Source organism: Hymenobacter lapidiphilus, assembly GCF_013377885.1.
GTDB classification, from domain to species: domain Bacteria; phylum Bacteroidota; class Bacteroidia; order Cytophagales; family Hymenobacteraceae; genus Hymenobacter; species Hymenobacter lapidiphilus.
The window spans coordinates 1-57,671 of the sequence record NZ_JABKAU010000020.1 but is presented as its reverse complement, the minus strand read 5'-3'; the positions used below and the strand labels follow the sequence as shown (position 1 = coordinate 57,671).

Here is a 57,671-nt window from a genome sequence, read left to right as displayed (position 1 = left end):
GCACCTGTTCTGCCGCACCGTCGATGCGCTGTTTGCCGGCGCGGTGGCCCAGGAGGCCAAGCTGCGCGCCGGCAACATTGCCCACGTCTTCGAAACCCGCATGCGAACCGTGAACAATCCGCTTTCTATTCTCTAACCAACCCATTTCCTCATGGAAGTCACCTCCGGAAGCCTGCTGGCGGGCCCCCACCCCCACCCCCAGCCCGACACCACCACGCACGTACTACTGCGCCGCGAGGGCCATACCGTCATCCACAAGCAGTTTGGCCCCGGCCAGGGTATGGCGCCCCACCACGCCCCGCACGATGTTTTTGTGGTCGTGCTCAGCGGAGAACTCGACATCACCGTCCTCGACCAGACCCGCCATTGCGTCGCCGGCGACTATGTCATCTTCCCCGCCGGGGCCCTGCACAGCCTGCACTGCCCCGAGGCGGCTCAGGTGCTTATTTACCGGTAGCTATCAATAAGGCTGTCATTCAGAGCGAAGCGAAAAATGGCGGCCCTACCAACCACAGGCAGCCGAATTACCCTTGCCGCAGCCGGGCTTCGATGATTTCGGCCTGGGGCAGGCCGGACTGGCGCCACAGCTCCACGCCCTGGCGCACCAGCACGCAGGCCGGTAAGGTGGCCGGCTGCCCGCTGAAGCTGCGCACTACGGTTGGGTGGCTGGCTTCATCAACCCGCAGCACGCGCACCCCCGGGCCCAAGCGGGCCTGCAGGGCCCGTAGCGCCCCAATGCTCAGGGCCGGCGCCTGGCCCGCCACCGCCGGGGGCAGCAGCACCAGTAGCACGGTGGCCTCGGGCACCAGCGTAGAAGGAGAAGCAACAACTGCCATAAGGTGAAGCGGGTAGCGTAGGAGTTGTAAAAGTACCGGCCGGACCGGCTCCCACTCTATGAGGTTTGTTAGCCCGCCGCTTGACCTTCCTCAGAAAGAACGGCCCCGTGCTTTTTTGCCGAACTTTGTCTTTCACCTACCCACAAGGTAGCCGCCCCGCCGTGTCGCCTGGCTCCTCGCTCCGCTGCTCCAGAACATCCGAAACGGAGCTTCCCGCATCAATAAGCCTGCTCCATGTTCTCTAGTGCCCTGGCCGACCTGCTACTCACCCAAACCCCCGACTTTGCGGGGCTGGCCGACCCGGCTACCGGCCGGCTGTTGCGCGTGAACCCGGCCGGGGTGCAGTTGCTGGGCTACAGTTCCGAAGCCGAGCTGCTGGCTCTGCCGACCCCGCCCCTACCGCCCGAGTGGCCTGCCCTGCTGGCGGAGGCCCGCCGCAACGGCACCGCCGAGGCCACCGTGCAGCTCGGCCGCCCCGGTGCCCCCGGTTTTGCAGCCCGCCTAGTACTCCAGCACGTAGTCCCCCACGACCCGGCCGCGCCGCTGCTGCTGCAGTTGCAGCCCGTGCGGCCGGCCGGTTGCTCGCAGCCCGAGCGCCTGCATCGGGCCGAGCAGGCGCTGGCCCAGAGCCACGGCCGCTTCGAGGCCGTGGTGTCGCACGCCACTATCGGCATTATCGTCTGCAACCGGGCGGGCGCCATTATATCGGCCAACCGCATGGCGCACCAGCAGTTCGGCTACCCGCCCGAGGGGCTGCCGGGCATCGGGATTGATGCGCTGGTGCCGATGGCGCCCGGCCGCAACCACCAGCGGCTGCGCGAATCCTTCAACGCCGACCCGCAGGTGCGCTCGATGAGTGCCCACCGCGGCGACTTAGAAGGCCAGCGCGCCGACGGCTCGGTGTTTCCGGTAGAAGTAAGCCTGAGCTATTTTCACCTCGAAGACGAGCTGCACGTGGTGTCTTACATCCTCGATGTAACCGAAAAGCGGCAGGCCCGGCAGGCACTGGTGGCCGAGCGCCTGAGCGTCGAGCGCCTCAACGCCGACCTGGAGCAGAAGGTGGCCGACCGCACCCACGCCCTGCTGAGCACGCTGGAGCAGCTGGAGCAACGCAAAGACGAGCTGGCCAAGGCCCTGGCCGCCGAGCAGGAGCTGGGCGAGCTTAAGTCGCGCTTCGTGAGCATGGCTTCGCACGAGTTCCGGACCCCACTTACGGCCGTGCTCACCTCGGCCTCGCTCATCGAGCAGTACCCAGCCGCCGAGCAGCAGCCCAAACGCCTGCGTCACCTGGAGCGCATCCGGCAGTCGGTCAATCACCTCAACGATATTCTGGAGGAGTTCCTGTCGGTGGGCCGGATTGAGGAGGGCCGGGTGGTAGCCCGCGCTGCCCGCCTGCACCTGCCCACGCTCGTTGAGGGCACCATGCTCGATGTGCAGGGCCTGCACAAGCCCGGCCAGCGCATCGAGCCCGACCTGAGCGCCTGCCCCCACGACATCTGGCTCGACACGTCGCTGCTGCGCAAAATCCTGGTCAACCTGCTTTCCAACGCCCTCAAGTACTCGGGCGAAGAAACTGTGGTGCGCCTGCACGCGAGCTGCGCCGGCAACTGGCTCACGCTGCGCATCGAAGATGAGGGCGTGGGTATTTCCGAGGAAGACCAGCAGCATCTATTCGAGCGGTTTTTCCGGGCCCGCAGCGTCAGCAACCTGCCCGGCACCGGCCTGGGCCTCTACATTGTGGGCCGCTACGCCGAGCTGATGGGCGGCACCGTCGACCTGGAAAGCCAGCTCGGCCGGGGCACCACCGTTACGCTAATCATCCCCTATGAAAACCATTCTGCTGATTGAGGACCACGATTTTATCCGCGAGAATACGGCCGAGCTGCTGGAGCTGGCCGGCTACGGGGTGCTGACGGCGGCCAACGGCAAGTTGGGTGTGGAGCAGGCCCTGGCCACCCGCCCCGACCTGGTTATCTGCGACATTATGATGCCCGTGCTCGACGGCTACGGGGTGCTGCACATCTTCAACCAAAACCCCGAGCTGCGCGGCATTCCGTTCATCTTCCTCACGGCCAAAACCGAGCGCCAGGACCTGCGCAAAGGCATGGAGCTGGGCGCCGATGACTACCTGACCAAGCCCTTCGACAGCAACGAGCTCCTGAACGCCGTGGCCGGCCGGCTGGCCCGCTTCGAGCAGCTGCGGCCCGAGTACGAGGCCACGCCCGCCGGCCTCGATTCCTTTCTGCACGACGCCCAGGCCGTGGGCCGCCTCGATACGCTCGAAAGCCTGGCCGCCGACCGTCGCACCCACGAGCTGCCCCGCAAGCAGATTATCTACACCGAGGGCGACGAGGCCACTCGCCTGTATTTCGTGGAAGCGGGCCGGGTGAAAACCACCAAAACCACCGCCGCCGGCAAAGAGCTGATTACCGGCCTCTACGGACCCGGCGACTTTTTCGGCTACCAGCCCCTGCTCGAACACACCGCCCACCACGACTCGGCCCTGACGCTCGACGACACAGTGCTGCGCTACATTCCGGCCACCGATTTCACCCAGCTGCTTTTGCGCAACCCCGAGGTGGGCCGGCAGTTTGTGCGGCTGCTGGCGGGCCGCGTGCGCGAGCAGGAGCAGCTGCTGCTCGATATGGCCTACAACTCGCTGCGCAAGCGCGTGGCCGACACGCTGCTGCGCCTGCACGAGCAGCAAGCCACCGCCCACCCCGAGGCCGCGCCCCTCATCCAGCTCTCCCGCGAAGACATGGCCTCCCTCATCGGCACCGCGCCCGAGTCGCTGAGCCGCATTCTGAGCGAGCTGCGCCAGGACGGCAGCATCGGGCTCACCAACCGCGACATCCGGGTGCTGCAGCCCGAGCGGCTGCGCCGCGCCAATTGGTAGAGTAGTTAGGGACCAGGAAAAGAACGTCATTCAGAGCGCAGCGCAGAATCTCGCATGCTGACGTTACCATAGTGAGCCAACAGCAGCACGCGAGATTCTTCGCTGCGCTCTGAATGACGTTCTTTTAGCCAACTACTCAATATTCCCTGCCCACCACTGGCAACTTTACTTATATTTGAAGGCTAAACCCGGATCAATCCGGCCCACGCAGCCGGCCGACGTCTTTTTGCGACTTCGGCGGCACCCCCTCCCACCCTTCAACCTGCCCTTTACATGAGTACCAAGCTGCGTCTCATTATTCTGAGCTTCCTTCAGTTTTTTATCTGGGGCTCGTGGCTGATTACCATCGGGGCATACTGGTTCCAGACCAAGCAGTGGTCGGGGTCGGAGTTCGGGGCCATCTTCTCGACGATGGGCATTGCGTCCATCTTCATGCCCTCGCTCATGGGCATCGTGGCCGATAAGTACATCAACGCCGAAAAGCTCTACGGCGTGCTGCACCTGCTGGGCGCCGTAGTGCTGTGTTGCGTGCCGCTGGTAACCGACCCCAGCACGTTTTTCTGGGTGATTCTGCTGAACATGATTTTCTACATGCCCACGCTGGCGTTGTCCATTGCCGTGTCGTACTCGGTGCTCAAGCGCGAGGGGCTCGATGTGGTGAAAGACTACCCGCCCATCCGGGTCTGGGGCACCATTGGCTTCATTGTGGCCATGTGGACGGTGAGCCTGCTGGGCTTCGAGAAGTCGGCCAGCCAGTTCTATGTGGCGGCCGGCGCGGCTTTCCTGCTGGGCTTCTACTCGTTCACGCTGCCCAAGTGCCCGCCGCTGTCGAAGAACACCCCGGGCCGCTCGGTGGTCGATGCGCTGGGCCTCAAGTCGTTTGCCCTGCTGCGCGACTCCAAGATGCTCGTCTTCTTTATGTTCGCGCTGCTGCTGGGTGCGGCCCTGCAGCTCACCAACGCCTACGGTGATACCTTTTTGCACGATTTCGACCAGAACCCGGCGTATAAAAACACGCTGGCCGTGCAGTATCCGGCCATCATCATGTCGATTTCCCAGATTTCAGAAACGCTCTTCATTCTGGCCATTCCGTTCTTTCTGCGGCGTTTCGGCATCAAGCAGGTCATGTTTTTCAGCATGGTGGCCTGGGTGCTACGCTTCGGCCTGTTTGCTTACGGCGACCCGGGCTCGGGCCTCTGGATGATCATCCTCTCGTGCATCGTGTACGGTATGGCCTTCGACTTCTTCAATATATCCGGCTCGCTGTTCGTCGAAACTCAGACCACGGCTTCCATCCGGGCCAGCGCCCAGGGCTTGTTCATGATGATGACCAACGGGTTCGGCGCGGTGCTGGGCAGTTCCATCAGCGGCATCGTGATTGAGCGCTACTTCACCGACGCCAATGGCGTGAAGGACTGGCACAACATCTGGTTATCCTTCGCGGCCTACGCGCTGGTCATTGCCGTGCTATTCGTGTTCCTCTTCAAACACAAGCACAACCCCAACCTGGTAGAGGAGCACGTAGAGGACGTGGAGCCACTACTGACGATTGAGCAGGCCTAAGCTTTTGAGCTGTTGGCCTAGCGCTGAAAACCAATCACATAAAAAGCCCGCCTGGCAATGCGCCAGGCGGGCTTTTTATGTGATTAAGGGCTGAAAACAGGACCGAAATAAATCGGCGCAATCAGCGAGAAATCAGTGATTAAGCGAAGTAGAATTCGCCCTCGATCTGAGCGTTTTCGTCGGAGTCGGAGCCGTGTACGGCGTTGGCTTCGATGCTCTTGGCGTACTTCTTCCGGATGGTGCCATCTTCGGCATTGGCCGGGTTGGTAGCGCCAATCAGGGTGCGGAAATCGGCTACGGCGTTATCCTTTTCGAGGATGGCGGCTACGATTGGGCCCGACGACATGTATTTTACGAGGTCCTGATAGAAAGGACGCTCCTTGTGTACTTCGTAGAACTGGCCGGCCCGCTCGGGGGTCAGCTGCACTTTCTGAAGCTCCACGATGCGGAAGCCGGCCGCCTCAATCATGCCGAGGATACCACCGATGTGGTTGTCCTGCACGGCATCAGGCTTGATCATGGTGAAGGTGCGGTTGGTAGCCATATGGCGGGTTGGGTTAGTTGAAATGGAATGCAAATTTGCGGGCACAAAAGTAGCGGTTTTTGATTTAGGAGTGATGGAGCAGGAAAATGAGGATGGGAGAAGGGGGTACCGGAAGGTGAGAGGCGGAACGTCATTCGGAGGCGCAGTCGAAGAATCTTTACCGCTTCGGTCGGAGCTGACAGGGTTAGCATGGCAGTAGAGATTCTTCGACTGCGCCTCCGGACACTGGCTCCATGCGCCACATGCTCAGCATGACGTTCTCCCACCGCTCACTTGCCGGTACTCTCCTCTCACCTTTCCCTGCTCTGTACTGTTCAAGCACTACCTTAGCGCACCTTTTCGACAGGCCTTTTGTTGGAGAGCGGAATATTTCCGAATTTTGCCGCCTTTGCATTCGGGCTAACCGGCCCAATTTCAGTTACCTGCCCCGTAGGAGATGTCGCAAATTGCTGAGTTAAAGACCCTGCTGGCCCAGCCCCGGCAGGTATTCATCACCACCCACCACAAACCCGATGCCGATGCGCTGGGCTCGTCGCTGGGCCTGGCGGGTTACCTGCGTAAGAAAGGCCACCACGTTACGGTGGTAACCCCCTCCGACTATCCTGACTTCCTGGCCTGGATGCCCGGCAACGACGACGTAGTGGTGTACGACCCGCGCCGCAACGACGCCAAAGTCCGGGAGCTGGTGAAGCAGGCCGAAGTGCTGTTCTGCCTCGATTTTTCCTGCCTGAGCCGCATCAATGAGCTGGGCGAGTACATCCGCGACGCGCCCGGCACGAAGGTGCTCGTCGACCACCACCAACAGCCCGAGCACTTCGCCCAGATTGAATTCTCGAACCCTAAAGCCGCCGCGACGGCCGAGCTGATTTTCGAGATTATCCGCGACCTGGGCGACCAGGACCTGATCGACAGCGGCATCGGCGAGTGTCTGTACGCGGGCATCATGACCGATACGGGCTCGTTCCGCCACCCCAGCACCTCGCGCAACGTGCACCTGATTATTGCCGAGCTGCTCGGGGCCGGCATCAACCCTTCCGAGGTGCACCGCCGCATCTACGACTCGCACTCGGAGGAGCGGCTGCGCTTTCTGGGCTTCGTGCTGAAGGACAAGCTCACGGTACTGCGCGAATACAACACGGCCTACATTGCCATTACGGCCGACGAGCTGCGCCAGTACCACTCGAAAACCGGCGACACGGAAGGGCTGGTAAACTTTGCGCTTAGCATCGAGGGCATTGTGTTTGCCGCCATTTTCATCGACCGCACCCAGGCCGTTAAAATCTCGTTCCGCTCGGTGGGCGACTTTTCGGCCAGTGAGTTTTCGCGCCGCCACTTCAACGGCGGGGGGCACCACAACGCCGCCGGCGGCATCAGCCACGTGCCGCTGCCCGCTACCCTCGACCGTTTCCTGGAGCTACTGCCCGACTACCAGGTCGAGCTGTTGGGCGCGCCGCTTGCCAGCCCGGCCCCGGTGGCGTAATTCGCCGTAACTTCGCCACTGTTTTTGCATCTTCACTCCTCTCAAACCCCTTCATGTTTTTTCAACGCACCTTTCTGAGCCTGGCCCTGGCGGCCGGCATCCTGAGCCTCGCCTCCTGCAACAAAAGCGGGGATTTCAGCAAGACGCCTTCGGGAATTGAGTACAAGATTTTCAAGAGCACCGCGGCCGGCAAGTACGAAGACAAGGACGTGAGCAAGGACGGCGACGCGACGTACAAGGAGCGCATCGGCAAAATAATGGCCCTGCACGTGGAGTACCGCACGGCCAAAGACTCGGTTCTGTTCAACTCGCGCAAGCAGCAGATGGGCTTCCCGGTGCGGGTGCCCCTGGATACCGTACGTGCCGCCCAGCGCGGTGGCCTCGAAGAAGCCATCAGCCTGCTTCAGCCCGGCGACTCGGCCGTGTTCCGCTTCAACGTGGACACCATTTTTGCCAAGTCGTTCCGCCAGCCGGTACCGCCGTTCATGAGCAAGGCCGGCAAAACCATGACCATGTACGTGAAGGTGGACAAGGTGCAGGACCAGGCCGAAGCCCAGGCCGACGTGCAAAAAATGCAGGTGGAGCAGCAGGCTAAAATGGCCGCCCACGCCGAAGAGCAGCTCAAGAAAGATGACGTAGCGCTGCAGGCCTACGCCAAGAAAAATAACCTCACCGTTCAGAAAGACGCTTCGGGCGTGTACTACGCCATCACCACGGCTGGCCCCGGCCCCAAGCCCAAAGCTGGCCAAATTGTATCGGTGCTCTACAAAGGCTCGTTGCTCGAAAACGGCAAAGTGTTCGATTCGTCGGAGAAAGTAGGCAACAAGCCGTTTGACTTCGCCATCGGCCAGGGCCAGGTAATTCCGGGCTGGGACGCGGGCATTGCCCAGTTCCCAAAGGGCTCGAAGGGCATTCTGCTGGTGCCTTCGTCGCTGGCCTACGGGCAGCGCGGTGCCGGAGCCGACATTCCGGCTGACGCCATTCTGCGTTTCGACGTAGAGCTGGTCGACATCAAGAACGCGCCTGCCCAGCCGGCTGCCGGCGCGCAGATGGACGAAGCCGAAATTCGTCGTCAGATTGAAGCCATGCAGCGCCAGCAGCAGGGCAAATAATACCGGGCGCCTGCTCGTTTAGCTTAAGCCCCCGGCCCCGCGGTGCAACCCGGCCGGGGGCTTTTGTATCCTACCCCCAGGGGGTTTCATGTTTTTTTCTTCCTGCTGATGCTGTTTTCTTCCTTCTGTTCTGCTGTTAGCCGCCGCTTCTTGGCGCCGCTACTGATTATGCTGCCGCTGCTGCTGGCCGGCTGCCAATCCGACCCTACCGACAACACCGACTACGCCACGCGCGACGAGCAGCTGATTACCGACTACATCAAGGCCAACAACCTGACGGGCTTTGAGCGGCGGGCTTCGGGCCTGTACGTGGCCGTTACGCAGCCCGGCACCGGCAACCCGGCCGTGGCTGGCCAGCAGCTGACAACCCTGTATACCGGCCTCACGCTCGATGGCCGCATTTTCGACTCGACGGCCAGCCGCAACAACGATCCGCTTACCTTTACGGTAGGACGGGGCCAGGTTATTCAGGGCTGGGACGAGGGCTTCATCGGCCTGCGCCCCGGCAGCAAAGCCATCCTGCTCATCCCCTCCGACCTGGCCTACGGCGCCCGCGCCACGGGTCCGATTCCGGCCCGTTCCGTGCTGCGCTTCGATGTGGAGCTGCTGCGGGCCCAGTAATATTTTCTCACCACGCTTCTCGCCTGCCATGAACTTCCGGCTTTCGCTGCTCCCCTTTTTCCTGCTGACTTTGCTTTTTGCGTTCGGAGCCTGCAAAAAGGATGATAAAGATGAGACTGCCCCCGATTTCGCCGAGCGCGATGAGCAGCTGATTACCGACTACATCCAGGCAAACAACCTGACGGGCTTCGTGCGCGACACGACCATGTTTGTGTTCGTTACCAAAACCGGCACGGGCGCTCTACCAAAGAAGGGACAGACCATCATTGTCAAGTACAAAGGCTCGACGCTCGATGGCCAGGTATTCGACGAAACCAAAGAGTCCACTATTGGCTTTCCGTTTGTGTTGGGTGCGGGCCAGGTAATCAAGGGCTGGGACCGGGCTTTCAAGCAGTTCAATAAGGGCACGAAGGCCATCCTACTTATTCCATCGGGTCTGGCCTACGGCAGTACCGCAACGGGCTCTATTCCGGCCAATTCGGTGTTGCGCTTCGATGTGGAGGTAGTAAATATCAAGTAAGCCAGCCTCACAGGCAGTGGCTTTTCCTCTTTTGCTGTATAATAATGAAAAAACTAACCCTGTTTCTGTCGCTGCTGGCCCTGTTGGCAGGAGCCTCGCTTATGAGCGGCTGCGAGCAGCCGGCCAACCCCTTCCAGATTGACCCCAAGGTAATTGAGGCTCAGAAGAAGGCCGACGACGACACCATTCAGTCTTATCTGACCCGCAACGCCATCACCAACTACCGCCGGCTCGATTCGGGCATCTACCTGGTGCCCCTCACCGATGGGCCGGCAGCCAACCCGCTGATCAAGGTGGGCCAGAAAGTGACGGTCAACTACGTAGGCCGGTTTATCAACGAGCGTAACGAGTCGCAGGTATTCGACGCTTCCAGCACCAACCGCACCGATTGCGGCTGCTTTAGCTTCCGCAATGGGGCTGGTGGGGTGATAAAAGGCTGGGACCAAGCGACACTCGAAATGCGCCAGGGCGACCGGAAGCTGGTCCTCATTCCGTCCTATCTGGGATATGGTTTCGAAGCATCGGGGCCCATTCCGGCCAGAACGCCGCTGCTGTTCGATCTGGAAATCCTGAGCGTAGAATAACTGAGTGATGCGGCAAAGGCTGACGTGGGCTATTTTACTACTGCTGGGCGGCTGGCCCCTGGCCGGCCATGCCCAGCGCACCCTCACCACCGCCGCGCCCCTGCTCCCCACCGACAGCCTGGAAACCCGGGCTCTCACTACGTCGTCGGGCCTGCGCTATGCGCTGCGCCAGCCGGGGGCCGGCCCAACGCCAAAAATCGGTAGCCGGGTTAGCGTCCACTACACCGGCTTTCTGGCCGCCGACGGGCATATTTTCGATACCTCGGTGCAACAAGGCGGCCCGCTGAAGGTGCGGGCGGGTGAGAAAGAGGTTATCAAAGGGTTTGATGAGGCGCTGCTGCTGCTGCCTGCGGGTAGTCGGGCGCGCGTCTGGATACCCGCCCGACTGGCCTATGGTGCCAAAGGCCTCCCCGACCCCGACGATGACAGTAACCGCCGCTACCTCATCCCGCCCAACGCCGACCTTATTTTCGAGTTGGAAGTGCTAAAGGTGAAGTAAGCAGAACGTCATGCTGAGCGGAGTCGAAGCATCTCTACTGCTTTGTTGAAATGCAAGTAGTTGGCACTGCGGTGGAGATGCTTCGGCTGTGCTCAGCATGACACTCTGCTGATTATTTAAACAGCTTCGGGAAGCGAGAAACAGTACGACGGTCGTTCTGCGTTGGCAGAACGACCGTTTTTTTCTGATTTGCAGACGTGTCTTACCTTTGTTCACGTTTCTAAAAGCACTTGTTTGTATGCCTTATTCTGTCCGGATGCGCGTGTTGGGGTCGGTGAGTGCGTTGCTGCTGGCAGCGGCGGGGCTGGTATCGTTTCAGGGCAAGCCCGTACCGTACAACCGGCTGAAATCGGGCCTGGAGTACCGCATCTACCGGCTCGAAAAGGGCCGTTACGTACTGCGGCCCGCCCTGCCCGCCACCGGCGACCCTACCTACGCCAGCCGCGTAGGCCGCATCCTGAGCCTGCACCTGCAATTCCGCACCGCCAAAGATTCGGTGCTCATGCACTCGCGCCGCCAGAACGAGAGCCAGCCCGTGCGCGTGCCGCTTGATACCCTGCGGCCCAGCCAGGGCGGCAGCGTCGAGCAGGCGCTGGCACTACTTCAGCCCGGCGACTCGGGCGTGTTCCGCCTCAACCTCGACACGGTATTCAGCAAGTCGTTCCGGCAGCCCGTGCCCGGCTTCATCCGCCGGGCCGGGCCCACTATGCTGGTATTCGCCAAGGCCGTAAGCGTGCAAACGCCAGCCGAAGTAGAGGCGCAGATGCGGCAGGAGGAAGTCCGCCAGCAGGAAACGGCTACCCTCAAAGCCGCCGAGCAGGCCCGCCGCGACGAAGCCCTTATTCTGGCCTATGCCAAAGAGCATCAGCTGCAGCCCAAAAAAACGCCCCGCGGCGTGTACTACGTGGTTACCCGCCCCGGCAGCGGCCCGATAGCCCAGCCCGGCCAAACGGTTTCGGTGCTGTACCGGGGTCAGCTACTGAGCGGCCAGGAGTTTGATGCGTCGGCCAACCACGGCAACAAGCCCATCGAGTTTCCGCTGGGTGCTGGCCGTGTTATTCCGGGCTGGGATGAAGGCTTGGCCCAGCTTTCCAAAGGTGCCAAAGCGACCCTGCTCATCCCCTCGGCCCTGGCCTACGGCCCCCGCAGCCCCGGCGAGTCCATCCCCGCCAACAGCGTCCTGCTCTTTGAAGTGGAGTTGGTGGATGTAAAGTAAGGAGTAGGAAGTAAGGAGTAGGAAGTAAGGAAAAACGTCATTCTGAGCGAAGCCGGAGGCGTAGTCGAAGAATCTCTACCGCTTCGTTGTAGCAACTCAACGAAGCGGTAGAGATTCTTCGACTACACCTCCGGCTTCGCTCAGAATGACGTTCGGCTTCTCACCTCTCTGTACTCACCTCTACCCTCTTCTCCCCTCCTACAACTCCGCCAGCACTTCCGACAGCACGGCCAGGGAACGGATGTCGCCGAGGCGCTCGACGTGGAGCTGGTAGTAGCGGATGAGTACGCCCAGCAGCTCGCGCCGGACGCGGCCGTTGGGGATGGAGGCCGAAGCCGGGGTGCGAATCAGCTCGTCGAGATACTGGTCGAACTCGCGGCGCAGGGCCGTGGGGCCCCGGTTGGTGCCGGCCGCGGCATCGGTGGCAAAGGCGACCTGGGTGGTAATTTCCTCGCCCGTTTCGGCCCCGAAGCCCAGGTAGTGGCTGAGCTGCAGCAGAAACACCAGCGCGAAGTTTTCGAAGCCCGTTTCCTGCCGGTCGAAGGCCAGCACCGAGTCGTGCAGAAACGTGAACATGGGCTCATTCTCCTCCTCCTCCAGCAGCACCCGGCTCACCACTTCCGACAGCAACAGGGCAATGCTGCTCTTGCGCACATCGTAGGGCAGCGTGCGGAAAGGCTCGGCGCACCGAAACTCCGAGAGGCGCGTGAGGCCGCCGTTGCGCGAGGTGTAGGCCACCAGCTCCAGCAACGTAAGGGGCTGAAACAGGGCTATTCGGCCGGGCGGCTTGGCCTTGCGCACCCCGTTCACCAGGTAGCTCTGCAGGCCCAGCCGCTCGGTGTACACCCGGGCAATAATGCTGGTTTCGCGGTAGCGAATATGGCTGAGCACAATACCGCGGGTTTTGATAAGCATCTTTCAGTAGTGAGTAGTGAGCTATAAAAAGCAATTGTTCAGAACGTCATGTTGAGCGGAGTCGGAACCTCTCTACCCGAAGTTGCGGAGGGTGCTGTAGGGGCGGGGCTTGCCCCGCCCGCCGTTAAACGATTGTCGTTGGATTTACGCGTACGGCGCTGTAGGGGCGGGGTTTGCCCCCGCCCGCCGTTAAACGATTGTCGTTGGATTTACGCGTACGGAGGGCGGGGACAAGCCCCGCCCCTATACCGCCCTCCGCAACTTCGGGTAGAGAGGTTCCGACTACGCTCAACATGACGCGCTCAAACACTCGCTAAGCCCTCATTACTCCATATTACTTACTCACCACGGCAATCTTGCTTACGCAGCCATTTTTGCCGTCGGCATCGGAGGTGAGCACCAGGTACACGCCCGAGCGCACGCGCTGGCCATTGTAGTCGGCCAGGTTCCAGCTTACGGTGCCGCCGTTGGCGCGGGTCTGGTATACGAGCCGGCCCGCCACATCGGTTATTTTAACGTTGGCGTTGTTGGCCAAGCCCGAAATGCCCACTGGCCCAGCGTAATCGGGCCGAATGGGGTTCGGAAACACGCTGGCGCAGCTGGGCTTGCCTTCGGTGATAGTGGCGTCGCCGCGGTAGCTGACCACGCCCGCATCCGTCACGACGAATACCTCGCCGGTTTTATCGTTCACGGCCACATCCACGATGGTGTTGGACGGCAGGGGGCTGTTCTCGGTGGTGAAATGCAGCAACACTTCGTTGGCATCGGCCGTGAACAGCCACAGGCCGCTTTCGGTAGCAAACCACTTGCGGTTGGCTCCATCAATGGCAATAGCGTTTATCTTCCGGTTGTCGAGTGTAGCAAAGCCCACCTCATCTTCGCCGCCTTTATCCACATAAGGCAGCTGAAAACCACTAGTTTGCTGGAGGTCGAAGGCGCCGCCGGGGTTGGGAAAGAAGGCCGGGCCCTTGTTGGTACCCACCCAGATGTCGCCCGCACGATCCTTCACCACATCGTATATGTCGTTGATGTCGCGCGCAGCACCTTCCCGGCCCACGGCCTGGTTGTAGTAGCGGGTTTCGCGGGTTTCAGCGTTGTGAGCCACCATGCCCAAACCGCTGCCGGGGGCCCGGGCCCGCGACACCCACGCCGCGCCGGCATCGTCGAGGGCAATGCGGTCGAGGTTTTCGCTGCCCGCAAAGTAGTCGATAATGCGCCAGCTGCTGGCTACGGGGTCGAACACGAACAGACCCGACTGCCCCGCTATCTGGTGGCGATTTACCACCCACACGCGGTTTTCGGCATCAGCCGCAACGTCGGTTACGCGGGTAAAGGTGGGGTCGGCAATGGCACTGCGTAGGGGGTTGGGCAGGTTGGTGGTGGGGTTGAAAAGCCGGAACTCGCCCGGAGCCTTCCACTCCAACAAACCGTTGCCGTAGCTGCCCACATACAGCGTCCCGTCGGCGGTGCGGACTCCCCGGGTCAGGTCCTGGGGGTTGGGATACTGCGCCAAGCTGGGCAGGGTGGTGGATGTGATGTTGGTCCACTGCCCCTGCTGAAACTCGTAGAAGCCCCGAAAAAGACCGCGCTGCAAATACCGGTCGGTGTAGCCACCAGTAAAAATATTTACGGTGTTGGTGCGGGCATCGGCCAGCACGCTGAAGGCCTGGGCTCCGGCTGGCGCGTTGGTCAGAAACTGCTCGGCCTGCTGGCCGTCGGGAGCAACCCGCAGCAGCCCGTTCTCAAAATCGGCCACGTAGAAGCTCCCGTCGCGGCTGCGCAGGCTAGCCTGCGGGTTGCGCAACAGCGCCGGCCGCAGCGTGGGGCGGCGGGCGCCGGTAACCACATCCAGCACCGATACCTGGGCCGGCTCGGTTATCAGCAGGCCCGCCGCCGAAGCCGTTAGCTGCCGGAAATTTACGCCCACCGGCGAACCGGCCAGCGGCTGCCAGCGGCCGGGACCGGTGTACACGTAGAGCCGGTCGCCGTTGATGCCGGCCACCACCCGGCCCTGCTGCACGGCCAGCGTGCGGTAAAGGTTGCCGGGGAGGGCGGGCAGGTCGGTGGTCCAGGTGCGGAAGTCGAGCGGGTTGCCAGCCAGACTGGTGCGCATGAGGCCGTTGGAGGTGGCGGCAAACAGCGTACCGTTGGCCACGGCCGTAGCGTATACCTGCACCACCGTACCGCCGGGCCCGATATTGGTGTACGAATCCCGGATTTCACGCTTATCTAAATCGAGGACTACGATACCGAAACTGGCCGCCAGGTAGGCCCGCCGCCCGGTAATCTGGACCTGATACACGGTTTTGCCACCGTTAATGTCCTTGCGGAAAATGTCGTTGAGGTTGCTGATTTTCCCGTCCTGCAGGCGCAGCAGGTCGAGGTTGGCGTTCTGGTACACCACCAGCAGCTTTTGGCCCACCGAATCGTAGGCTAAGGTGCTCACACCCACGTCGCTCAGGCCGTCGCGCCGCGACAGCAGGCGGGTGGTGCCCAGCTTTTTGTCGAGGTAGAAGAAAGCATCCTGGGCGGCCACGTACACCCGGTCGTCGGCCTCGGCCAGGGCCAGAGCGCGGTTGGTGGGCAGGTGCAGCTGCCACTCACCATAGCCGGCCGCCGCCGACTGGGCCCGGGCCGTACCGGCCGGCAGGAAAGCCAGCAGCAGGAAAAGCGACAGTAGCGCAGCGTGCAGGCGTAAGGATAGACTCATGTAGCGGGCGGTAAAAAACGAGGCGAACAGACGCAAGTTAACGCCCCAGGCCGGGCTTTAGTGCCGTGCCTTATTTCGCCTTTTGCCGCAGCCCTTCCTGGAAGCAAACGCGGCAGCGCGCTTCGTAGGCGTCGGTTTCGCCGAGCAGAATTTTATCTTCGGCGGCCGTTACCCGGAATGAGTAGGAGGCCAGCTCGCCGCAACGCACGCAGATGGCGTGCACCTTGGTCACGAACTCGGCCACGGCCATCAGGGCGGGCATGGGGCCGAAGGGCTGTCCCTGGAAGTCCATATCGAGGCCGGCCACAATAACCCGGGTACCACCATTGGCCAGCTGCACGCATACGTCTACCAGCGACTCGTCGAAAAACTGGGCCTCATCAATGCCCACCACGTCGCAGCTGGTAGCCAGCAGCAGGATTTCCTGGGCCACCGGCACGGGCGTACTGCGGATGCTGTTCTGGTTGTGCGACACCACATCTTCGGCGTGGTAGCGGGTGTCGAGGGCGGGCTTGAAGATTTCCACCCGCTGACGGGCAATTTCGGCCCGTTTCAGCCGCCGGATAAGCTCCTCGGTTTTACCCGAAAACATGGAGCCGCACACAACTTCAATCCAGCCCCGGCGGGCGCTGCTGCCAGGGCGCGTACCAACGCGGGGTTCAATAAACACAGGCGGAGTCAATGGGTGAATGGGTGAGTAGGGGAATACAAAAGAACGTCATTCAGAGCGAAGCGAAGAATCTTGCGTGAACTCGTTGCGCGGTTATCATTCAATGAGCCTACACGAGATTCTTGGCTTACCTCTGATTGGCGGGCTGTTATTGCCATTCATCCCTTCATCGAGTACACCACGTGCGGCAGCTGCGTGGCGCGGGGTACACGGGCGCTTACCTGGCCGGCGGGCAGGCGGGCTTGGCAGCTCAGGCGCTCATCGGGGCGGAGGCGGCCGGCGGCCCGGTAGCGCAGCTCGGGGGCTGTGGGCTCGCTCAGCAGCTCGGCCCCGGCGCACACCCGCAGCCGGCACGTAACGCAGCGGCCCCGCGCCCCGCAGGCATGCTGCCAGTCGTGGCCGGCTGCCTGGATGGCGGCCAGCAGCGTGGCTCCGGCAGGCACCGGAATGGCCACGCCGGCCAGGTTTTCAACAATCAGAGTGGGCATCTTTCTGTAAATTGCTCGCTGAACCAGGCTCTCAATGAATACCAAATATAGCCACGCACAGCGTGAACAATACGGCCGGCTGCTGGCAGCCCGGCTCTGCGACCAACATTTCGGGGCCCGCCCCACGGCCACGCTCGATGGTCCGGCAGTACTCAGTTTCACGCCCGTCCGGCAGGTAAACCTGTTTGTGGTGCAGGAGCTACTGGGGAAGTGGACCGCCGAAATGGCCCAGCTGCGCAGCGCATATTTCGACTTCGAAGATGCCGATGTGCGCCAAGCTCTCACCCAGTTCATGAACGTGCTTTCGCGGCGCATCCGCCTCAGCCGGCCCACCTACGAGCCGCTGCTGGCCCAGGCCGTGGCCGACACGCTGGCCGGTGCCCTCAGCCCGGCCGATACGCTGGCCACCAAGCTGCTGCCCGCCGAATCCGGCCCACGTACGCCCGAGCAGCTGCGCGAGGGGCTGCGCTATCTGCACCTCAACAAGTCCCTGTTCGAGCGTTTCATCGACGCGCTGCCGGCTGGCCAGGTGCAGCCACGCGACTACCTCATCAGCCACTTCAGCCAGCATCTGGAAAGCAATTCCGGCCAACTGGAGCCCCTGACGGAGCTGGTAGCGCAGTTCAACGAGCTGCTGCCGCTTACCGAAGAGGAACTGCGCGAAGCATCGGCGCCGCCCGTCGCAGTGCCGGTGCAGCCGGCTCCTGCTGCTCCCGCCGCGCTTGTCCCGGCTCCTGACCCCGTGCCTGCAACCGTTTCCGCAGTGCCGGTAGCCCCGGCTCCAATGGTCCCGACCGCGCCGGAAGCTCCGATGGCCAAAGCGACGGTAGCTGATACGGAGGCCGTTGTGCCGCTGCATGCCAAGCTAAAGGCCGAGCGAGCGGGTTCGCCTTCACTGAGCGAAACCCTCCGCCCCGACCGCGCCGCCACGCTGGCCGATAAGGCCCCAAATGTCGAGTCGTTGCGCGAGGCTATTTCCATCAATCAGCGGTTCAGCTTTATCAATGAGCTGTTTGGGGGCGAGAACATGCGCTACCACGCCGCTATTCAGCATCTCGACACGCTGCCCGACGCCGACGCGGCCAAGCGCTACGTAACCGACAACCTGGCCGCCGAACAGCAATGGGTACGCAAGGACGAGCACGTAAACAAGCTGCTGCGCCTGATTGACCGCAAGTTCAGCGCCTGATTTTCCGGAGCCAGCCCCAGTTTCGGAGCTGGCTCTCATTTCATTCGTTACCGCCCCATGCCCCACCCCGCTGCTGCCCCTCTGCGCTGGCCCCATTGGCTGCTGGTGTACCTGCTGGGCCTGGGCCTGGTGGCGGGGCCGGCTTACCCCATGTACCGGCACTACGATTTCTCGCACTCGCTCGATACGCGCAGCTACCTGAGCGTGGCCCGCGGCGAGTTTGAAGGCGTGAGCCTGACGCGGCGCTACCGGCCGCTGGTGCCGGCCCTGGCCGCCGCCGTAGCCTGGCCCATCGAGCAGGTGTACGCCCGCATCTGGCCCGAGCGCCCCGGCTCCGACTGGCCTCTGCGGCTGGCGTTTTACGTGGTAAACTGCCTGTTGCTGGCTGGTATGGGGCTCGTACTTTTCCGGACCTGCCAACTCTGCGGAGCCACACCACTAGCGGCCGCACTGGCTCTGGCGGCCGTTTTCACGAGCCGCTGGGCGGTGTATACGGCCGGCCTGCCCCTCGTGGATAGCCTGTACCTGTTGGTGTTTGCACTGGCCTTTTACGCCGTGCGCGCTGGTTCGGCGGGGGCCGTGGTGGCGGTGCTGCTGCTGGCGCTGCCGGCCAAAGAATCGGGGCTGCTACTGGTGCCCTGGCTACTGTGGTACGGCCGCCACGCGCTGCGCTGGCCCTACCAACTGGCCTGGCTGGCCCTAGGCGGGGCCGCCTGGCTGGCTTTGCGCTTCTGGATTGACCAGCAGGCCGGCACGCCGCCGGAAGCCAGCGTCAGCAATGCCCTGGGCCACTTTGAAAACCTGGGTTACTCGCTAAGGCGGCTGTTTTCGGTGAAGGGCGCAGGCGAAATCTTCAGCATCTTCGGCTTCTTCAGCCTCGCCTTGCTGGCGGGTTTGCGCAGCCGTGCGGCTCGTCAAAACTGGGTTCCCTCCGTGGGCTGGTCTGGAATTGGGCTGCTGGTTATCGTGGCCGCCCACATGCTGCTTTCCGGCGATTTGGGCCGCATGGGCTATCTGGCCGCCCCGGTTTTCGCGGTGGCTTTCTCGTTGGTTGTTAGCCGTGATTCTTTGTTTGATTGTTGCGGCCAAATCAGCCAGCACACACCGATAAGTGAGTCGAGAGCTAATTCGACCTCTTAATACCGCTCCAGATCCTGCTTGCGGGCGGCATCAATGGCCAGCAGGATGAAGAGCAGCGTGGTGAACGACCACAGCGAGGAGCCGCCGTAGCTGAAGAACGGCAGCGGAATGCCCACCACCGGGGCCAGTCCGATGGTCATGCCGATGTTGATGCAGAAGTGGAAGAAGATGATGCTGGCCACGCAGTAGCCATAAGTGCGCCCAAACACCGATTTCTGCCGCTCGGCCACGTAGCCGATACGGCCCAGCAGGCCCATGAACAGCCCGATGGTGACCATCGACCCCAGCCACCCCCACTCCTCCCCCACGGTGCAGAAAATGAAGTCGGTGCTCTGCTCGGGCACGAAATCGAACTTGGTTTGGGTGCCCTGCAGGAAGCCTTTACCGGCCAGCCCACCCGAGCCGATGGCAATTTTCGACTGCGTGACGTTCCAGCCCACGCCCAGCGGGTCGGCCGAGGGGTTTATCAGGATTTCGATGCGCTTGCGCTGGTGGTCCTGGAGCACGTTGTTGAAGAAGAAATCGACCCCGAACACCATCCCGATAACGACTGCCCATACCCCCAGGCTCATCGGAATGTAGTGCCGTAGCGTCCGCCAGTTAGCCGCCAGCGCAATTATCAGCAGCACCGTAAAACCTACCAGCAGCCATAGCTTGGGCACGAGCAGCGCCAGAATCAGGATAACGGCTCCGGCGGCCAGAATCAGCAGGATGATGGGCGACATGCCCTCGCGGAAATAGGCCAGCAGAAACGCCGCAAACACCAACGCCTGCCCTGTTTCGTTGGCCGCGATGATGAGTACCGGCGGCAGCAGCGTGAGGCCAGCCAGCACCAGCTGGTCGCGGAAGCTTTGCTGGCGCAGGTTGATGCCGGCCAGGTAGCGCGATACGGCCAGGGCAGTAATGAACTTGGCAAATTCGGCGGGCTGCAGGCGCACCGGCCCCAGCTCCAGCCACGAGCGCGAGCCGGCAATTGGCCGGGCAATAAAGGGCGTAATAATCAGCAGCACAATCATCAGCCCATAGAGGCCGTAAGCCAGCGTGTCGTAGGCCTTGGGGTCGATGACGAGCAGCACCACAATCAGCACCAGAGCCGTACCAATCCAGACAATCTGCTTGAACCAGTTGAAATTCATGAGCTGGCCAAAGCTCAACGAGCTAAGCGCATTATCGGGCGCGTCGGGCGAGTAGCTGGCCGCGTACACGTTCAGCCAGCCCACCCCCACCATCAGCAGGTAGAGCAAGACCGTGACCCAGTCGATGCTGCGGTTGTAGCGGGCGGGAAGGGAATTCAAGAGTTAGTTCGCAAATAAAAGGTTTGTCATGCTGAGCTTGCCGAAGCATCTCTACCGCTTCGTTGGATTAGCATTGCATCTCAACGAAGCGGTAGAGATGCTTCGGCAAGCTCAGCATGACGTTCTGATTAACTTTCTAAACGGCTCTATCAGTATCTCCGGCGTTTGATAAACCGATCGGCGGGGCCGGGCAGCCATTCTTCCCAACGGTGGCGCCAGGGGGCTATTTTACCGCGCAGGTGTTTTTCGATAACTAAAGCGGCCAGCGGGGCGGCCGAGTTGCCGCCGAAACCGGCGTTTTCGATGAACACGACGATGGCAATCTGCGGGTCCTGGGCGGGGGCGAAGGCGGCAAAGGTGGCGTGGTCGTCGCCGTGGGGGTTTTGCACGGTGCCGGTTTTGCCAGCCACCGAGATGCCCACATCGGCCAGGCTGGCGTTGTTGCCGGTGCCGCCGTTGCCATCTACCACGCTCACCATGCCCGGCAAAATGGCGTCGAAGTGCTGGGCCTCCACCCCTACCGTATGCTTCACCTGGTACTCGGGCAGCGGGCCGCCGCTGCCAATGCCGCGCACGAAATGGGGCGTGTAGTACCAGCCGCGGTTGGCAATGGTGGCCATCACGTTGGCCATCTGCAGGCCCGTAATGCCCAGCTCGCCCTGCCCGATGCTCAGCGAGTACACCGTGCGGTAAGTCCAGCGGTGGTAGCCGTTGTGCTTGTCGTAGAACTCAGGCGACGGAATCAGGCCTTTCTTTTCCTGGCCCATATCCACGCCCAGCTTTTCGCCCAGCCCGAACTTCATCACCTGCCGCCGCCACTCGCCCAGGCCCAAACGGGCATCCTCGAAGCGGTTGCTGGAACGGCCACGTAGCACGGTGGCGCGCATTACCTGGTAGAAATAGGGGTTGCAGCTCTGCTTGATGGCAATGCCCACGTTGCTGGGGGGCTCGTGGCGGTGGGTGCAGCGCACCAGTTTGAAGTTGCACGCAAACGGCGTGTTGGGCGTCACCACCCCCGCCTGCAGCGCCACCAGCTCGTTTATGAGCTTAAAGGTGGAGCCGGGCGGGTAGGTGGCCATGAGGGGGCGGTTGAACAGCGGCTGCTCGGGGTTGTTGAGCAGCTCCATGTAGCGGTTGCCCATGCCCTTTCCCGACAGCATTTCGGGGTCGAACATGGGGGCCGACACAAAGGCCAGGATTTCGCCGGTTTTGGGGTCGAGGGCCACCACCGAACCCCGCTTGCCGGCCATCAGCTTTTCGGCGTAAGCCTGCAGCTCGGAATCCAAGCTCAGATGCAAGTCCTGGCCGGCCACCGACAGCGTGTCGTACTCGCCATCACGAAAGGCGCCTTTCTCTATGCCGCGCACATTTACCATGCGGTACTGCACGCCGCGCCGGCCCATGAGCTGGTCTTCGTAGTACGACTCCAGGCCTGTAATTCCCAGAAACTCGCCCGGCTGGTACTTGCTGTACTGGGGCCGCTCCAGCAGCTTGGGCGTTATCGAGCCCACGTAGCCCAGGGCGTGGGCCATGGTATGGGTGTTGTACGAGCGGGCCATACGCGCTTTCACACTGAAGCCCGGAAAGTCAATCAGATTGTCCTGGATGGCAGCCAACTCCTGGGTGCTCAGGTTCTGCACCAGCGGCGAGGCCTTCACGCGGCTGAACTTGCGGGCCTGCTGCAGCCCCTCGCGCACCTCTTCCAGCGGCAGCTGGAGCAGCTGGCTGAAACGCAGGGTATCGAGCTGCTTGACTTCGCGCGGCACCACCATCAGGTCGTACACCGGTGTGTTCTGGACCAGAATCTGGCCCTTACGGTCATAAATCAGGCCCCGGTACGGAGTCTGGACGATGCGCTGGAGCGTGTTGCGGTCGGCAGCCAGCTTGTAGCTGCCGTCCAGAACCTGGATATAGAACAGGCGCGTCGCAAAAACCAGCGCGACGGCCAGGAAAATTGCCTGGACGACGTATTTGCGGCCTTCGAGGTATTGCAAAGCAGAAGAATCTGAAAGGAAAGGGGTTCGGCCAAAACGGTCGGAAGACAAAGGTAACCCCGACCGTGCGGAAAAGGTGCGGGGAAGGTGAGATGGATAGTTGGCAGTCGAACCAGCCTATCTACAATTCAGATTATGCAGGGCGATGTAGGGGCGGGGCTTACCCCCGCCCGCCGACAGCACAATGGTTTGAACGTAACCAAGAGAAACGTTTAACGGCGGGCGGGGACAAGCCCCACCCCTACGTCGTGCCGATAGAATCACTTCATCAACCCCAACAACCCTACCGCTTGCGGCGCTTGGTGGGATAGAACACCAGCTGGATGATGAGTAACGCCAGGGCCGTGTAGAGCGTACTGAGCACGATTTTGGCCAGCGTGAGGCCCACAAACCGGAACGAGCCTAGCTCCAGCAGGAAGAAAGCCGCGTGGTGAATGGCCGTGAGCAGCACCAGGTACACCACCATCCACTGCCAGCCCATCTGGTGGATGTTCACCGAATCCTGGGCGTCGTAGCCGTCGCGGGGTGTGAGCAGGCGCAGCACCCAGGGCCGCAGGTACATCAGCAGCACGGCGGCGGCGGCGTGCACCCCGCCGGTGTCAAACACCATATCGAGCGAGAGGCCCACCGCAAAACCCAGCACCAGCTGCACCACCAGCGGCGTGGCCAGCGGCAGGAACAGCAGAAAACCCAGGTAGATAAAGCACCAGGCCAGGTTGAAGAGCACGAAATCGGTGCCGCTGATCAGCAGCACGTACAGGGCCAGGTAGAACACGCCCCGCACTGCCTGCCACAGAACGCTGAAAATTCCTCCGCTCATGGCCGCTTGGTTTCGGGTTTAATGCCGGCGCGTACCTCCAGCGTGTCGCGCTCGGCCTGGGGCCGGCTCGTAACGAGGTACACGTAGGTAAGGCGCGAAAAATCGGTGGCCAGTCGTACGCGCACCGTCCAGAAGTTCTTATCGGGCTCCTTCACAAACGAGTCGACGGTGCCCACCAGCACGCCCTCGGGGTACACGGCGTTGTAGCCCGAGGTTACGACCGTGTCGCCGCGCACGAGCTTGTTCTGGCGCGGAATGTTGTCGAGCAGCACGTGGGTGGGGTCGTCGCCGAGCCAGCGCACGGTGCCGATGGTACCGTCGCGCTGAATGCGGGCCGAGGTACGGCTCTGCGAGTGCAGCACCGATGTGATGGTGGCGTAGTGCTCCGAAAACACCTTCACCCGACCCACAATCCCCTCGGCCGATACAACGCCCATACCGTCGCGCACGCCATCGACGCGGCCTACGTTCAGGGTGAGGTAGTTATCCACAAGGCGCTGGGTGCTGCTCACTACCCGGGCCGGAATGAGAGGGTAGTCGGGGTCGCGGGTGGCGAGGGGGCGCAAGCCCAGCAGCAACGAGTCGGGGCGGCCCAGAATGGCCAGCCGGGCCTGGGTGGTGCTGTCCTGGCGGACGGGCAGCGAGTCGGCGGTGCGGCCGCCCAGGTCGGGTGGGTAGAACTGCTGACGCAGGCGGGCGTTTTCGCGCAGCAGCTCCCGGTTCACGTCTGCCAGCCGGAAATAATCCTGCACCTGGTTGCGCCAGCCCAGCACCTGCCCCACGTAGGTATTGGCCGAGTTGAAAAACGCGGCCCGCTGATACGTGCTATTGCGCACCAGCAGAAACAGGCTCAGCACTTCCAGCACCGCAAATACCAGGAAAGCCCGGTAGCGAAACAGAAAGGCGAACAGGTTATTCATTCGGAGAAGCTAGGGATTAGAAGCTGGTAGCCAGAAGCGGATAGGCTGTTGTAGCGGGAGATTTAACTACCTGAAGAAAGAGCGTCATTCAGCGCGAAGCGAAGAATCTTGCGGGCTGACGTTGGACAAAGGTAGTGCAACGGTGCCACGCAAGATTCTTCGCTTCGCTCTGAATGACGTTCAATTCTAGCTCCTGGCTTCTAGGTCAGCAACACGCCCCGGAAGGCCTGGATGTCCTTGATGGCTTTGCCAGTACCACGCACCACGGCGCGCAGCGGGTCTTCGGCAATATGAATGGCCAGCTTGGTTTTCGCGGCCAGGCGCTTGTCGAGGCCGCGCAGCAGGGCGCCGCCACCGGTCAGGTGAATACCGTTTTCGTAAATATCGGCCGACAGTTCGGGCGGGCTGATTTCGAGGGCCTTAAGCACAGCTTCCTCAATTTTAGCCACCGACTTATCGAGGGCAATGGCAATTTCCGACGACGTTACCTTGATAACCTTCGGGATACCCGTCATCAGGTCGCGGCCGCGCACCTCGTAGTCGGGCGGCGTTACGTCCAGTTCCGTCAAGGCCGCGCCTACCTCAATTTTGATGCGCTCGGCGCTCCGCTCGCCAATCAGCAGGTTGTGCTGGCGGCGCATGTAGTCGAGAATATCCTGGTTGAATACGTCGCCGGCCGTTTTGATGCTCTGGTCGCACACGATACCCGAGAGGGCAATAACCGCAATTTCGGTGCTGCCGCCCCCAATGTCGATAATCATCGAGCCAATGGGCTGCTCCACATCAATACCAATACCAATGGCCGCGGCCATGGGCTCCTGAATCATCCAGACTTCCTTGGCGCCGGCGTGCTCGGCCGAGTCGCGTACGGCCCGCTTCTCCACTTCGGTAATGCCCGACGGGATGCAGATAACCATGCGGTGCGAGGGCTGAAACAGGCGGTTGCGGGTATCAATCATCTTGATGAGCCCCTTGATCATCTCCTCGGCGGCGTGGAAGTCAGCAATTACGCCGTCTTTCAGGGGCCGGATGGTTTTGATGTTGTCGTGGGTCTTCTCGTGCATTTGCTGCGCCTGCCGGCCCACGGCAATTACCTTATTGGTCGTACGGTCTTTGGCAATGATGCTCGGCTCATCCACCACGATAACATCGTTGTGAATGATGAGCGTGTTGGCCGTGCCCAGGTCGATGGCAATGTCGCTGGTAAAGAAATTAAAGAAACCCATTGAGTTACGGCAAGTAAATGAGAACGGGGCGCTTGCGCCCGTCAAAAGTGGGGGCAAAAGTACGGAGTTATTTATGGGGATGAAGCATCACAGGCCAGGACCTGCCCGACAAACGTCATCCGGCATGCCCTAGCCTGTGTTACTTCTTCTTTTTTATTTCGTACTCCTTTACTAGTGCTTGAAGTGGCGTACGCCCGTCAGCACCATGGCCATGCCCAGCTGGTTGCAGGCGGCAATGCTGTCTTGGTCTTTGATAGAGCCACCGGGCTGCACCACGGCCCGGATGCCGGCCGAACCGGCAATTTCCACGCAGTCGGGGAAGGGAAAGAAGGCGTCGGAAGCCATGACCGCCCCGTTCAGGTCAAACCCAAACGAGCCGGCCTTCTCGATGGCCTGGCGCAGGGCATCCACCCGCGAGGTCTGGCCCACGCCCGAGGCCAGCAGCTGGCCGGCGCGCGCCAGTACAATGGTGTTGCTTTTGGTATGCTTGCAGATTTTGAGGGCGAATTCCAGGGCTTCCACTTCGTCGGAAGTCGGAACCGATTCGGTTACCGTCTTGAACTCGGCCGCGCCCTCCATGGCCTGGTCGAAGTCCTGCTCGATGGTGCCGTTGAGCAGCGTTTTGACCTGCTTGGCCGGAAACTGCACGGGCTTCTGGCGTAGCAGAATCCGGTTTTTCTTGCTCTGCAGCAGCGGCAGCGACTCAATTTCAAATCCGGGCGCAATCAGTACCTCAAAAAACAGCTTGTTCAGCTCCTCGGCCGTGGCCGCATCTACCGGCTTGTTCACGATGATGACGCCGCCGAAAGCCGACACCGGGTCGCAGCTCAGGGCGTTCAGGTAGGCCTGGTGCAGCGTATCGGCCTGGGCCACGCCGCAGGCGTTGGTGTGCTTGAGAATGGCGCAGGCGGCCGGGCCGGCCGCATCGAACTCGCGCATGAGCAGCACGGCCGCGTCCACATCCACGAGGTTGTTGTAGCTGAGCTGCTTGCCGTGGAGCTGGTCGAACAGCGCGCTCAAGTCGCCGTGGAAAGTACCGGTCTGGTGGGGATTTTCGCCGTAGCGCAGAGGCGTTTTTTGGGAGCTATTAGCTGTTAGCTGTTGGCTGTTAGTTTTTTCTTCAGAAGTGGTGCCTTGGCTTGCCACAAAGTAGCGGCCGATTTCGGTGTCGTAGTGGGCAGTGGTGGCGAAGGCGGCGGCGGCGTACTGCTTGCGGTCCTCCAGGTCGGTGGCGCAGTTCTTCTGGGTCAGTAGCTCGGTTACCTGCGCGTACTGGTCGCGGCTGCTGACGACGAGCACGTCGCGGTAGTTTTTGGCCGCCGCCCGTAGCAGCGAGATGCCGCCGATGTCAATCTTCTCAATTACGTCGGCCTCATCGGCACCCGAAGCCACGGTTTCTTCGAACGGGTACAGGTCTACTACCACCAGGTCGATGGGCGGGATGCCGTGCTGCTGGGCTTCGGCCAGGTCGGAGGCCTCGTGACGGCGGTGCAGAATGCCACCGAATACGGTGGGATGCAGGGTTTTCACGCGGCCGCCAAACACGGCCGGAAAGCCGGTCAGCGTTTCCACGGCCGTCACTTTTGCCCCCTGCTCCTCGATGAACTGCTGGGTGCCGCCGGTCGAGTAGATGGTTACACCGTGCTGGCTCAGCAGCTCCACGAGCGGGCCGAGGCGGTCTTTGTAATACACCGAAATGAGGGCGGAACGAATGGGCTGCGACATGGCGGAAGGGGGCTGAAAGGGTTCGTGAAATGCTCCACGAAGGTAGGCACCGGCGCGCGGCCGGCTGTTACCGAATTGTTAAGCCGGCCCGGCCGCAGCGCCCTGGCTACTACAAAGTCAACTTGGGCAGCCCGTAGCACGGTGGCAACCGGGCAACTTCCGTAGCTCAACTGTGGCAGCCGAAGCAGGCCGCTGTGCGTAGAGGATACAGTTGTTATCCGGCCCTGTTTTTTTATGCCTGAACTGATTAATCCTCCCGCTACTTCTGCTGCTACCCTACCCGCGGCCACTCCCGCCCTGGCCGCTGCCGGGGCGGCAGCCCTGGCCCCGCGCCTATTTGCCCAGGCGGCTCACTCCGATGTCGAGGGCGGCTTTCCAACCCAGGAATTCAACTGGCTCCGCGAGGCCGGGCTACTGGCTGCCCCGCTACCCGCCGCGCTGGGCGGCAGCGGCCTCAACGAGCCTGCCCACACCTACGAGCTGCTCAGCACGCTGCGCCACATCGGACGGGGCAACCTGGCGGTGGGGCGGGTGTACGAAGGCCACGTCAATGCGCTGCAACTCATTGGGCGCTTTGGCCGGCCGGCGCAGGTGCAGGCGTGGGCCGCCGATGCCCGGGCGGGCCACCTGTTCGGCGTCTGGAATACCGAGGCCCACGATGGCGTGAAGCTGGAGCCCGTACCCGAGGGCCGGTACCGGCTCAGCGGCAGCAAAACCTTCGGGTCGGGTGCCGGCCACCTCACCCGCCCGCTGCTCACGGCCGCCCTGCCCGACGGCGGCTGGCAGATGCTGGTGCTGCCCGCCGATACCCAGGTACCCGAATACGACGCCCGGTTCTGGCGGCCACTGGGCATGCGGGCCTCGGCCAGCTTCCGGGTCGATTTTACGGGGCTCGAAGTGGGCCCCGAGCAGCTGCTGGGCGCCCCCGGCGACTACTACCGCCAACCCTGGTTCAGTGGTGGGGCCATTCGGTTTGCGGCCGTGCAGTTGGGCGGGGCAGAAGCCATCTTCGACGAAACCCGCCGCTTTTTACGCGCCCTCGGCCGCATCGACGACCCTTACCAGCGCCAGCGGCTGGGCCAGCTGAGCATACTGGTAGCCAGCGGCCAGCACTGGCTGCACGCCGCCGCCGAGCTGGCCGCCCGCCCCGGCCCCGATGCCGAAACCGTGGTGGCCCATGCCAACCTAGTGCGCTCGGCCATCGAGGATATCTGCCTGCGGGTTCTGCCACTGGCCGAGCGGTGCGTGGGGGCCCGCGGCCTGCTGCGGCCCGAGCCCTTCGAGCGCCTGCACCGCGACCTGACGCACTACCTGCGCCAGCCCGCCCCCGATGCCGCCCTGGCCGACGCCGGCCGCTACGCCCTGGACCACTCCCGCCCCGCCCACCGCCTCTGGCATGACTGAGCTGCCCGTTTTCGACCCTATTGCCTTACCCCTGCAGCCCGCCACTTACGCCGCCACGTTGGGCCCAACGGTAGTCATTTCCCCTCATCCCGACGACGAAAGCCTGGGCTGCGGCGGGTTGCTGGCGCTGCTGGCCCGCGCCAACGCGCCCGTGTGGTGCGTACTGATGAGCGACGGCACCATGTCGCACCCAAACTCGGCTAAGTTTCCGGCCCCGGCCCGCCAGGCCCTGCGCGAAACCGAGTTGCGGCTGGCGTTGACTGAGCTGGGCCTGCGCTCCGACTGCCTGCTGCCCCTGAACCTGCCTGACGGCCAGGTGCCCGGCCCCAACGAACCGGCCGGCCAGGCAGCCATAGCCCGGTTGGTTGAGTTTTTCCGGGAAAAGCAGCCGACCACCGTGCTATGCCCCTGGCGGCGCGACCCGCACCCCGACCACCGCGCCACCAGCCAGCTGGTGCGGGCTGCGCTGGCGCATCTACCCAGGCCACCGCGCCTGCTCGAATACCTAGTCTGGGCTTGGGAGCGAGCAGCCCCCACCGACCTCCCCCGGCCTGGCGAGGCTAGTGGCTGGCAGCTCGATATCAGCGCGGTGCTGGCCGAGAAGCAGCGCGCCATTGCCGCGCACGCCTCACAGCTGCCCGGCTCCTGCATCGACGACGACCCAACGGGCTTCACGCTGGCCCCCAGTATGCTGGTCCACTTCGCCAGCACTACCGAACTGTATCTGGAGGCCACTACCACAATAGCCGCGTCGCCTGCTCATTCCTCCTCCGATTCCCGTTCTGTATGAAATCGAACCCCAACCAGCCCCACACGCTGCCGCCCGACTATTTCGATAAGGTGTACGAAGCCAACCAAGACCCCTGGGACTTCGCTACCAGCCCCTACGAGCAGGAGAAGTACGCCGCCACGCTGGCCGCCCTGCCGCGCAGCCACTACGCACGGGCCTTTGAAATCGGCTGCTCGCTGGGCATCCTCACGGCCCGGCTGGCCCCGCACTGCGGCTATCTGCTGGCAGTTGATGTGGCCGAGGCCGCCCTGCAACAGGCCCGCCAACGCTGCGCCAACCTGCCGCAGGTGGAGCTGCAGCTTCTGCGTGTACCCGATGAGTTTCCCGCCGGCCAGTTCGACCTGATTCTGGTGTCGGAAGTAGGCTATTACTGGAGCCCGGCCGATCTGGCCCGCGCCGCCGACCAACTAATAGCAACGTTGCCAGCCGGTGGCCATTTGGTACTGGTCCACTGGACGCCCCCCGTACACGACTACCCACTCACCGGCGACGCGGTACACGAGTTCTTCCTCGAAAAAGCCACTCCCAATGGCCCTCTACGCCACCTACACGGCCACCGCTACGAGAAATACCGTCTCGATGTGCTGGAACGGCGGTAGCTGGAAAGGACTTTAGTTTAGAACCAATCAGTTTGAACGTCATGCTGAGCTTGCCGAAGCATCTCTACCGCTTCGTTAAACGACTGCTACGAAGCGGTAGAGATGCTTCGGCAAAGCTCAGCATGACGTTCATGTGCTAGCCATAGGCCAATGTCGACGCACGCGCCAGCTCGGTGCGCAGAATACTGATAGCCAGCACCAGTGGCACCTGATCCTCTGGGCTAGACGACAGTAGCAGCTGCGGCCGCGCCCAGTCCCAGTAAGCGCCGAAGGTGGCATAGCTGGGTAGTGCAGCCAGCACCTCGGCCGGCACTTCTTCTGGTCCGGAAACTACTCGTTCAGGCGTTTCGCGACTCTGAGCAAGGCGCCACTGTTGGCGAAGCTGGCGGCGCAGGTTCAACTCCTGCACCAGGGTGGCAGGGTTGGGTACTAATTGCTGCTGGCCCAGCCGGGCCCACTCGCGCAGCTGCCACGAGAGGCCGACCGCCACCCGCCCCTGTTGCCGGCCCGAGGTGAACACGCGTACGGCCGGGCTATGGCGCACTCGTAAATCGTGGCGCAACAGGGCCTGGTACAGGGCTTCGTCTTCCAGAAACGGCACTACGGGCAGCCCACCCACCTGGCGGTAGGCAGCTACCGTAACGGCCAGGCTGGCTCCGAAGTGCTGGTGGTGGCGGGGCCAGGGGTCGTGGGGTTGGGGGTCGAGCTGGGTTTCGAGCTGGACCCGCAGCAGCTGGCAAGTGGCATCCTGCAACTGGCAGCGGCGCACGGGGCAGGCACGGCTGCTTTCTTCCATCAAAATCCGACCGGCTACGGCATCTACGCCCAACTCCAACTCACGGAACGTGGCTGCCAGCCAGTCGGGGGCTACGCGGGTGTCGGCATCGGTGCTGATGATGGCGGCGCGGGGCTGGCCGGCCAGCTCCAAGCGGTGGGCAGCCTCATCCATGAGCAGGCGGCGGGCCCGGCCCACGTGGGCCTCGGCGGGCGGCAACGTCAGTTCGGCTACGTGCAGGGCCAGCGTTGGGTGGTTGGCGGCGAAGGTCCGCACTACGGCGGCTGTATTGTCGGTGCAGTTGTTAGCCAGTACCAGCACTTCGAAGCTGCCGGGTGGCAACGGCTGGCCCTTCTCGTTGGTTTGGGCCGCCAGCGCCGCCAGTGTAGAAGGCAATGCGTCGGCCTCATCCTTGGCCGGAATAATAACGGTGGCCCTCAAGGCCGGGGAAGGCAGCGACAGATGGCTCCAGACCGAAGCAGGCAGCGCCGCGTTGTTGGGGTGGGCCGAGTGAAACCGATGCGGAGTGGCGTATTCCATGGGCTGCTTTCTACGCAGCACGCAGTGTACAGTTCGCCCCGAAACAGGCAAAAACCCTACTGACGAGCTTAAAAGACAGAAAAAGCAAAAGCTGCAGGTTACAAGCGGCCTGATGGCGCTTGTAACCTGCAGCTTATAGCTGGCAGCCGGAAAAAGCGTTAGAACGCCTCGCCCACTGCGAAGATGATACCCGAGTTACCGCCCGAACCCACCCCGTAGTCGAGGCGGATGTTGAGCCGGTCGCGACGGTTGAAGCGGAAACGTATTCCTGCTCCACCGGCGTAGCGCAGCCCGTCTACAGTATAGTCGTCGAGGTTCGGCGCCACCTGGCCCACGGCCCCAAACACGGCACCATCAATCCGCCAGAATAGTTTCTGCCGGATTTCGGCCTGGGCCGTGGTGAACTGCCGGTCGCGGTAGCGGCCTTCGTAAATGCCGCGCATCAGGTAGGCGTTGTTGTAGAGCGAGCCGCCGAGCGTAGCGCCCATGCCGCCCCACTCGCGGAACGGCACGTCGCCGGTGTGGTACTGGCCCAGAAACTGCAGCGCCAGAATAGTGTTGTTGGAGCCGAACATCGGGTTGAAATGGCGCGCATCCACCATGTAACGGGTGAATTTATAGTCGCTGCCCAAGCCTTTGCCGGCAAACAGCACGTGCGCATCCACGAAATTACCGGTGTACGTGGCCAGTAGGTTGTCGCGGCTGTCGTACAGCAGCGCCGGGCCCACGCCCGATGTAGTGTAGCCGCCGCGCTGCTCGGCCGGGATAGTGAAGTATGAGCCGGGAGTTGCTTCGTCGTCGCCATCTTCCTTGAGCTTAACGGTGCCCAGATCGGTGAGGCGGTAGCGCAGGCCCACAAACAGGTTGGGTTTCACTTTTGCAAGTACTTTCTGATCGAATACCCACAGCGGGTACTGGATGTTGGAGTACACGTCCTCATCGGTATCGTTGCCGCGGCCGTAGTACTTAAAGGCCAGGTCATAGTAGCTCAGCTCGCCCGAAAGGAAGAACTTTTCTTCCTTGGTGAAAATGGTATGCGTGAGCTGCACGGTGGTTTGCTTCTTCTGCGAAATCCAGGCAATCAGGCGGGCGTTCGACTTGCGCACCGTGGTATCGGAACCGAAACGCCACACGGGCAGAATGGCCACACCGCCGGCGAAACCGGTTTCCTGCTGATAAAAGGCAATGGGTACCGGCAGAAAGCTTGGCTTGTCGGGGTCGGAGGGCGTAAGCCGGACTTTGGTGGTGGTAGCCGGGGCGAGGGCGCGGTTGAGGCCCACCGGTGCGCCCACGGGCTCGGCAGCGGCCTCGGTCGAAGCTATAGGAGCAGCCGAAGCCAGCAGAAGAGCGGCCGACTCGGAAGGTGCTGACTGCGCCAGGGCAGCCGGGGTGGCCAGCGCACTTAGCGCCAGCAACGGGTAGAGGAAGCGCATACAGTGATGGCCGGGGTAAGAAGGAAAGTGAGAGGAAGCAACCCCTGCTGGCAGCGCAGCCACAACGGGCGGCCGCACGAATCGGGCTGTAGCCTTTGCTAACGCAACAGTAGCGGCCGCGGTTGCCCACACTTTCAGACCAATCCCAGCATCGAGAATACCCCGGCCAGCATAATGAGCTTGCACCAGGTACTGAGCCGGGCAAAGTGCTGCCGTTGGTCGGCGCGGCGCAGGGCGGCGGCCAGCGCCAGCAGCGGGGCCAGCACCAACAGCAGCAACCATAGGCCCAGCCCGTAACGGTAACTCATGAAAAGCGCATTGAACACGGCACCGGCCACCAACAGCAGCAGACAGGCCAGAAAAAAGCCGGCCACCCACTTGGTGCGCGGCACGCCCCACACCAGCGGCAGCGTGCGGCACTCGTGCTGGGCGTCGCCGCGCATGTCCTCCACGTCTTTCACAATTTCGCGCACCAGCGTGAGCAGAAACGCAGCCAGCGCATAGCCCCACACCGCCGAGCGGCCGGTGTGCAGTTGCAGCTCGGGCAGCAGCACCAGCGCCGCCGTGAGGGTAGCAATGCTCACGTTGCCCACCAGTGCCACCCGCTTGAACCGGGCCGAGTAGCCCCACAGCAGCAGCGCCGAGCCCAGGTTCACGAGCCCCAGCAGCGGCGAAAGCAGCACCCCCAGCCCCACTCCCAGCCCCGAAAGCACGAGGTGGGCCAGCATGGCGTGCCGCCGGTTGATGCCGCGCCCCACCACCAGCCGCCCGGGCCGGTTGATGGCATCAATCTTGACATCGTAGTAGTCGTTGATGATGTAGCCGGCCGCCCCGATGCACAGGGCCGCCAGCAGCAGCAGCGCAAACCCCGGGGCAAATACCTGGCGCCAGGGCGCATGGGGTAACAGCAGGCAGGCGCGCACCAGCAGCAGGCACAGGGCCATAATCAGCAGGTTGGGCAGACGTACCAGCCGGGCCAGCTGCCGCCGGCTACTGCTGCCGCTATTGCTAGCGTTGCTGCCGCCCGAGCCAGCAGTGCCAGGCGCAGTAGCATCGGCGGCAGACAGGGACGGGCGGAAAAGCATAAGCTGGAGCCGAAAGGGCAATAAGAGGTACAAAGATGGCCCCGCCAAAGCGAAAGGTCACAAAAATGCCTCTCCCAAAAATCAGGAGAGGCATTTGCTCAATGAAGCTGTTCAAAAACCCCGTGTTATCAGTAAGAACGTCATGCTGAGCTTGCCGAAGCATCTCTACCGCTTCGTTGCAATGGTGAGAATCCAATACAAGGATTACTCTTGCGGTAGAGATGCTTCGGCAAGCTCAGCATGACGTTATTTCGACTTTCCAAAAAGCTTCAATGGACGGGCCGAGGCTACAGGCGCTTTAGGCTTCGGGCATTTATAACTACTTCGGCTTCAACACAACCGGCAGCCGGAGCGGCTTACCAGGTGCCCTGGGCCTTCATCACGGCCTCCATCAGCTCGCGCACAGCTCCGTGCCCGCCGGGCAGCTGGGCCACGTAGTTGCTGATGGCCAACACATCGGTGGCGGCATCGGCCGGGCAGGCCGCTATGGCGCACCGGCGCATCACCTCCAGGTCGGGCATGTCGTCGCCCATATAGGCGATGCTGGCCGTTTCGAGATGGTAGCTATTGAGGTAGTTGTTGAAGATTTTCATCTTGTCATCCACCCCCAGATAAATGTCGCGCACATCGAGCGACTCCAGCCGCTTACGGACGCCCTCCTCTTCGCGGCCCGAAATAACGGCTACCCGGTAGCCCTGGCGCAGGGCATGCCGGATGGCGTAGCCGTCGCGGATGTGGAAGGAGCGCACCTGCTCGCCCGAGTTGAAGGCCAGCAGGGTGCCATCGGTCAGCACCCCGTCTACGTCCAGCACAAACACTTTAATTGCTCTTAAATCGACTCCTGACGACATAGACATACCTTACTATACATAGCACAGGAGTGCGCCAGCCGGGTTGCCGGGCATCCATCAAAGAGAAAACGGCCAGTGTGCCGGCGCAGAGCAGTCTATTGGTTGTCGCGCCACTCGTACACCCACTTGGCCTGGATCTGCTCCAGGTGGCCTTCGTTGGCCTGCTCGCGGGTGCCTTCAAAATTGGGCAGGCTCATCACCCAGTCCAGCAGCTCGGTAAACCGGATGCGGTAGATTTTAGCCTCACCGAATTCGTTACCGAACTTCTCATACAGGGCAATGGCCACGTCTTCGTGGTCGCTCCACTTAATCGGGGGCTCGAAATGGTTCATAGTCAGAAAGGGCTGATTTGGAGATACGTGCCGAATGTAAAAACGCTGACCAGGCTACCGATGCAGCCAGTTTGGCGCGTTTTCACATTCTCCCACATTACTAAAAGCTAGTGGCCAAGGAAGTGCTGGGGCGGAATGCGCACCATCAGGTCGGAAGCACCCTGCACCACGCACTGGCAGGCCAGGCGCGAGTTGATGCGGGGGTTTTCGGCCCGGTCGATGAAGTCTTCCTCGGCGTCGGAAATTTCGGGCAGGTCGTTCTCGCCCTGCTCAATATATACGTGGCAGGTGCTGCACCCGCACACGCCGCCACAGTTATGCTGCAGCTGAATATCGTTGTTGAGGGCCACGTCCAGCACCGATTCGCCCTCGGCGGCCACGTGCGTCTGGTCGGGCTGGCCGTCCTGGAAGGTAAACGTAATATTGATGGCTTTCACGGCGAAAGGCTAGGTACACAAGGCAAAAATGAAGGGGCAAAGGTACGGACGTGCCCCCCCGAATCAAAGCCGCAACCCTGGCGCATTGTTTGCCGCAGCCGGCAGCGGCCCGGCCGTGGCCTGAATGCTGGCCGTGAGCTGCTGGTAGAGCTGCTGCCAGCGCGGCCGGGCGGCCAGCGCGGCCGCGTGGCGGGCCAGCGTGGCAGCATCGTGGCGCACGGCCGGGCCGGTCTGGGCCACGAAGGGCGGCTGGGCCAGGGCCTTGTCCAGCGTTTCGCGGATGAGTGGGTGCAACAGCTCCCAGGGCAGCCCTGCACCTTCCAGCAGCTCGCGCCCAATGCCCAGCAGGTGATTGGGAAAGTTGCTGACCCACACGGCCGCCACATGCAGCTGCAGCCGCCGGGTCGAGTCCAGCTCCCGCACGTCGGGGCTCAGCGAGGCGGCCAGCTGGTGCAAGGTGGCCAGCGCGGCGGCATCGGTGGCTTCCAGGCACAGCGGCACGCTTGCCCAGGCAATTGCGCGGCCCGGCCCAAAGGTTTGGAGCGGGTAGAACACGCCGCCCCGCAGCTGCTCTTTATAAGGAGAAAACACGGAAAGCGGTAGCGCCCCGGCCGTGTGCGCCACCAGCGCCCCCACCGGAAAACGGGCTGCCGCCAGCACTTCGGGCACCACCGCATCGGGCAGCGTGAGCAGGTACACGTCGGCGTCGGGCAGGTGTTGCAGGCTACTGGCTACGGTGGCCGGCACCGGCAGTCGGGAAGCCAGCGCCGCCCCCGATTCGGGGCTGCGGCTCCAGAGACCCACTACCGCGTGGCCGGCAGCGGCCAAAGCCGGGGCCAGATGGGTGGCCACCCGGCCGGCCCCAAGCAGCACAATTCGGAGGGGGGTACGGTGTGTTGTCGTCATGAATGTAGAACTGGCTGTTTAGTAATTCCGACCGCAGCTTTTTGAAACATTTGCAGCGGAATGATGCAAAAAATGGTGTTTTATTCGGCATATTGCCGATTCAAATGCCATATGCTTTATAAGCGGGGCAGTTGTTTGCTTTTTTTTGCTTCACTCCTTCACACTTTCTTCTTCCTAATTCATGGCAAAAATCTACACTACGGGCCGTACCACCAAAGCCTGGCGTAAGCTTGCCCTGCTGGGCTTGCTGGGCCTGGCTACCGGTGCCGCCCACGCACAGAGCCTGAACTACAGTACTTCAGGGGCTACCAACGTAGCCACCACGTATACCGACCTGGGGGCCTCGGCTACTGCCATTGCCACGCCTAACACCGACGACGCCAACTCGGCGGCCACGCCTATTGGCTTCTCTTTCAGCTTCAATGGGCAGGCATTCACCGATTTCGTACTGAATACCAACGGCTATCTGGCCTTGGGTACCACGGCTCCGGCGGCACCTTTCTTCCCTACTTCCTCTACCACCACCACCAGTGGCCCGCTGAACGATGCGGCGCAGAAAAACCTGCTGCTGCCGTTCAATACCGACCTGGAAAGCGCCGCTGCCGGCCCGGCAGTTTACAGCTATGCGCTCAGTGGTACGGCCCCCAACCGCGTCTGCACCATTCAGTGGAAAGGCGTGAGCGACAAATCGGCCGCCGCCACCCCAGCTAAGCAATACCTGTCGCTCGATTTCCAGGTGAAGCTGTACGAAACCAGCAACCGCGTGGAGTTCGTGTACAACACTGCGACTCCTTCTGCCAACACCGACGCCTTCAAGTCGGCGGTAGTGGGGCTGAAGGGCGATGGGGCAGCCTCCCGGCAAGTACTGCTGGGCTCTAAAGGCTCGACAGCAGCCTGGTCTACGACGTCCTTTATCACGACTACTTACGTGGAGGGAAGTGCAACAGGCGTAAATGCGCACAACTTCCGCCGGACTGTTGGACCCGATGCAGGGCGCACCTACCGTTTCGAACCCCAAAAAGCCAACGACGTAGCCGTTCAGACGATTTACTCGTCGGGTAAGCTGCCCATTCCTTTCGGAACGCCGCACGTAGTACGGGCCTTCGTGCAAAACGTGGGAAGCAGCGCACAGGCTAACGTGACCTTCACGCTTACCGTAACCGGGGCTAACTCGTTCACCAACTCGAAAACAGTTGGGGCGCTACCCGTAGATGCTGCCGGTACGCTGAGCTTCGATGCCTTCTCGCCCACGAATCCGGGCACCAACATCATTACGGTAACTGCCGCCGACGACGAGAATACGGCCAACAACTCCAAAGTATTCACCCAACTAGTTAACGCCACTACCTTCGCTTATGCGCAGCCCGGCCTGGTTTCGGCCGGCGACGGACAGATTGGCTTTAACACCGGCTCAGGCATTCTGGGCGTTAAATACACCACCGCCACTGCTCGTACGGTTACGGGCGTAACGGTACGCATTGCCGATGGAGCGGCCAACGTTGGCAACAAGGTATACGGCGTAGTACTCGACGCCGCTGGCGCTATCATCGCCCGCTCGCCCGACTACACGATACTGGCCGCCGACCTGAACCAGGAGAAAACGTTTGCTCTGAGCGGTGCCGTTCCGGCCGGCAGCTTTATTGTTGGCCTAGCCCAAACTGCCAACGCCACCACCGGCTACTTCCCGTTAGCGTCGCAGCGGTACGAAACGCCCACGCGCACCGACGCCTATTTCTCCATCCCACTGGCCGGCGGCGCTCCTGCCGACGCGGCAGCTTCCAACCTTGGTGCGCTGGTGATTGAGGCCATTACCAGTGCTCCGGCCACCTGCCCTCCGCCGAGCGCCATTACGGTTACGAGCGTAACGGCTACTTCAGCCATCGTTTCGTTTACTGGCCCGGCCAATGGCACGAGCTACGCTGTTATTTATGGCCCACGCGGCTTCAATCCGGCTACAGCTGGCACAACGGTAACTGCCGCTACTTCTCCCGTTACCCTGACGGGTTTGACGGCTACCACGAACTATGATGTGTATGTTCGGGCTATCTGCGTTGCTCCCGACCAAAGCACGCTGGCCGGTCCGACAGCCTTTACTACCGCCTGCGTACCACCGATTGTCAGCACGTTCCCCTACACCGAGAACTTCGACGGTGTAGCAGCCGGGGCCCTGCCCTGCGGTATTGCAACGGCCAACATCAACGCCGATGGCAGCACCTGGGGTATTGTAACGACCGGCACGCCGGCTTCGGCTCCGAACCACATGCGCTACTCATTCAGCACTACCAATGCGGCCGACGACTGGTTCTACACGCCGGCGCTGTTCCTGCGGGCAGGCACTACCTACCAGCTCACGTTCAAGTACAAGGCCGGACTGGCTGCTTTCCCCGAGGCCCTGGAAGTGAAGTACGGCAGCACCGCTACGCCCGCCGGCCAATCCAACCTGCTGTGGCGCAATATCAATGTCAACAACGCCACTTACGCTACCACGGTGGCCGGCAACGACGATGGGCAGGTAAAGGCCATCACGCCTACTACCACCGGTAACTACTACATCGGCTTCCACGCCATCAGCGTCGCCGACCGTTTCAACCTCTACGTGGATGATATCAGCGTAACGGCTACGGCCATCACCGGTACTTCGCAGGCGTTGCAGCAGGCCATCAACATCTACCCCAACCCTACGGCCGGCAACCTCACGTTTGACGTACGCGGTGCCAAGGCCAAAAACGGCCTGCAGGTAGAAATCACCAACATGCTGGGTCAGCGCGTGCACACGACCACCGTGCGCGACAATGCCGTGCAGGTTATCAACCTTCCAAGCCTTGCCAACGGCATGTACACGGTGAAGGTGATTAACGGCAACGAGTTCATGATGCGTACTATCTCGGTGCAGAAGTAATTCGGCCCCGCTAGTGTACCCTAAAGGGGGCAGCCACATGGCTGCCCCCTTTTTTGTGTTCCGGCTGCTAGTGGTGCTTGCGGCCGGCAGGTGCCAGCAGTATAGCAGTTTCACAGAAAGCGTATCCGTTGTGCCGTAGAGGTGTAACAGCAGAAGTTTCATCATTGAACGGCGGTGCTGCGCAAGCAACATCAGTCGAGACGAGACTTCTGCTATTGCCTCTTTTGCCTCTTTATGGCAGGCTACGCCATTCACCAAACGACTGCATCCGGAGGCATTCGGCAGAATACTACCTCGCCGGGCAGAAGCACCTCGGACGCTGTTGGCTGGCCCCAGTAGTTGCCGGAGCGAAGTGTATAAGGCCTGAAGTAACAGGCGGCGTGTGCCCACTAAAGGAAAGCGCCCCCGACGCAGGAGCATCGGGGGCGCTTTCGCTTTTGGTGGTTAGGGCGCTTTACGCTACGGCCTTGGGGCGCGGTATCACCGGACGGGGCCGGGAACCGGCTTCGGGAGCAGGTACTGCCGGAGCCTCGGTTTCGCGGCGGCGGCGGTAGATAGCCATGCCGAAGCCCAGAGCCATGAGCAGCGTACCGCTCCAGAGCAGGTTGATGAAGGGCTTCTCAACGGCTTTCAGAATGATGTAGTCCTTCTGGGTGGTGCTCACGCCGAACGTGAACTTGCCTTTCTCCGGGTCTACGTTCAGGAAGCTCAAGCGCAGGCCCAGGTCCTCCACCTCGTCGGGCATGCGGCCGATGAGGCGGTTGCGCACCGCAAATACCGGATGCACGTGGTACTGCTTCTTCTCACCCGATACCAGGAAGTCGCCCTGAATGGCCAGGTCATCCTTGGCCAGGCCCAGGCCGGCCGTTTGCTTGGCCGGCTCTACGCCCCGGAATACGGCGAAGTAGTCGTTGAGGAAGATGGTGTCGCCGATGCTGAGCACGTGCTCCTTCACCTCACTCCAGTCTTTCTCCTGGTCGATGGGCGGCACGGCGCTGATGTGCGAGTAGATGTCGTGGTCGAGGAACACCTTTACGTCGGGCGAGGCCAGCAGGCCGCCCATCTGCTCATTTACCTGCGCCCGGGGATAAAGCGTGAACTTCTCCTTGCTCTCCCGGTCCTGATACTCGACGCGGTAGTAGGTGTTTTCGGGCAGAATTTCGAGCGTGTCGCCGGCCTTGTAGTACACCTTGTCGCCGCGCTTCACATCGGAGCGGGCCAGGGCCTTGTACTCGTCGTCGGTGCGATACAGCATCTGCTTGTCTACGTAGCCGGGCACGCCGGGCACGTCGAGGTACTGGCCAGTGTAGCGCACGTCGTAGGCACCCATGCGCGTCACGTCGTTGCGCCACAGCAGGACGTTGTCTTGGTTGGTGGTCTGGTCGAACTCGCGCGAGTACAGCAGGCCCGACGTGTTCTGGCTGATGATATTGGAGTAACCCGACGAAGCCAGCACGCCCAGCAGCATCAGGGCAATACCAATGTGAGCAATGCCGCCACCCGACAAGCTGACTTTACGCCGCAGCAGCGTAAACACCATGCTCATGTTGGCCAGCACGCCAAACAGGGCCGTAGTGAGGAGCGCGATGTACGACAGCTCCATTTTTTTGCCGTTGTACTGCACCAGCAGGATAACGAGGGCCGCGCCGAGCAGCGCAAGCATGGCAGGCACCGTGAGGGTATTGGTCAGGGAAGCGCGGTCGTTTTTCTGCCACCACATGAGCTGAGCAAGGCCCGAACACAGCGCCACACCCACGCCCAGCCACAGCTGGAACTTGGTGTAGTGGGCAATCTGGTCGGCGGGCAGCGCCAGGTTCGATTTGATGCCGATGAAGCCCAGGAAGGCGTTGTACACCGGAATGCTGGTAGTGAACAGCACCTGGAACGCGCCCAGACACAGCACCGTAGCACCCACGAACACCCACAGCTCGGGGTTGTACGTGGTCAGCTCCTTTTCCGAAATTGGAATCTTCTTCCAGCGCGAAACCAGTAACACGATGCTTAGCACCATGAAAAACGCCAGGTAAATCATCAACTGGCCCGAGAGGCCCAGGTCGGTGAACGAATGGACCGAGGCGTTGCCCAGTACGCCTGAGCGGGTGAGGAAAGTAGCGTAGAGAATGAGCAGGAAGGTGGCAATTACGAGCACAAACGAGGTGCGCAAAGCCAGCTTGCTACGCTGCCACAGCATCAGGCCGTGGATGGAAGCCACCAGCACCAGCCATGGAATGTACACCGCATTTTCAACGGGGTCCCAGTTCCAATAGCCCCCAAAGTTGAGGGTTTCATAGGCCCAGTAAGCACCCATTATGATGCCGACGCCCAGAATCAGGCCGCCCCACAGGCTCCAGCGCAGCGCCGGACGCGTCCAAGCGCTGTATTCGCCCTTCCAGAGACCGGCTACGGCATAGGCAAAGGGAACCAGCGTGAGGGCAAAGCCCAGAAACAGCGTGGGCGGATGAATCACCATCCAGTAGTTCTGAAGCAGGGCGTTCAGGCCGGTGCCGTCAACAGGTACGAAGTTGGGGTTGGTCTGCCACACGGGCAGCTCGGGCATAAAGTCGCGGAGCAGGATAAACGGCGACGAGCCGATTTTGAGGTCGCCCAGCACGATGCCCAGAATCATGGACGTGAGGAACAGCTGCACGCCGGCAAAAACAGTCATCACCGGAGCTTCCCAGCGCTTGGCCGAGCGCATCAGAATCAGGCCCAGGCACACATGCCAGAAGATCCAGAGCAGAAAACTACCCTCCTGCCCTTCCCAAAAACAGGAAATCATGTAGTAGATGGGCAGGTGGTTGCTGCTGTGGCTCCAGGCGTAGTAGTACTCGTAGCGGTGGCCGTGGATGATGCCGAATAGGCACACAATTACGGACAGTACGGCTACCGAGTGAACAATAAAGGCCCCACGACCCAGCTTCATCCAGCCGGCGTCGGTGTCGCCCAGAGCCCGGCCCTTGGCAGCCATATAATAGGAATACGCCGCCACCGTGGCCGCCACAAACGCCAGAATAACACTTAAGTGCCCGACGTCGCCGATGAGTGTGTTCAGCATGCTGATTTTTTTAGAGCCTGGGTAGTAGAGCTTAGCTGTTAGTATCTGGGAGTTGGGGCTCGACGGATGTGTTTTCCGTAAGCACTAACAACCAAACACTAAGCACGAATAACCAAGCGCTAGTTGATAGATGCAGTTGCGCCCTCCACTTCGTTCTCCACGTATTTGGAGGGGCACTTGAGCAGGATTTTATCGGCCACAAACACGTTGTTACGCATGGCACCGGTAATTACTACCTGCTCCGACTTATCGAAATCCTGAGGCTGGGGGTTGAAATAGACCACGCGCTGCGCAATGCGGTTGGTGTCGACCAGCGTGAAAGCGAAGTAATTGGGGTCCAGCGTCGGGTTGTACTCGAGGCCCATGATGTTCTTCTGGCCGTCGCGGGGCAGGCGGCCCACTACGTGTACTTTGGTCAGGTTGCCATCGGCGGCCCGCTCGCGGGCTTCCTTGAACGAAACGTACACGCTGGCGTCGCCGGCGGTGCTGGTGATAATAGCAATGGCTACCGCAATGATGGCCATAACGAAAATGTGGGCTTTTTTCATGTCTAGTAAAACAGGCGGCGGCTCCGGTTTGGAGCCAGAAGTCAGCTCAGAACAATAATTCGGACCACAAAGGTCCGCAAAAACAGGTGAATGCCAGGGTTAGCCAATCATTGGCGAGACCGGACGACGAGTGTGTTTTACTACTCGTCCCGCACTTCCTTTTCCAGCCGGCTCAGCTTGCGGTCCAGCGAAATCAGGAACAGCAGCAGCCCGGCGAGCACCACCACAATAACGACTACCACCACGTAAATCTTCCCGTTCTGGCGCATTGCTTCGGCCATTTCGGGCTGGCCTCCGGGCGCCTGCTGGGCCAGGGCCTGCCATACCGGCAGCAGCAGGGCCAACAGTAACAGCAGCCCCTTTCGGATTAAAGCTCCGGGAGCCGGGCTACGCAATTTGCTTTTCATATACTTTCAGTTTGAGCACGGAAATGCGGGTGGCCAGTTGGGCTACCCAGAAGGCCAGCAGCGTCCAGCCAATGACGGCCGGATAGAACACCAGACGCATGTCGCTGTCGAGGTCGTACCTGGCGAAGGCTGGATTGCCGCCGGCGCCCGGGTGCAACGAGTCGGTCAGGCGCGGCAGTACGTAGAACAGCGGCATGGCCACGGCAAAGGCGAAAATATTGTAGATGGACGACACCCGGGCGCGCTGCTGCTCATCGGTGAAGGAGGAGCGCAGCACCAGGTAAGCGCCGTAGATGAGCATGGCCACGGCCGCCCCATTGAGCTTGGGGTCGTTGGTCCACCAGGCGCCCCAGGTGTAGCGGGCCCAGATGCTGCCCGTAACTAGGCCCACGCATCCCATCAAGATGCCGGTGCGGGCCGCCTCGTGGGCCTTTATGTCAAACTCGGCCGTGGGCGTACGCAGGTAGCGCACCGAGTAGTACACCGAGGCAATGAGAATGGCCGTCATCCCGAACCACATGGGCACATGGAAATACAGGTTGCGGATACTCTCGTTGAGAATGGCCAGCCGCGGCACCGGCACCAACAGGCCCGCCACCGCCACATACAGCAGCAGTATCACAGTCAGGGCTTTCCACCAGTTTTTTTTCATGAGCTGTTCGCTAGTAGCTATTGGCTGTTAGCTTTTAAAGGTCTTGGCGTTATAACAGAAGAGGTCGTTGGAAGGGCAGCTATTAGCTAACAGCTGACAGCGAAAAGCTTCTTGTCAGCTTCTCCACAAAAACGGAAACAGCAGGTACGACACGGCCCCAACGATAAGGTTGAGGGCCACCAGGGTAAGCAAAGAGTTTTGGCTGGCTTCGAATTCGAGGCCGTCGAGGGCGTTTTTGGATACTTTGATGAGCAGCAACAGCATAGGCACCATCAGCGGAAAACCCAGCACGGCCATGAGGGTGCTGCTATTGGTAGCCTTGGCCGCAATGCCGGCCACCAGCGTAAGCGTACCCGCAAAGCCCACCGCGCCCAGCAGCACGTTGCCCACAAACAGCGGCACGTTTTGCACCGGGTTGCCCAGCACCACCGCATAAAGCGCAAACGCCACCAGCGCCAGCCCCAGCAGCAGCAGCGCGTTGTAGGCTATTTTGGCCAGAATCACGGCCTGGGGCCGCACCACGGTATAGTAGTAGAGCATCCGGCCCCGGCTTTCCTGCAGAAAGCCTTTAGCCACCGCATTAACGGCCGAAAACAGCAACACAATCCAGAAAAGCGCGTTCCAGGCCGGGGCCGGCAGCTGGCCGCCGCGTAGCGAAAAGCTGAGGTAACACACGAATACCGTACTGCTTACATACAGCAGCATACCGTTCAGCGCTGCCCGCTGCCGCCATTCCAGGCGGAAGTCCTTCTGCATCAATACCCAGATTTCACTTAGCAGCGCCACGGCAACTCGGCTGGTTCAACGGACCACAAAGATACAACCCAACCCCCGGACTACCTGCCTTCCATCCCCGATTGCGTCCCGATTGCCTGCCCAAACGCGCAAGGGTCGGTTTTCCAAACAGGAAAACCGACCCTTGCGTCTATCTTTTGCCCTGTCGCCGCTAGAAGTCGTACCCCAGCGTAGCGTAGATTTTCGGCCCTTTGGTGGTGTACTGCTCACGGCCCCAGGCCACGTCGCCCTTCACGTAGAAGCCCAGCATAGTGGTACGGATGCCCGCGCCATAACCATACAGCAGTGGGTTGGTAAAGTTGATAACTGTGGCCGAGAAGCCCCCTTGGGATGGAGTACGCGTGTTGTTTGAGTTATTGACACTGAACGGGTTGGTACCCGAATACGTCGTACCCATGTCGCCGAAAGCCGTCAGCTGCAGGTTCCGGAAGAAGCCCGATTCGATGGGCCGCCGCGAGAAATACTGCACGATGGGCAAGCGCAGCTCGGAGTTGAAGAGCACGTACTTGCTTCCTACCCGCTTGCTGTAGTCGTAGCCCCGCAGGTTGGTAACAAACTGCTGGTAAAACATCTGGGCGGGGTCGAGCTGGCTGGGGCCGGCGGCCAGCTCGCCCTTCTCGTTTATGTAGCGCGCATCGGTGTACTCGTAGTTCAGCCAGTTGTCCATGCCGCCGAGGCGGAAGAAGGGCGGCGTTGCACCGCCCCCGATGTACTGCCCGAAACTAGCCCGGTTGGCCCAGATGAGCTGGCGGTGCAGTTTCTGGTAGTGGCGCAAATCAACGGTGAGCTTGGTGAACCCCGAGTTGTTGCCGTTCAGGTCGCGCAGCTGGTTGATGCCGGCCTTCATGCGCGTACCCTGCAGCATGTTGATGCCGGTAATCACCGAGTTATCGAACACCAGCTCGGCTTCACCGCCCAGGTAGCTGGTGTTCACGTCGTTGGCATTCACCAGGTCGCCGTAGGTGCGGCGGCTCACATTCACGAAGCGCGGGCCCAGCCGCACGCTTAGGTTGTGGGTGAGCGGATAAGCCAGCGTCGGCGCAATCTCGTGGCGGCCGTAGCGCACCCGGCTACTGGGGTCGAGGTCGGGGAAATAGGCCTGCTTCTGATACCGAACGCTCCAGTCGTAGCGGTGCCGCAGGTTGGTGTACTCGGCAAAAATGTTGCTCGTACTCAAGTCGGTGAGGGCGAAGATGCCCGCCTGAATCCGATGATCCTCCATCAGGTCCGACATGTTCACCTGAGCCGAGAAGCCCAGTCCCAGCAGCGGGTCCGAAGTCAGCGTCGATACCACATTATCGATGCTGAAGGGAGTGCCATAGCGGAAAGGGCCGGCCAATGTAGCCGCCTCGGCAGGGGCCGCTTTGGGCAGGGCTACCACGGTAGCGGCCCGGCGCCGGGTAGGGGCCGTGGCCCGCGAGGCCGGAATATCCTCGTCGAATTCGTAGTCGTTGGTGTTCACACGGTTCTCCCCCGCTTTATCGGCGGCCTTCTGAGCCGGAGCCGGAACTGCGGGAGCCGTATCGGGCGGGGCAGTACCCTGAGCGCGGGCCACAGTAGGGCCGGGCCGGTTAGGAATAGGGGCCTTAGCCGGCCGCGAGCGGTCTTCCAGAATTTCCTGGCGGGCCGTCTTATACAGCTTCAGGCCAGTGGGCAGGGTGTAGCTGGGGTAGAGGTAGGCGTTGCTACGACCGTCGGACGTGGCCGTGAGGGCCAGCGCGCCGGTAGCGGCACTGTAGTCGAAGTCGTGCACACCGGCCAAAAAGCTGGTTACGGGCTGGTAGTCGCGGGTACTGAACGAGTAGCGGTAGATGCTGCGCACCCCGCTTTCCTCGCTCACAAACAGTATCTCGTCGTTGTTCAGGGGCCGGGGCCGGGTTTCGTTGGAAATCGTACCAACCAGCACTTCCACCGGCTGCGGGCGGCCGTCGAGGTGGTAGCGGTACAGGTCGTAGTTGTTCACCACCGAGACAAACGAGCCGCGCGCCGTACCAGCCGAATCGAGCCAGCGGTTGGAGCTGAACAGCAGGCTCTGGCCATCGGGCATGAACACCGGCTCCACGTCGTCGAACACGTCGTCGGTGAGCTTTTCGGGCGTCCGGCTACCGGCCCGTAGCAGGTACAGGTCGCTCTGGCCCTGGCGCACCCCGCTAAACACCACCGACTTGCCATCGGCCGAATAGTTGAGGGCCGTTATCTGCGAGAAGGGCGAAAACAGCGAAGTACGGCGGCCAAAGCGGGGCAGCAGGCTGCTGAGACGGGCCGTCAGGTTGCTCAGGCCACCGTTGGCTTCGCGCAGCTGCAGCACCAGCTGGCCGCGCTGCTCCTCCACTACGGCTACCTGCTCGTTGCCGCGCCAGGCCAGCAGCGGCAGCCGCGTTTCCACCCGCTGGTCGGGCGTTTTGTAGCCGCCGCGGTGCAGCACGTCGCGGCCGCGGCCGTCCTGGTCTACTACCAGCACCCGGTAGCGGCCCCGGTCGTTCTGCACGTAGGCCATGCGCTTGCCATCGGGGCTAAGCACGGGCTGGCTGTAGCGCACGTTGCGGCGGTTGCGGCCGGCCAGGCTGTTCTTCTCGTCGAGTTCCTGAAAAGGCGTGAGTGGCTGGGCATTGAGTTGGCGGTAATACGCCAGCCAGTCCTTCAGAAACACCTTATAAGGCACGTTCAGCGAAGAGCTGATGCCCACTTCCACGTCGCGGGTAATGCGGGTGAGGTTGAGGATGTTCTGGACGCTGGTGTAGCCGTAGCGCTCGGCAATGTAGTTCCACACGCTCTGGCCGGCCAGCTCGGGGTTGCGCAGAAAAAACGGAGCTGTGCGGCTGCCTTCGTTTTCCTGCAGCATCGTGCGCATGTAGTCGTCCATTTCCACGCTCCAGCCCTGGGCCGCGTAGGCCGAAGCCCCCGAAATAAACCAATCGGGCAGCTGGAGCAGGTAGCTGCTCTGGATAACTTCGCGGAGCGAGCCGCCATACATCATATCGTTGAGCAGCACTTCGGTAATGCGCTTGCTCAGCTCCTGCTTGAACTGGGTCTGGGTGCCTTCGAAGGCAATCTGTACCTTGGTAGAGCGGGCCAGGGAGGTTTCGCCGCCGCTGGTGTACTTCTCGGGAGCCAGCCCCACGTTGCTCTGCCGCAGGTCGCCCACCGAGTTGAAGAGCATAATGGTGGTTTTGGAGTACGGGTAGTACCCAATCAGCCCGGTAATGCGCTGGAGCTCCTTTTCGGCGTACTCGGCCGCGTGGCGGGCGTTGGCTTCGCCGCCGGCATAATAGTACACGGTAAAGTTCTGGGTGCTGAACTGCAGCCAGTCGAAGCTTTTGTACTGAATCCGGACCCGCCCGAAGGGTTCCTGGGCGGTTTGGGCCAGGGCTGCGGGAGCAGCGGCCAGCAGCCCGGCCAGCAGCAGCACCGAACCGGCGGGCCGCGCCAGCCCCGGCCGGAAAAGAAAGGATAGGTGCTTCATATCAAAAACCGAGAGCGGGAGACGGATGGATAAGGACAATACAACTAAAGAGACAGATCGTTATGCTGGGCGGCGCTTCGAATGACGTTTGTCCAGTTTCTTCTTTACAAAAACAAAGTAACCAAATCCGGCTACTTCACCGCCGGGCCTGATGGGTACAACGAAATATACCGCCGGATATTGACTTCGGGCCAGGGCTCTACGTCATTTTCCAGCCAGTCGGCCATTACCTGGGCCAGCCGAGGCGCAAACATCACGCCCTTCGAGCCCATGCCGTTGAACACGTGCAGCCCCGGCGTTTCCGGGTGCGTGCCCAGCAGCGGCTTCCGGTCACGCACGGCCGGCCGCACCCCGGCCCGCTGGTCGAGCACCCGGAAGGGCTGGGGCGTGAGCTCGGAAAGGCGCTGGCCGAGCTCCTCGAGGGCCTCGGCCGTAATGCCCGCCGCGAAGGGCGGCCAGCGGTAGGTGGCCCCCACCCGCAACCGGTTGCCCCCCAGCGGCACCACGTAGGCGCTTTTGTTGAGCACCGTATCGGCGGGCAGGCCGGCACACTCCACCGTCAGTACCTCGCCCTGGTTGGGGGTGAGGGGCAGCCAGCTGAAATACGGATTCTGGATGGTGGCCGCACCTTCGCAGCTGATAACGTGCCGGGCCTGCACCCGACCCGCGTAACAGAAGCCGCCGGCCGGCTCGGCAACAAGGGCCGTCCAGTCAAAAGTTTCGTGTTGCAGCCAGCCTGCAGCCAGCCCTTCGGTAGTCAGGGCCGTGAGCAGCTCCTCTACCAGCACAAAGCCCCCGCGCCGCACCAGCAAACCGCCAAACTGCGGGCTCACGCCCGGTAGCGGCGGCAGCGCACCGGCCGAGAATTCATCCACAAAATCCAGCCAAGGACGGTCGGCGCTACGGGCCAGCAGCGCGTTCTGCTCCTGCACCGACGAGAAAAATTTGGCAATGTGCAAGGCCTGAAAAAACGGCCGGCCCAGCCGCTGCTCCTGGGCCTGGTAAAACGTGGCGGCGGCCGTCAGCAGCTCATCGGCGCGCCAGGCCAGCGCGAAGCGCTTGCCGGCCACCGGGTTCATGAGGCCCGCCGCCACCCGCGACGCCGAGTCGGGCTGGGGGGTATCGAGTACGAGCACGTTGCGGCCCCGCCCGCGCAGTTCGGCCGCCAACGTGGCCCCGGCAATGCCGTAACCGATAATCAGGTAATCAATATGTAGCATCGGCTGGCAAGGTAAGGCGTTTGATGGGGTGTTGGCCACAGCATGCCGCAGCACCGGAAACCCCGGCGTCATTCCGTAAACCCCACCAACCCAAAATCCACTTATCTTGCCCTTTCAAAACCTTTCTCCCCTGCCATGACCGTTGCCGGCTTTACTTTCAATCCGTTTGCCGAAAACACATATTTGCTCTCCGACGAAACCGGCGAGGCTGTTATCGTTGACCCCGGCTGCTACGAGCCGGCTGAGCAGCAGGCGCTGCGCCAGTACATCGAAGACCAGAAACTGCGCGTGGTGCTGCTGGTAAACACCCACGCCCACATCGACCACGTGCTGGGCAACCAGTTTGTACTCGACACTTATAAGGTGCCGTTTCTGCTGCACGAGGCCGATTTTGCCACGCTGCGCGCTGTGCCGAGCTACGCCTCCAACTATGGGTTTCCGCGCTACCAGCCCGCCGAGCCCACCGGCCAGCTGCGGGCCGGCGAGGCCGTACGCTTCGGCACTACCGAGCTGGAAGTGCGCTTTGTACCCGGCCACGCCCCCGGCCATGTGGTGTTCTACCACGCGCCCACCAGCACCGTTATCGGCGGCGACGTGCTGTTTCAGAACAGCATCGGGCGCACCGATTTGCCCGGCGGCGACCATGCCACGCTCATTGCCAGCATAAAGAGCCAGCTACTCCCCCTGCCCGACGATACGGTGGTATACCCCGGCCACGGCCCCGCCACCACCATTGGCCAGGAACGCCACACCAATCCGTTTCTGACGTAGCGGTTTGCTACGCATCCCGTCATCCTGAGCTTGGGAAGGACCTGTTGAGAAGCTACTATCTGACGTTAGCCTCCGTATAGGTACTTCGCAAGCTCAGGATGACAACCCACTCTCTCAAGCCTTCCCACTAAGCTCGCACGTGAAAAAACATATTCCCAACGCCGTTACCTGCCTGAATCTGTTTTCGGGCTGTCTGGCGCTACGTTTCATTTTTGCCGATGAGCTCGTGCTGGCGGCCTATTTTGTGGCGCTGGCGGCGTTGTTCGACTTCTTCGACGGGCTGCTGGCCCGGGCCCTGCACGTATCGTCGCCGATTGGCAAAGACCTGGATTCGCTGGCCGACGTGGTGTCGTTTGGCGTGGTGCCGGGCGCGTTCCTGTACGCGCTGCTGCAACAGGCCGGTACCGACCTGCCCGACTGGCTGCCCTATGCGGGCTTCATTATAACGGTGTTTTCGGCCCTGCGCCTGGCCAAGTTCAACAACGACACCCGCCAGTCCGAATCGTTTATTGGGCTGCCGACACCGGCCTGCACGCTGGTGGTGGCCTCACTACCACTCATTCTGGCCAACGACAAGTTCGCCCTCACTCCCTACCTACTCAGCCCCTGGCTGCTGCTGGGCCTCACGGTTCTGCTGTCGGGGCTGTTAGTAGCCGAAATCCCGCTTTTCGCCCTCAAGTTTAAAACACTGAGTTGGCAGGCAAACAAGCAGCGGTTCGTGTTTCTGCTGCTGAGCCTTGGCTTGCTGATCATCCTCGGGGCGGTGGCCGTGCCGCTCATCGTGCTGCTTTACGTGCTGCTCTCGGTGATGAGCCCAGCCAATATGCCCGCGCCAGCGGCCTGAACCGGGGCAGGCAATCCGGGTTGGAGCTAGCTTCGTTTACCTAGGCAGACCATTTGCTCACTACTTCCTACTTCGGGCGCAATAATTTGCGGCCGGCGCTGTTATCATTTGGGCTGAACTGTATTGCCGGTCAACCTGTTGGCGTTTCTGGTTCATCTCCTGGCTTTTCTTGTGTTGTGCGTATGCGTTTTTCTACGGTCTGGCTGCTGATTACGTTCTTGGTGCTAAGCACTATGGGCCCACGGGCGCTGGCACAATCCGGCGAGCAGACGTACCGCGGGCGCATCACCTGGACTGGCACCGTACCGGTGGGCATTAAGGGCCAGAAACGGCTGGTGCCCGCCTTTCGCGGGGCCGCTTTCGACACCGAGGAGCAAGTGGGCACGCTGTTGGTACGGCTGGCTGGCACCGTAACCGTGGGCCAGCTCGTCGAAACGCAATACGAGCCGCTGCTGCCCGCCCAGGCCGGCCAGCTCGATTTAACGGCTCTTCCCCCCTCGCCGCTGGTGCAGTTGGTGCCGGGCACCGAGGCCCGCCAGCCGGTTACGCTCCTGCGCCTGCAGCCGCTGCGCCGTAATCCGCAAACGGGCCAGGCCGAGCGCCTCACCAGTTTCGGCTACACGTATAGCGCCACCGGCAGCCGCCCCGGGGCCACCCGCACCTATGCCCGCACTTCGGTTTTGAGCCAGGGTGAGTGGTTTAAAATCGGGGTGCCCACCAACGGTATTTTCAAGCTTGACAAGGCTACGATGAGGAGCTTCGGTTTGGAGAACTTCGACCCGGCACGGCTGCGGCTTTTCGGCAACGCCATGGGCACACTGCCCCAGCCCAATAGCGCCTACCGCCCCGACGACCTGGTGGAAAACGCCATTCAGTTCGTGGGCAACACCAACGCCACCTTCGACAACGACGAGTACTTCCTGTTTTACGCCCGCGGCCCGCACACCTGGAGTCGCGAGGGCCTGAGCACCCGCTTCCGCCACCAACTCAACCCCTACACCGACACGGCCTACTACTTCCTGACGGTGGGCGCGCCGGCCGGCCGCCGGGTGGCACCGGCACCGGCCGTTAGCGGTACGCCCGGTGCCCGCATCAGCACGTTTGCCGACCGGCAGTTTTACGAGCGTGACCTGCTTAACCTCAAGAAAACGGGCCGGACTTGGGTGGGTGAGGCCTTTTCGGGCCGGCCCGAGCAAACCTTTACGCTCCCCGTCGCCGACCTGGTGCCGGGTTCCACGGCCCAGATTACCTCGGCCGTAGTGGCTGCCTCGACGGCGGCTACCGTGTTTCAGCCCAGCGTGAACGGGCAAGCTTTACCTGCCCAGGTGGTACCGGGCTTCAGCTGCACCAGTGGACTCTACTGCTACCCCGAGGCCGCCAATACCAACCGCAGCATTCTGGCCTACCAGGTACCGGCCACTTCCCCCACCGACCTCAAAATCACGCTCAGCTTCAACAGCGGCGACAACCCCGGCGCGCAGGGCTACCTCGATTACCTCGAAGTGAATGCCCGCCGTCAGCTTCGTCTGGCTGGTGGCCTGCTGCAGTTTCGCAGCCTGGAAAACCTGCAGCCCGGTGCAATCAGCCAGTTCGAGCTGGGTAATGCAGCCGGCGCCACCATCTGGGACGTCAGCAACCCACGCCGGCCGGCCGCTGTAGCCGCCGCCAACGGCACGTTTCTGGCCCGCACCGATACTATCCGCGAGTTTGTAGCCTTCACCGGCGCCGATTTCCCGGCCCCCCGCGGCTTTGGCAAAATAGCCAACCAGAACCTGCACGCCCTCAACCTCGATGGCCGTTTGGACCTGCTGATTGTGGCTCACCCTCGTTTTCTGCAGGAAGCCAACAAGCTGGCCGCCCACCGCACCAGCCGCGACGGCCTGAATGCGCAGGTGGTGAACGTGCTGCAGATCTACAACGAGTTCGGCTCGGGCGGCCAGGATGTAACGGCCATCCGCGACCTGATGAAGATGGTGTACGACCGCAACACCAGTGGCCGCCGCCAGTACCTGCTGCTGTTCGGCGACGCCTCCTACGACTACAAGGCCGACCCAACCAACAAACCTGAGGAGTTGCCAACCTGGTGGCCCAGCCGCCAGCCGGCCAACGCCAACCAAACCAATCAGAACTTCGTGCCGGTCTATGAGTCGGAGGAGAGCTACGACTTAGTGATGGGCAACCGCCCCAACGGCCAGGGCCTCACCTACTCCTCCGACGACTACTACGGCCTGCTCGACGATTCGGAAGGGGCCTGGCTGCCGGGCTCCAGCAACGAGCTGCTCGACATAGCCGTGGGTCGCCTGCCGGTGAGCACCGCTGAACAGGCCGCCCGCGTAACCCAGAAGCTGATTGACTACGACAGCCCCGCCGGCTATGGCAAGTGGCGCAACCGCCTCACCTTTTTGTCCGACGACGGCGACAACAACCTGTTTGTGTACTACAGCGAGGAGTTGGCCAACCCACTCGATACGCTGGCTGCCTCCCGTGGCTACAATGTGTACAAGCTCTACCTAGATCTGTTTCCGCAGGTGCAATTGGCAGCGGGCGAACGGTCGCCGGCAGCCGAAAAGGCGGTTGATGAAGCCTTCGAGCAAGGCTCGCTCCTGATCAACTACATCGGCCACGGCGGCCCCATAAGCCTGGCCCAGGAGCAGATCATAACTAAAACCTCCATCGGAAACCTGAAGAACGCAACCCGGCCCACGTTCATGTTCACCGGTACCTGCGACTTCAGTACCTACGACGACCCCAATCTTACGTCGGCCGGCGAGCAGTCGCTGATTGATGTGAAAGGGGGAGCCATTGGCCTGCTGACCACCACCCGCGTGGTATACGCCGACCGCAACCAAGCACTGGCAGTCGCTTTCTTCAACGACCTGTTTCAGCCCCGGCCCGATGGCACGATGCCGCGCATCGGCGACGTCTGCCGCACGGCCAAGAACATTGCGGTCATCGGCGACAACAACCGCAACTACGCCCTGCTCGGCGACCCGTCCATGCGCCTAGCTTACCCCGAACAAACGGTAGCCCTGACTGAAATTGGTGGCAAGCCGGTGACGCAGGCCATGCCCGATACCCTGAAGGCGCTGCAGCAAGTCACGCTGAAAGGCGAAGTCCGACGTGCCGGGCAGCTGAATCCGGCCTTTGCGGGGACGGCCAACGTGCAGGTGTTCGAAAAGCAAGCCACCGTGAAAACGCTCGGCAACGAAGACGTGCCTCAGGCCGTTCAGCTGCGCGAAAATATCCTCTACGATGGCCCGGCTAGTGTGCAGGGTGGCAAGTTCAGCCTGCAGTTTGTAGTACCCAAAGATATCAACTACAGCGTAGGCCTGGGCAAAATCAGCCTGTACGCTGCCGACCCCACCAACCGCACCGATGCCCAGGGCCAGCGTCTGGTGCCCATTGGCGACGTAGCCCCGCTAACCGCCCGCGACACCATTGCGCCCCGCATCAGCCTGTTCATGGATAACGAGCAGTTTGTATCGGGTGGCCTGACGGGCCTCAGCCCTACGCTGCTGGCCGTGCTGCGCGACGCCAGCGGCATCAATACGGCCGGCACCGGCATCGGCCACGACCTCACGCTCACGCTCGACGGCGACGCCAGCAAGGTTTTGGTGCTCAATTCATCGTACACGGCCAAAACTGATAGCTTCCAAGTAGGCCGGGTACGTTACGAGCTCAAGGACCTCACGCCCGGCCCCCACGAGTTGCGCCTCAAGGCTTGGGATACCTGGAACAATTCGGCCGAGCAGCGCCTCGAATTCATTGCCGCTCCCACCGACAAGCTGGCGCTGCAGCATGTACTCAACTACCCCAATCCGTTTGCCCGAAACACGACTTTCCACTTCGACCACAACCGCAGCGGTCAGGACCTCGACATTCAGGTGCAGATTTTCTCGGTAGCCGGTCGGCTCGTACGCACCCTGCAGGGTACGGCCCTGGGCAGCGGCTCGCATGTGGCCGCCCTCAGCTGGGACGGGCGCGACGAATACCAGGACCAACTGGCCCGCGGCGTGTATGTGTACCGCGTAACGGTGCGCACCCGCGCGGCCAACGGCACCGATACTTCCACAGCCTCCAAATACGAGAAGCTGGTGCTCCTCAATTAACTTGCTTTTCTGGCTTTTCGCTACTTTTCGAATCTGCATCCTTCACCCTCACCTATGATTCTGCCCCACTTGTCCCTGCGTTCGGTATTGCTCCCTGGCCTGCTGTGTCTGGCTGCCACCGCCGCGCATGCCCAAGATCTGCGTACCATTACCACGGCTGTGCCCATCCTCACCATCAGCCCCGATTCGCGCTCCTCAGCGCTGGGCGAGGCGGGCGTGGCCATTAGCCCCGATGCCAACGCTGGCTTTTACAACCCCGGCAAGCTGGGCTTTGTGCGCTACCAACATAGCGCCTCGCTCTCCTACACCCCGTGGCTGGCCAGCATCACCAACGACATGGGCCTGGGCTATCTGAGCGGCACCACCAAGCTCAGCGACCGAAGCACGCTGTCGGCCAACCTGATGTACTTCGATTTGGGTCAGATCAATTACCGCACCTCTACTGGGGCACCTAATGGTGACTTTAACCCCAAGGAATACGCCCTCACAGTGGGCTACGGCCAGAAGCTGAGCGACAAGTTCGGGGTGGGCCTCAACGTGCGCTATGTCCGCTCCAACCTCACCGGTGGCATTAGCGGCGTCGACTCCAACCCCGCCAATGCCGTCGCCGTCGACCTCGGCGCGTACTACACCACCGACCTCACCATTGGAGCCGGCGACTATAACCTGGCCTTCGGCGGCGCGGTTTCCAACATCGGCAACAAAATAACCTATACCGACCCTACAAACGCCGATTTTCTGCCGACCAACCTGAAGCTGGGCACCGCCATTACCAAGGAACTCGACCCTTACAACAAGCTAACCTTTAGCTTCGATGCCAACAAGCTATTGGTGCCTTCGCCTTACTACGAAGATGGCGTGGCCTCCAGCAATCCGGCTGTAAAGGCTGAAAACGACAAGCGCCGTGAATACGGTATCGTGAAAGGTATCACCAGCTCGTTCAGCGACGCGCCGGGTGGTTTCAGCGAGGAGCTCCAGGAAATCAACCTCTCGGCTGGCCTCGAATATGCCTACAACGACCTATTGATGGTACGGGCCGGTTACTTTTACGAGAACCCTACCAAGGGCGACCGGCAGTACTTGAGCTTTGGTGCCGGCGTGCGCTACCAGGTATTCGGAGTCGATGGTACTTACCTAGTGCCTAATTCCAAGGCCAACCCATTGTCGCAAACATTGCGGGTGTCGCTGCACTTTAACTTCAACGAACTAAGCGAAGCCTTCGGCCCATCCAACAGCCCGGTTAACTAATTCTTTTCCTTCTTTGCAAAGTTGTCATTCCGAGCGAGGCGAGGAATCCGGCCGAACGCCATCGAACAATTCCGTTCGGCGTTTCATCCCGGATTTCCTGCTTCGCTCGGAATGACAGTTTTTCAGCCTTCCTAACTCAACTGATTTGATACTCGACCGAACCGTTGCCCCTCCTGTTCAGCCGTTGGCCCGCGTAACGCTGCCCGCCGCTAATGTGCTTTCGCTCCCCAACGGTGCCCGCCTGCATGTGCTGCGCAACGATGCCCAGCCCGTAGTGCGCCTGCAGGTAGTCTTTCCGGCCGGTAAGTGGTATGATCCCTCGGCAGGTGTGTCGCTGCTGGCAGCCCGGCTGCTACTCGAAGGCACCGTCACCCGCACGGCCCGCCAGATTGCCGACGAGGTAGCCTTCTTCGGAGCCTCGCTGGAATGCGAGCAGGGCTTCGACCGGTCCACTCTTACTTTATACTGCCTCAGCCGCCACCTGCCGCAACTATTACCCTTGGTGCAGGACGTCCTCACGGCTCCCATATTCCCCGAAACGGAACTAGCCTTGGTGAAGACCCGAACCATCCAGAACGTACGCGTGGAGCGGCAGAAAACCAGCTACCTCGCCTCCGAAAGCTTCTCGCGCCACCTGTTCGGCCCTGGCTATCCCTACGGCGTCACCTTCGATGAAGCTATATTCCAGGATATCACTTCCGACCAAGTTCGCAGCTTCTATCAGCAACACTATAATTTTGCGCAGGCCGAAATATTCCTCTGTGGCGACGTCACCAATGAGCACGTAACTCTTCTTACTGAGCAGTTAGGAGCCCCAGCCGGCGCCTTGGTTAAAGCAACCGCTGCTGTGCCCCCTCCGTCAATTCTAGCACCCCGAGACTACGTAACGGTAGATGGGAGTTTACAAGCTTCTTTGCGCATTGGCCGCCGCTGGCCTGCCTTGAGTCATCCGCAAACCCACGCCCTCCAGGTACTGGTGAAGGTGTTGGGTGGCTACTTCGGCTCGCGCCTGATGAAAAACATCCGCGAAGACAAAGGGTTCACGTACGGCATCTATGCCAGCGTGCATCCACGCGAGCACTCCACTAGCTTCTTTATCGGCTCCGATGTAAATGCCAGCAACGCTCCTGCCGCCATTGAGGAGATACAAAAAGAATTACGCCGCCTCCAGGAAGAACAGATACCGCTAACCGAACTGCAAACTGTAAAGAACTATATGAGCGGCAAGTTTGCCAACGAACTCAGTACTGTTTTCGAGCAGTGCGACAAGTATAAGAACCTAATCTTTTACGATTTACCAACCAGCTATTATTCCGATTTCGTAGCTCAGGTGCAAGCAACCGATGCAGTTACATTGCAGGAATTGGCTCAGGAATACCTTTCCCCTGATAACATGATAGAAGTCGTATCGGGCCCAAAGCAGTAGCCCAAGCCACACATCTGCCCCAACGGAGTACGGCCCGCCTCCTCGGTTGAGGAAGCGGGCCGTATTCCGTTGGGGCGCCTACCGTGCTTGCGCAGCCCGTCGGGCCAGGGCCGTGCTGT

49 protein-coding genes (1 of these 49 running past the window's edge) are annotated in these 57,671 nt (G+C 61.5%); 23 read left to right on the top strand and 26 right to left on the bottom strand.

Going from position 1 to position 57,671, the window contains the following annotated elements; translation table 11 throughout:
- Together HW554_RS11970 and HW554_RS11965 are read left to right on the top strand one after the other, a co-directional pair.
- On the top strand, positions 1-136 hold the 3' portion of the coding sequence (locus tag HW554_RS11970) for a group III truncated hemoglobin (protein WP_176908825.1). The gene continues 260 nt to the left of window position 1, outside the view; 136 of the gene's 396 nt are visible here — the last part of the coding sequence; the start codon falls outside the window, past its left edge; the stop codon is at positions 134-136.
- A 15-nt stretch (positions 137-151) separates the two neighbouring features.
- A complete protein-coding gene (locus HW554_RS11965; RefSeq protein WP_176908824.1) occupies positions 152-457 on the top strand; it encodes a cupin domain-containing protein in 306 nt (101 codons plus the stop codon).
- 67 nt (positions 458-524) lie between these two features.
- Here HW554_RS11965 and HW554_RS11960 read toward each other — a convergent pair whose 3' ends face one another.
- Entirely contained in the window at positions 525-836 is a 312-nt protein-coding gene (locus HW554_RS11960; RefSeq protein ID WP_176908823.1) for a thioredoxin, read from the bottom strand.
- A 234-nt stretch (positions 837-1,070) separates the two neighbouring features.
- Between HW554_RS11960 and HW554_RS11955 the strand changes: the two genes are divergently transcribed.
- From HW554_RS11955 to HW554_RS11945, 3 genes are all read left to right on the top strand, one after another.
- On the top strand, positions 1,071-2,684 hold the full coding sequence (locus tag HW554_RS11955; RefSeq protein ID WP_176908822.1) for a sensor histidine kinase: 1,614 nt from the start codon (positions 1,071-1,073) through the stop codon (positions 2,682-2,684).
- The gene (locus HW554_RS11950) at positions 2,662-3,732 is read left to right on the top strand and encodes a response regulator (protein WP_176908821.1); all 1,071 of its coding nucleotides are present in this window, start codon (positions 2,662-2,664) and stop codon (positions 3,730-3,732) included. Before HW554_RS11955 ends, HW554_RS11950 begins: the two co-directional genes overlap by 23 nt.
- Positions 3,733-4,005: 273 nt before the next feature.
- A complete protein-coding gene (locus HW554_RS11945) occupies positions 4,006-5,295 on the top strand; it encodes a nucleoside permease (RefSeq protein ID WP_176908820.1) in 1,290 nt (429 codons plus the stop codon).
- Between the two features lie 139 nt (positions 5,296-5,434).
- Here the strand turns inward: HW554_RS11945 and HW554_RS11940 are convergent, their stop codons facing one another.
- Positions 5,435-5,839, bottom strand: coding sequence for a nucleoside-diphosphate kinase (locus tag HW554_RS11940; protein WP_176908819.1), 405 nt, complete (start codon positions 5,837-5,839; stop codon positions 5,435-5,437).
- A 436-nt stretch (positions 5,840-6,275) separates the two neighbouring features.
- Here HW554_RS11940 and HW554_RS11935 point away from each other — a divergent pair, with 436 nt between their 5' ends.
- The 7 genes from HW554_RS11935 to HW554_RS11905 all read left to right on the top strand — a co-directional run bounded on the left by HW554_RS11935 (position 6,276) and on the right by HW554_RS11905 (position 11,871).
- Positions 6,276-7,319: a DHH family phosphoesterase gene (locus HW554_RS11935; RefSeq protein ID WP_176908818.1), complete on the top strand. Its 1,044-nt coding sequence runs from the start codon at positions 6,276-6,278 to the stop codon at positions 7,317-7,319.
- A gap of 53 nt (positions 7,320-7,372) precedes the next feature.
- Positions 7,373-8,431, top strand: a complete 1,059-nt coding sequence (locus HW554_RS11930) for an FKBP-type peptidyl-prolyl cis-trans isomerase (protein WP_176908817.1) — start codon at positions 7,373-7,375, stop codon at positions 8,429-8,431.
- 108 nt (positions 8,432-8,539) lie between these two features.
- Entirely contained in the window at positions 8,540-9,052 is a 513-nt protein-coding gene (locus HW554_RS11925) for an FKBP-type peptidyl-prolyl cis-trans isomerase (protein WP_176908816.1), read from the top strand.
- Between the two features lie 28 nt (positions 9,053-9,080).
- Positions 9,081-9,572 (top strand): FKBP-type peptidyl-prolyl cis-trans isomerase, encoded by a 492-nt coding sequence (locus tag HW554_RS11920; protein ID WP_176908815.1) that lies wholly within the window; start codon positions 9,081-9,083, stop codon positions 9,570-9,572.
- Positions 9,573-9,616: 44 nt separating this feature from the next.
- Entirely contained in the window at positions 9,617-10,156 is a 540-nt protein-coding gene (locus HW554_RS11915) for an FKBP-type peptidyl-prolyl cis-trans isomerase (protein ID WP_176908814.1), read from the top strand.
- Between the two features lie 7 nt (positions 10,157-10,163).
- On the top strand, positions 10,164-10,655 hold the full coding sequence (locus HW554_RS11910; protein WP_176908813.1) for an FKBP-type peptidyl-prolyl cis-trans isomerase: 492 nt from the start codon (positions 10,164-10,166) through the stop codon (positions 10,653-10,655).
- A 238-nt stretch (positions 10,656-10,893) separates the two neighbouring features.
- Positions 10,894-11,871 carry an FKBP-type peptidyl-prolyl cis-trans isomerase gene (locus tag HW554_RS11905; RefSeq protein WP_246285205.1) on the top strand — a complete coding sequence of 326 codons (978 nt, stop codon included), beginning with the start codon at positions 10,894-10,896 and terminating at the stop codon, positions 11,869-11,871.
- Positions 11,872-12,069: 198 nt separating this feature from the next.
- Here HW554_RS11905 and recO read toward each other — a convergent pair whose 3' ends face one another.
- The 4 genes from recO to HW554_RS11885 all read right to left on the bottom strand — a co-directional run bounded on the left by recO (position 12,070) and on the right by HW554_RS11885 (position 16,654).
- On the bottom strand, positions 12,070-12,786 hold the full coding sequence (recO, locus tag HW554_RS11900) for a DNA repair protein RecO (protein ID WP_176908812.1): 717 nt from the start codon (positions 12,784-12,786) through the stop codon (positions 12,070-12,072).
- 334 nt (positions 12,787-13,120) lie between these two features.
- Positions 13,121-15,496: a type IX secretion system anionic LPS delivery protein PorZ gene (gene porZ / locus HW554_RS11895; protein ID WP_176908811.1), complete on the bottom strand. Its 2,376-nt coding sequence runs from the start codon at positions 15,494-15,496 to the stop codon at positions 13,121-13,123.
- 70 nt (positions 15,497-15,566) lie between these two features.
- Positions 15,567-16,166: a thymidine kinase gene (locus tag HW554_RS11890; protein ID WP_176908810.1), complete on the bottom strand. Its 600-nt coding sequence runs from the start codon at positions 16,164-16,166 to the stop codon at positions 15,567-15,569.
- A gap of 158 nt (positions 16,167-16,324) precedes the next feature.
- A complete protein-coding gene (locus HW554_RS11885) occupies positions 16,325-16,654 on the bottom strand; it encodes a 2Fe-2S iron-sulfur cluster-binding protein (protein ID WP_176908809.1) in 330 nt (109 codons plus the stop codon).
- 34 nt (positions 16,655-16,688) lie between these two features.
- Here HW554_RS11885 and HW554_RS11880 point away from each other — a divergent pair, with 34 nt between their 5' ends.
- Together HW554_RS11880 and HW554_RS11875 are read left to right on the top strand one after the other, a co-directional pair.
- On the top strand, positions 16,689-17,843 hold the full coding sequence (locus HW554_RS11880; RefSeq protein ID WP_176908808.1) for a hypothetical protein: 1,155 nt from the start codon (positions 16,689-16,691) through the stop codon (positions 17,841-17,843).
- A gap of 57 nt (positions 17,844-17,900) precedes the next feature.
- A complete protein-coding gene (locus HW554_RS11875; RefSeq protein ID WP_176908807.1) occupies positions 17,901-18,983 on the top strand; it encodes a hypothetical protein in 1,083 nt (360 codons plus the stop codon).
- Here HW554_RS11875 and rodA read toward each other — a convergent pair.
- The 6 genes from rodA to purH form a co-directional block, all read right to left on the bottom strand.
- On the bottom strand, positions 18,980-20,278 hold the full coding sequence (rodA, locus tag HW554_RS11870) for a rod shape-determining protein RodA (RefSeq protein ID WP_176908806.1): 1,299 nt from the start codon (positions 20,276-20,278) through the stop codon (positions 18,980-18,982). The genes HW554_RS11875 and rodA overlap by 4 nt on opposite strands.
- 149 nt (positions 20,279-20,427) lie before the next feature.
- On the bottom strand, positions 20,428-22,272 hold the full coding sequence (gene mrdA / locus HW554_RS11865) for a penicillin-binding protein 2 (protein ID WP_176908805.1): 1,845 nt from the start codon (positions 22,270-22,272) through the stop codon (positions 20,428-20,430).
- A 283-nt stretch (positions 22,273-22,555) separates the two neighbouring features.
- Positions 22,556-23,092, bottom strand: coding sequence for a hypothetical protein (locus HW554_RS11860; protein ID WP_218134702.1), 537 nt, complete (start codon positions 23,090-23,092; stop codon positions 22,556-22,558).
- On the bottom strand, positions 23,089-24,012 hold the full coding sequence (mreC, locus tag HW554_RS11855; protein WP_176908804.1) for a rod shape-determining protein MreC: 924 nt from the start codon (positions 24,010-24,012) through the stop codon (positions 23,089-23,091). The genes HW554_RS11860 and mreC overlap by 4 nt, the downstream gene beginning before the upstream one ends.
- A gap of 200 nt (positions 24,013-24,212) precedes the next feature.
- Positions 24,213-25,238, bottom strand: coding sequence for a rod shape-determining protein (locus HW554_RS11850; RefSeq protein WP_176899638.1), 1,026 nt, complete (start codon positions 25,236-25,238; stop codon positions 24,213-24,215).
- A gap of 171 nt (positions 25,239-25,409) precedes the next feature.
- Positions 25,410-26,963 (bottom strand): bifunctional phosphoribosylaminoimidazolecarboxamide formyltransferase/IMP cyclohydrolase, encoded by a 1,554-nt coding sequence (gene purH, locus HW554_RS11845; RefSeq protein ID WP_176908803.1) that lies wholly within the window; start codon positions 26,961-26,963, stop codon positions 25,410-25,412.
- A 234-nt stretch (positions 26,964-27,197) separates the two neighbouring features.
- On the opposite strand from purH, the gene HW554_RS11840 reads away from it, so the two are divergent.
- The 3 genes from HW554_RS11840 to HW554_RS11830 are packed head-to-tail and all read left to right on the top strand — an operon-like array spanning position 27,198 to position 29,756.
- Positions 27,198-28,367, top strand: a complete 1,170-nt coding sequence (locus HW554_RS11840; protein ID WP_176908802.1) for an acyl-CoA dehydrogenase — start codon at positions 27,198-27,200, stop codon at positions 28,365-28,367.
- A complete protein-coding gene (locus HW554_RS11835) occupies positions 28,360-29,157 on the top strand; it encodes a PIG-L deacetylase family protein (RefSeq protein ID WP_176908801.1) in 798 nt (265 codons plus the stop codon). Before HW554_RS11840 ends, HW554_RS11835 begins: the two co-directional genes overlap by 8 nt.
- Positions 29,154-29,756: a class I SAM-dependent DNA methyltransferase gene (locus tag HW554_RS11830; protein ID WP_176908800.1), complete on the top strand. Its 603-nt coding sequence runs from the start codon at positions 29,154-29,156 to the stop codon at positions 29,754-29,756. Before HW554_RS11835 ends, HW554_RS11830 begins: the two co-directional genes overlap by 4 nt.
- A 136-nt stretch (positions 29,757-29,892) precedes the next feature.
- Here HW554_RS11830 and HW554_RS11825 read toward each other — a convergent pair whose 3' ends face one another.
- From HW554_RS11825 to HW554_RS11795, 7 genes are all read right to left on the bottom strand, one after another.
- Positions 29,893-31,071 (bottom strand): glycosyltransferase, encoded by a 1,179-nt coding sequence (locus tag HW554_RS11825; RefSeq protein WP_176908799.1) that lies wholly within the window; start codon positions 31,069-31,071, stop codon positions 29,893-29,895.
- Positions 31,072-31,229: 158 nt separating this feature from the next.
- Positions 31,230-32,504, bottom strand: coding sequence for a BamA/TamA family outer membrane protein (locus tag HW554_RS11820; protein WP_176908798.1), 1,275 nt, complete (start codon positions 32,502-32,504; stop codon positions 31,230-31,232).
- 134 nt (positions 32,505-32,638) lie between these two features.
- Positions 32,639-33,589: a geranylgeranylglycerol-phosphate geranylgeranyltransferase gene (locus HW554_RS11815; protein ID WP_176908797.1), complete on the bottom strand. Its 951-nt coding sequence runs from the start codon at positions 33,587-33,589 to the stop codon at positions 32,639-32,641.
- A 356-nt stretch (positions 33,590-33,945) separates the two neighbouring features.
- Complete coding sequence (locus HW554_RS11810) at positions 33,946-34,440, bottom strand: KdsC family phosphatase (protein ID WP_176908796.1); 495 nt, start codon at positions 34,438-34,440, stop codon at positions 33,946-33,948.
- Between the two features lie 95 nt (positions 34,441-34,535).
- A complete protein-coding gene (gene iscX, locus HW554_RS11805) occupies positions 34,536-34,772 on the bottom strand; it encodes a Fe-S cluster assembly protein IscX (RefSeq protein WP_176908795.1) in 237 nt (78 codons plus the stop codon).
- A 107-nt stretch (positions 34,773-34,879) separates the two neighbouring features.
- Positions 34,880-35,209, bottom strand: coding sequence for a 2Fe-2S iron-sulfur cluster-binding protein (locus HW554_RS11800; RefSeq protein ID WP_176908794.1), 330 nt, complete (start codon positions 35,207-35,209; stop codon positions 34,880-34,882).
- A 63-nt stretch (positions 35,210-35,272) separates the two neighbouring features.
- Complete coding sequence (locus HW554_RS11795) at positions 35,273-36,115, bottom strand: Rossmann-like and DUF2520 domain-containing protein (RefSeq protein WP_176908793.1); 843 nt, start codon at positions 36,113-36,115, stop codon at positions 35,273-35,275.
- 181 nt (positions 36,116-36,296) lie between these two features.
- Between HW554_RS11795 and HW554_RS11790 the strand changes: the two genes are divergently transcribed.
- Positions 36,297-39,014, top strand: coding sequence for a T9SS type A sorting domain-containing protein (locus HW554_RS11790; protein ID WP_176908792.1), 2,718 nt, complete (start codon positions 36,297-36,299; stop codon positions 39,012-39,014).
- Positions 39,015-39,468: 454 nt separating this feature from the next.
- Here HW554_RS11790 and ccsA (HW554_RS11785) read toward each other — a convergent pair whose 3' ends face one another.
- The 7 genes from ccsA (HW554_RS11785) to HW554_RS11755 all read right to left on the bottom strand — a co-directional run bounded on the left by ccsA (HW554_RS11785) (position 39,469) and on the right by HW554_RS11755 (position 49,154).
- Positions 39,469-42,069, bottom strand: coding sequence for a cytochrome c biogenesis protein CcsA (gene ccsA / locus HW554_RS11785; RefSeq protein ID WP_176908791.1), 2,601 nt, complete (start codon positions 42,067-42,069; stop codon positions 39,469-39,471).
- Between the two features lie 119 nt (positions 42,070-42,188).
- Complete coding sequence (locus HW554_RS11780; RefSeq protein ID WP_176908790.1) at positions 42,189-42,617, bottom strand: cytochrome c maturation protein CcmE domain-containing protein; 429 nt, start codon at positions 42,615-42,617, stop codon at positions 42,189-42,191.
- A gap of 140 nt (positions 42,618-42,757) precedes the next feature.
- The gene (locus HW554_RS11775; RefSeq protein WP_176908789.1) at positions 42,758-43,024 is read right to left on the bottom strand and encodes a CcmD family protein; all 267 of its coding nucleotides are present in this window, start codon (positions 43,022-43,024) and stop codon (positions 42,758-42,760) included.
- On the bottom strand, positions 43,005-43,676 hold the full coding sequence (gene ccsA, locus HW554_RS11770) for a cytochrome c biogenesis protein CcsA (protein ID WP_176908788.1): 672 nt from the start codon (positions 43,674-43,676) through the stop codon (positions 43,005-43,007). Before ccsA (HW554_RS11770) ends, HW554_RS11775 begins: the two co-directional genes overlap by 20 nt.
- Before the next feature lie 114 nt (positions 43,677-43,790).
- Positions 43,791-44,432, bottom strand: a complete 642-nt coding sequence (locus HW554_RS11765; RefSeq protein ID WP_176908840.1) for a heme exporter protein CcmB — start codon at positions 44,430-44,432, stop codon at positions 43,791-43,793.
- 190 nt (positions 44,433-44,622) lie between these two features.
- The gene (locus HW554_RS11760; protein WP_176908787.1) at positions 44,623-47,934 is read right to left on the bottom strand and encodes a PD40 domain-containing protein; all 3,312 of its coding nucleotides are present in this window, start codon (positions 47,932-47,934) and stop codon (positions 44,623-44,625) included.
- 131 nt (positions 47,935-48,065) lie between these two features.
- On the bottom strand, positions 48,066-49,154 hold the full coding sequence (locus HW554_RS11755; RefSeq protein WP_176908786.1) for an NAD(P)/FAD-dependent oxidoreductase: 1,089 nt from the start codon (positions 49,152-49,154) through the stop codon (positions 48,066-48,068).
- A gap of 135 nt (positions 49,155-49,289) precedes the next feature.
- On the opposite strand from HW554_RS11755, the gene HW554_RS11750 reads away from it, so the two are divergent.
- The 5 genes from HW554_RS11750 to HW554_RS11730 all read left to right on the top strand — a co-directional run bounded on the left by HW554_RS11750 (position 49,290) and on the right by HW554_RS11730 (position 57,552).
- Positions 49,290-49,925: an MBL fold metallo-hydrolase gene (locus HW554_RS11750; RefSeq protein ID WP_176908785.1), complete on the top strand. Its 636-nt coding sequence runs from the start codon at positions 49,290-49,292 to the stop codon at positions 49,923-49,925.
- A 139-nt stretch (positions 49,926-50,064) separates the two neighbouring features.
- The gene (pssA, locus tag HW554_RS11745; RefSeq protein ID WP_176908784.1) at positions 50,065-50,769 is read left to right on the top strand and encodes a CDP-diacylglycerol--serine O-phosphatidyltransferase; all 705 of its coding nucleotides are present in this window, start codon (positions 50,065-50,067) and stop codon (positions 50,767-50,769) included.
- 182 nt (positions 50,770-50,951) lie between these two features.
- Complete coding sequence (gene porU, locus HW554_RS11740) at positions 50,952-54,878, top strand: type IX secretion system sortase PorU (protein WP_176908783.1); 3,927 nt, start codon at positions 50,952-50,954, stop codon at positions 54,876-54,878.
- A gap of 54 nt (positions 54,879-54,932) precedes the next feature.
- Complete coding sequence (gene porV / locus HW554_RS11735; RefSeq protein ID WP_176908782.1) at positions 54,933-56,126, top strand: type IX secretion system outer membrane channel protein PorV; 1,194 nt, start codon at positions 54,933-54,935, stop codon at positions 56,124-56,126.
- 145 nt (positions 56,127-56,271) lie between these two features.
- A complete protein-coding gene (locus HW554_RS11730) occupies positions 56,272-57,552 on the top strand; it encodes a M16 family metallopeptidase (protein WP_176908781.1) in 1,281 nt (426 codons plus the stop codon).
- Positions 57,553-57,671: the final 119 nt, after the last annotated feature.

What these genes read in the sequence shown, in the direction of transcription:
- HW554_RS11965 (WP_176908824.1), top strand. Translation starts at nt 152, where the DNA reads ATGGAAGTCACCTCCGGAAGCCTGCTGGCGGGCCCCCACCCCCACCCC.
- HW554_RS11960 (WP_176908823.1), bottom strand. Translation starts at nt 836, where the DNA reads ATGGCAGTTGTTGCTTCTCCTTCTACGCTGGTGCCCGAGGCCACCGTG.
- HW554_RS11955 (WP_176908822.1), top strand. Translation starts at nt 1,071, where the DNA reads ATGTTCTCTAGTGCCCTGGCCGACCTGCTACTCACCCAAACCCCCGAC.
- HW554_RS11950 (WP_176908821.1), top strand. Translation starts at nt 2,662, where the DNA reads ATGAAAACCATTCTGCTGATTGAGGACCACGATTTTATCCGCGAGAAT.
- HW554_RS11945 (WP_176908820.1), top strand. Translation starts at nt 4,006, where the DNA reads ATGAGTACCAAGCTGCGTCTCATTATTCTGAGCTTCCTTCAGTTTTTT.
- HW554_RS11940 (WP_176908819.1), bottom strand. Translation starts at nt 5,839, where the DNA reads ATGGCTACCAACCGCACCTTCACCATGATCAAGCCTGATGCCGTGCAG.
- HW554_RS11935 (WP_176908818.1), top strand. Translation starts at nt 6,276, where the DNA reads ATGTCGCAAATTGCTGAGTTAAAGACCCTGCTGGCCCAGCCCCGGCAG.
- HW554_RS11930 (WP_176908817.1), top strand. Translation starts at nt 7,373, where the DNA reads ATGTTTTTTCAACGCACCTTTCTGAGCCTGGCCCTGGCGGCCGGCATC.
- HW554_RS11925 (WP_176908816.1), top strand. Translation starts at nt 8,540, where the DNA reads ATGCTGTTTTCTTCCTTCTGTTCTGCTGTTAGCCGCCGCTTCTTGGCG.
- HW554_RS11920 (WP_176908815.1), top strand. Translation starts at nt 9,081, where the DNA reads ATGAACTTCCGGCTTTCGCTGCTCCCCTTTTTCCTGCTGACTTTGCTT.
- HW554_RS11915 (WP_176908814.1), top strand. Translation starts at nt 9,617, where the DNA reads ATGAAAAAACTAACCCTGTTTCTGTCGCTGCTGGCCCTGTTGGCAGGA.
- HW554_RS11910 (WP_176908813.1), top strand. Translation starts at nt 10,164, where the DNA reads ATGCGGCAAAGGCTGACGTGGGCTATTTTACTACTGCTGGGCGGCTGG.
- HW554_RS11905 (WP_246285205.1), top strand. Translation starts at nt 10,894, where the DNA reads ATGCCTTATTCTGTCCGGATGCGCGTGTTGGGGTCGGTGAGTGCGTTG.
- recO (WP_176908812.1), bottom strand. Translation starts at nt 12,786, where the DNA reads ATGCTTATCAAAACCCGCGGTATTGTGCTCAGCCATATTCGCTACCGC.
- porZ (WP_176908811.1), bottom strand. Translation starts at nt 15,496, where the DNA reads ATGAGTCTATCCTTACGCCTGCACGCTGCGCTACTGTCGCTTTTCCTG.
- HW554_RS11885 (WP_176908809.1), bottom strand. Translation starts at nt 16,654, where the DNA reads ATGCCCACTCTGATTGTTGAAAACCTGGCCGGCGTGGCCATTCCGGTG.
- HW554_RS11880 (WP_176908808.1), top strand. Translation starts at nt 16,689, where the DNA reads ATGAATACCAAATATAGCCACGCACAGCGTGAACAATACGGCCGGCTG.
- HW554_RS11875 (WP_176908807.1), top strand. Translation starts at nt 17,901, where the DNA reads ATGCCCCACCCCGCTGCTGCCCCTCTGCGCTGGCCCCATTGGCTGCTG.
- HW554_RS11860 (WP_218134702.1), bottom strand. Translation starts at nt 23,092, where the DNA reads ATGAGCGGAGGAATTTTCAGCGTTCTGTGGCAGGCAGTGCGGGGCGTG.
- mreC (WP_176908804.1), bottom strand. Translation starts at nt 24,012, where the DNA reads ATGAATAACCTGTTCGCCTTTCTGTTTCGCTACCGGGCTTTCCTGGTA.
- HW554_RS11850 (WP_176899638.1), bottom strand. Translation starts at nt 25,238, where the DNA reads ATGGGTTTCTTTAATTTCTTTACCAGCGACATTGCCATCGACCTGGGC.
- purH (WP_176908803.1), bottom strand. Translation starts at nt 26,963, where the DNA reads ATGTCGCAGCCCATTCGTTCCGCCCTCATTTCGGTGTATTACAAAGAC.
- HW554_RS11840 (WP_176908802.1), top strand. Translation starts at nt 27,198, where the DNA reads ATGCCTGAACTGATTAATCCTCCCGCTACTTCTGCTGCTACCCTACCC.
- HW554_RS11835 (WP_176908801.1), top strand. Translation starts at nt 28,360, where the DNA reads ATGACTGAGCTGCCCGTTTTCGACCCTATTGCCTTACCCCTGCAGCCC.
- HW554_RS11830 (WP_176908800.1), top strand. Translation starts at nt 29,154, where the DNA reads ATGAAATCGAACCCCAACCAGCCCCACACGCTGCCGCCCGACTATTTC.
- HW554_RS11825 (WP_176908799.1), bottom strand. Translation starts at nt 31,071, where the DNA reads ATGGAATACGCCACTCCGCATCGGTTTCACTCGGCCCACCCCAACAAC.
- HW554_RS11820 (WP_176908798.1), bottom strand. Translation starts at nt 32,504, where the DNA reads ATGCGCTTCCTCTACCCGTTGCTGGCGCTAAGTGCGCTGGCCACCCCG.
- HW554_RS11815 (WP_176908797.1), bottom strand. Translation starts at nt 33,589, where the DNA reads ATGCTTTTCCGCCCGTCCCTGTCTGCCGCCGATGCTACTGCGCCTGGC.
- HW554_RS11810 (WP_176908796.1), bottom strand. Translation starts at nt 34,440, where the DNA reads ATGTCGTCAGGAGTCGATTTAAGAGCAATTAAAGTGTTTGTGCTGGAC.
- iscX (WP_176908795.1), bottom strand. Translation starts at nt 34,772, where the DNA reads ATGAACCATTTCGAGCCCCCGATTAAGTGGAGCGACCACGAAGACGTG.
- HW554_RS11795 (WP_176908793.1), bottom strand. Translation starts at nt 36,115, where the DNA reads ATGACGACAACACACCGTACCCCCCTCCGAATTGTGCTGCTTGGGGCC.
- HW554_RS11790 (WP_176908792.1), top strand. Translation starts at nt 36,297, where the DNA reads ATGGCAAAAATCTACACTACGGGCCGTACCACCAAAGCCTGGCGTAAG.
- ccsA (WP_176908791.1), bottom strand. Translation starts at nt 42,069, where the DNA reads ATGCTGAACACACTCATCGGCGACGTCGGGCACTTAAGTGTTATTCTG.
- HW554_RS11780 (WP_176908790.1), bottom strand. Translation starts at nt 42,617, where the DNA reads ATGAAAAAAGCCCACATTTTCGTTATGGCCATCATTGCGGTAGCCATT.
- HW554_RS11775 (WP_176908789.1), bottom strand. Translation starts at nt 43,024, where the DNA reads ATGAAAAGCAAATTGCGTAGCCCGGCTCCCGGAGCTTTAATCCGAAAG.
- ccsA (WP_176908788.1), bottom strand. Translation starts at nt 43,676, where the DNA reads ATGAAAAAAAACTGGTGGAAAGCCCTGACTGTGATACTGCTGCTGTAT.
- HW554_RS11765 (WP_176908840.1), bottom strand. Translation starts at nt 44,432, where the DNA reads ATGCAGAAGGACTTCCGCCTGGAATGGCGGCAGCGGGCAGCGCTGAAC.
- HW554_RS11760 (WP_176908787.1), bottom strand. Translation starts at nt 47,934, where the DNA reads ATGAAGCACCTATCCTTTCTTTTCCGGCCGGGGCTGGCGCGGCCCGCC.
- HW554_RS11755 (WP_176908786.1), bottom strand. Translation starts at nt 49,154, where the DNA reads ATGCTACATATTGATTACCTGATTATCGGTTACGGCATTGCCGGGGCC.
- HW554_RS11750 (WP_176908785.1), top strand. Translation starts at nt 49,290, where the DNA reads ATGACCGTTGCCGGCTTTACTTTCAATCCGTTTGCCGAAAACACATAT.
- porU (WP_176908783.1), top strand. Translation starts at nt 50,952, where the DNA reads ATGCGTTTTTCTACGGTCTGGCTGCTGATTACGTTCTTGGTGCTAAGC.
- porV (WP_176908782.1), top strand. Translation starts at nt 54,933, where the DNA reads ATGATTCTGCCCCACTTGTCCCTGCGTTCGGTATTGCTCCCTGGCCTG.